56 protein-coding genes and 1 tRNA gene (1 of these 57 cut by a window edge) are annotated in these 55282 nt (G+C 71.6%); 29 read left to right on the top strand and 28 right to left on the bottom strand.

The annotated features are described in order from the left end of the window. From EXE52_RS04430 to EXE52_RS04410, 5 genes are all read left to right on the top strand, one after another. On the top strand, positions 1–1056 hold the 3' portion of the coding sequence (locus EXE52_RS04430; protein WP_086215534.1) for a potassium transporter TrkA. 288 nt of this gene lie to the left of the window's left edge; the window shows 1056 of its 1344 coding nt (coding positions 289–1344); its start codon lies off the left edge, out of view; it ends in the stop codon at positions 1054–1056. A 22-nt stretch (positions 1057–1078) separates the two neighbouring features. Next, the gene (locus EXE52_RS04425; RefSeq protein ID WP_049930569.1) at positions 1079–1363 is read left to right on the top strand and encodes a ubiquitin-like small modifier protein 1; all 285 of its coding nucleotides are present in this window, start codon (positions 1079–1081) and stop codon (positions 1361–1363) included. A 39-nt stretch (positions 1364–1402) separates the two neighbouring features. Then, positions 1403–2518 (top strand): deoxyhypusine synthase, encoded by a 1116-nt coding sequence (locus tag EXE52_RS04420; RefSeq protein WP_049930571.1) that lies wholly within the window; start codon positions 1403–1405, stop codon positions 2516–2518. Between the two features lie 114 nt (positions 2519–2632). Beyond that, positions 2633–3106: a hypothetical protein gene (locus EXE52_RS04415; RefSeq protein ID WP_089308214.1), complete on the top strand. Its 474-nt coding sequence runs from the start codon at positions 2633–2635 to the stop codon at positions 3104–3106. Between the two features lie 109 nt (positions 3107–3215). Beyond that, positions 3216–3935: an SDR family NAD(P)-dependent oxidoreductase gene (locus EXE52_RS04410; RefSeq protein ID WP_089308213.1), complete on the top strand. Its 720-nt coding sequence runs from the start codon at positions 3216–3218 to the stop codon at positions 3933–3935. A 39-nt stretch (positions 3936–3974) separates the two neighbouring features. Here the strand turns inward: EXE52_RS04410 and EXE52_RS04405 are convergent, their stop codons facing one another. The 7 genes from EXE52_RS04405 to EXE52_RS04375 form a co-directional block, all read right to left on the bottom strand. After that, positions 3975–5384, bottom strand: coding sequence for a carotenoid oxygenase family protein (locus EXE52_RS04405; protein WP_089308212.1), 1410 nt, complete (start codon positions 5382–5384; stop codon positions 3975–3977). 138 nt (positions 5385–5522) lie between these two features. Beyond that, entirely contained in the window at positions 5523–6146 is a 624-nt protein-coding gene (locus tag EXE52_RS04400; protein WP_089308211.1) for a hypothetical protein, read from the bottom strand. A 155-nt stretch (positions 6147–6301) separates the two neighbouring features. Next, positions 6302–7339 (bottom strand): MsnO8 family LLM class oxidoreductase, encoded by a 1038-nt coding sequence (locus EXE52_RS04395; RefSeq protein ID WP_089308210.1) that lies wholly within the window; start codon positions 7337–7339, stop codon positions 6302–6304. A 154-nt stretch (positions 7340–7493) separates the two neighbouring features. Continuing rightward, positions 7494–7670, bottom strand: coding sequence for a 50S ribosomal protein L37e (locus tag EXE52_RS04390; RefSeq protein ID WP_006112801.1), 177 nt, complete (start codon positions 7668–7670; stop codon positions 7494–7496). Then, positions 7667–7909 carry an LSM domain-containing protein gene (locus EXE52_RS04385; RefSeq protein ID WP_049930582.1) on the bottom strand — a complete coding sequence of 81 codons (243 nt, stop codon included), beginning with the start codon at positions 7907–7909 and terminating at the stop codon, positions 7667–7669. The genes EXE52_RS04390 and EXE52_RS04385 overlap by 4 nt, the downstream gene beginning before the upstream one ends. Before the next feature lie 101 nt (positions 7910–8010). Next, a complete protein-coding gene (locus tag EXE52_RS04380; RefSeq protein ID WP_089308209.1) occupies positions 8011–9339 on the bottom strand; it encodes a hypothetical protein in 1329 nt (442 codons plus the stop codon). Then, the gene (locus tag EXE52_RS04375; RefSeq protein ID WP_089308208.1) at positions 9336–9989 is read right to left on the bottom strand and encodes a hypothetical protein; all 654 of its coding nucleotides are present in this window, start codon (positions 9987–9989) and stop codon (positions 9336–9338) included. Before EXE52_RS04375 ends, EXE52_RS04380 begins: the two co-directional genes overlap by 4 nt. Before the next feature lie 256 nt (positions 9990–10245). Between EXE52_RS04375 and EXE52_RS04370 the strand changes: the two genes are divergently transcribed. From EXE52_RS04370 to EXE52_RS04360, 3 genes are all read left to right on the top strand, one after another. Further along, the gene (locus EXE52_RS04370) at positions 10246–11598 is read left to right on the top strand and encodes a ribonuclease J (protein WP_049930694.1); all 1353 of its coding nucleotides are present in this window, start codon (positions 10246–10248) and stop codon (positions 11596–11598) included. Further along, positions 11595–12641: a geranylfarnesyl diphosphate synthase gene (gene idsA3 / locus EXE52_RS04365; RefSeq protein WP_049930588.1), complete on the top strand. Its 1047-nt coding sequence runs from the start codon at positions 11595–11597 to the stop codon at positions 12639–12641. Before EXE52_RS04370 ends, idsA3 begins: the two co-directional genes overlap by 4 nt. 132 nt (positions 12642–12773) lie before the next feature. Beyond that, positions 12774–13688, top strand: coding sequence for a DMT family transporter (locus EXE52_RS04360; protein WP_049930589.1), 915 nt, complete (start codon positions 12774–12776; stop codon positions 13686–13688). A gap of 31 nt (positions 13689–13719) precedes the next feature. Here EXE52_RS04360 and EXE52_RS04355 read toward each other — a convergent pair whose 3' ends face one another. After that, a complete protein-coding gene (locus EXE52_RS04355) occupies positions 13720–14187 on the bottom strand; it encodes a peroxiredoxin (protein WP_049930591.1) in 468 nt (155 codons plus the stop codon). A 74-nt stretch (positions 14188–14261) separates the two neighbouring features. Between EXE52_RS04355 and EXE52_RS04350 the strand changes: the two genes are divergently transcribed. Beyond that, the gene (locus EXE52_RS04350) at positions 14262–16337 is read left to right on the top strand and encodes a histidine kinase N-terminal 7TM domain-containing protein (protein WP_089308206.1); all 2076 of its coding nucleotides are present in this window, start codon (positions 14262–14264) and stop codon (positions 16335–16337) included. 24 nt (positions 16338–16361) lie between these two features. Here EXE52_RS04350 and EXE52_RS04345 read toward each other — a convergent pair whose 3' ends face one another. Beyond that, the gene (locus EXE52_RS04345) at positions 16362–16673 is read right to left on the bottom strand and encodes a CGCGG family rSAM-modified RiPP protein (protein WP_089308205.1); all 312 of its coding nucleotides are present in this window, start codon (positions 16671–16673) and stop codon (positions 16362–16364) included. Between the two features lie 283 nt (positions 16674–16956). On the opposite strand from EXE52_RS04345, the gene map reads away from it, so the two are divergent. Next, positions 16957–17865 (top strand): type II methionyl aminopeptidase, encoded by a 909-nt coding sequence (gene map, locus EXE52_RS04340; protein WP_089308204.1) that lies wholly within the window; start codon positions 16957–16959, stop codon positions 17863–17865. Then, positions 17865–18416, top strand: coding sequence for an HIT domain-containing protein (locus EXE52_RS04335; protein WP_086215521.1), 552 nt, complete (start codon positions 17865–17867; stop codon positions 18414–18416). The genes map and EXE52_RS04335 overlap by 1 nt, the downstream gene beginning before the upstream one ends. A gap of 397 nt (positions 18417–18813) precedes the next feature. On the opposite strand, the gene EXE52_RS04330 is transcribed toward EXE52_RS04335, so the two are convergent. From EXE52_RS04330 to EXE52_RS04320, 3 genes are read right to left on the bottom strand one after another with little or no spacing between them, the layout of a single operon-like run. Beyond that, positions 18814–19566, bottom strand: coding sequence for an amino acid ABC transporter ATP-binding protein (locus tag EXE52_RS04330; RefSeq protein ID WP_049930600.1), 753 nt, complete (start codon positions 19564–19566; stop codon positions 18814–18816). Positions 19567–19588: 22 nt separating this feature from the next. Then, positions 19589–20335 (bottom strand): ABC transporter permease, encoded by a 747-nt coding sequence (locus EXE52_RS04325; RefSeq protein WP_049930601.1) that lies wholly within the window; start codon positions 20333–20335, stop codon positions 19589–19591. Positions 20336–20337: 2 nt separating this feature from the next. Next, positions 20338–21309, bottom strand: a complete 972-nt coding sequence (locus EXE52_RS04320) for a substrate-binding domain-containing protein (RefSeq protein WP_049930602.1) — start codon at positions 21307–21309, stop codon at positions 20338–20340. A 116-nt stretch (positions 21310–21425) separates the two neighbouring features. Here EXE52_RS04320 and EXE52_RS04315 point away from each other — a divergent pair, with 116 nt between their 5' ends. Together EXE52_RS04315 and EXE52_RS04310 are read left to right on the top strand one after the other, a co-directional pair. Further along, positions 21426–22277 carry a TOBE domain-containing protein gene (locus EXE52_RS04315; RefSeq protein WP_089308203.1) on the top strand — a complete coding sequence of 284 codons (852 nt, stop codon included), beginning with the start codon at positions 21426–21428 and terminating at the stop codon, positions 22275–22277. Between the two features lie 125 nt (positions 22278–22402). Next, positions 22403–24094 carry a tryptophan--tRNA ligase gene (locus EXE52_RS04310; protein WP_089308202.1) on the top strand — a complete coding sequence of 564 codons (1692 nt, stop codon included), beginning with the start codon at positions 22403–22405 and terminating at the stop codon, positions 24092–24094. Positions 24095–24513: 419 nt separating this feature from the next. On the opposite strand, the gene EXE52_RS04300 is transcribed toward EXE52_RS04310, so the two are convergent. Beyond that, positions 24514–24876 carry a DUF5518 domain-containing protein gene (locus tag EXE52_RS04300; protein ID WP_049930606.1) on the bottom strand — a complete coding sequence of 121 codons (363 nt, stop codon included), beginning with the start codon at positions 24874–24876 and terminating at the stop codon, positions 24514–24516. A gap of 126 nt (positions 24877–25002) precedes the next feature. On the opposite strand from EXE52_RS04300, the gene EXE52_RS04295 reads away from it, so the two are divergent. Next, the gene (locus EXE52_RS04295; protein ID WP_089308201.1) at positions 25003–26931 is read left to right on the top strand and encodes an ATP-binding protein; all 1929 of its coding nucleotides are present in this window, start codon (positions 25003–25005) and stop codon (positions 26929–26931) included. A gap of 96 nt (positions 26932–27027) precedes the next feature. On the opposite strand, the gene EXE52_RS04290 is transcribed toward EXE52_RS04295, so the two are convergent. The 3 genes from EXE52_RS04290 to EXE52_RS04280 all read right to left on the bottom strand — a co-directional run bounded on the left by EXE52_RS04290 (position 27028) and on the right by EXE52_RS04280 (position 29227). Continuing rightward, on the bottom strand, positions 27028–27948 hold the full coding sequence (locus EXE52_RS04290) for an acetamidase/formamidase family protein (RefSeq protein ID WP_049930610.1): 921 nt from the start codon (positions 27946–27948) through the stop codon (positions 27028–27030). A 43-nt stretch (positions 27949–27991) separates the two neighbouring features. Further along, on the bottom strand, positions 27992–28837 hold the full coding sequence (locus EXE52_RS04285) for a universal stress protein (RefSeq protein ID WP_049930612.1): 846 nt from the start codon (positions 28835–28837) through the stop codon (positions 27992–27994). Between the two features lie 132 nt (positions 28838–28969). After that, positions 28970–29227 (bottom strand): hypothetical protein, encoded by a 258-nt coding sequence (locus tag EXE52_RS04280; protein ID WP_176450674.1) that lies wholly within the window; start codon positions 29225–29227, stop codon positions 28970–28972. Positions 29228–29385: 158 nt separating this feature from the next. Between EXE52_RS04280 and EXE52_RS04275 the strand changes: the two genes are divergently transcribed. The 3 genes from EXE52_RS04275 to EXE52_RS04265 all read left to right on the top strand — a co-directional run bounded on the left by EXE52_RS04275 (position 29386) and on the right by EXE52_RS04265 (position 30441). Beyond that, entirely contained in the window at positions 29386–29631 is a 246-nt protein-coding gene (locus EXE52_RS04275) for a sulfurtransferase TusA family protein (protein WP_004596950.1), read from the top strand. A 2-nt stretch (positions 29632–29633) separates the two neighbouring features. Beyond that, on the top strand, positions 29634–30017 hold the full coding sequence (locus tag EXE52_RS04270) for a DsrE family protein (protein WP_049930616.1): 384 nt from the start codon (positions 29634–29636) through the stop codon (positions 30015–30017). Between the two features lie 220 nt (positions 30018–30237). Then, positions 30238–30441, top strand: a complete 204-nt coding sequence (locus EXE52_RS04265; RefSeq protein WP_089308200.1) for a hypothetical protein — start codon at positions 30238–30240, stop codon at positions 30439–30441. An 82-nt stretch (positions 30442–30523) separates the two neighbouring features. Here the strand turns inward: EXE52_RS04265 and EXE52_RS04260 are convergent, their stop codons facing one another. Next, the gene (locus tag EXE52_RS04260; protein WP_089308199.1) at positions 30524–30922 is read right to left on the bottom strand and encodes a helix-turn-helix domain-containing protein; all 399 of its coding nucleotides are present in this window, start codon (positions 30920–30922) and stop codon (positions 30524–30526) included. A gap of 166 nt (positions 30923–31088) precedes the next feature. Next, positions 31089–31865 (bottom strand): archaeal proteasome endopeptidase complex subunit alpha, encoded by a 777-nt coding sequence (psmA, locus tag EXE52_RS04255; RefSeq protein WP_176450675.1) that lies wholly within the window; start codon positions 31863–31865, stop codon positions 31089–31091. Between the two features lie 227 nt (positions 31866–32092). On the opposite strand from psmA, the gene EXE52_RS04250 reads away from it, so the two are divergent. The 3 genes from EXE52_RS04250 to EXE52_RS04240 are packed head-to-tail and all read left to right on the top strand — an operon-like array spanning position 32093 to position 35560. Beyond that, positions 32093–33502 (top strand): CARDB domain-containing protein, encoded by a 1410-nt coding sequence (locus tag EXE52_RS04250; protein WP_199237856.1) that lies wholly within the window; start codon positions 32093–32095, stop codon positions 33500–33502. Beyond that, on the top strand, positions 33499–34374 hold the full coding sequence (locus tag EXE52_RS04245; RefSeq protein WP_394338097.1) for an ABC transporter ATP-binding protein: 876 nt from the start codon (positions 33499–33501) through the stop codon (positions 34372–34374). The genes EXE52_RS04250 and EXE52_RS04245 overlap by 4 nt, the downstream gene beginning before the upstream one ends. A gap of 13 nt (positions 34375–34387) precedes the next feature. After that, positions 34388–35560: an ABC transporter permease gene (locus tag EXE52_RS04240; RefSeq protein ID WP_086217015.1), complete on the top strand. Its 1173-nt coding sequence runs from the start codon at positions 34388–34390 to the stop codon at positions 35558–35560. 61 nt (positions 35561–35621) lie between these two features. Here EXE52_RS04240 and EXE52_RS04235 read toward each other — a convergent pair whose 3' ends face one another. Next, a complete protein-coding gene (locus EXE52_RS04235) occupies positions 35622–36122 on the bottom strand; it encodes an HPP family protein (RefSeq protein WP_086217016.1) in 501 nt (166 codons plus the stop codon). A 145-nt stretch (positions 36123–36267) separates the two neighbouring features. On the opposite strand from EXE52_RS04235, the gene EXE52_RS04230 reads away from it, so the two are divergent. Then, entirely contained in the window at positions 36268–36762 is a 495-nt protein-coding gene (locus EXE52_RS04230; RefSeq protein WP_089308197.1) for a metal-dependent hydrolase, read from the top strand. Positions 36763–36831: 69 nt separating this feature from the next. On the opposite strand, the gene EXE52_RS04225 is transcribed toward EXE52_RS04230, so the two are convergent. Continuing rightward, positions 36832–36985, bottom strand: a tRNA-Met gene (locus tag EXE52_RS04225). Between the two features lie 62 nt (positions 36986–37047). On the opposite strand from EXE52_RS04225, the gene EXE52_RS19120 reads away from it, so the two are divergent. The 3 genes from EXE52_RS19120 to EXE52_RS04210 all read left to right on the top strand — a co-directional run bounded on the left by EXE52_RS19120 (position 37048) and on the right by EXE52_RS04210 (position 40044). Beyond that, positions 37048–37314 carry a pentapeptide repeat-containing protein gene (locus EXE52_RS19120; RefSeq protein WP_080508563.1) on the top strand — a complete coding sequence of 89 codons (267 nt, stop codon included), beginning with the start codon at positions 37048–37050 and terminating at the stop codon, positions 37312–37314. A 68-nt stretch (positions 37315–37382) separates the two neighbouring features. Further along, complete coding sequence (locus tag EXE52_RS04215; RefSeq protein ID WP_089308196.1) at positions 37383–38702, top strand: hypothetical protein; 1320 nt, start codon at positions 37383–37385, stop codon at positions 38700–38702. A gap of 106 nt (positions 38703–38808) precedes the next feature. Continuing rightward, entirely contained in the window at positions 38809–40044 is a 1236-nt protein-coding gene (locus EXE52_RS04210) for a mechanosensitive ion channel family protein (RefSeq protein ID WP_198943844.1), read from the top strand. A gap of 65 nt (positions 40045–40109) precedes the next feature. Here EXE52_RS04210 and EXE52_RS04205 read toward each other — a convergent pair whose 3' ends face one another. The 3 genes from EXE52_RS04205 to mutS form a co-directional block, all read right to left on the bottom strand. Beyond that, entirely contained in the window at positions 40110–40628 is a 519-nt protein-coding gene (locus EXE52_RS04205; RefSeq protein ID WP_089308195.1) for a hypothetical protein, read from the bottom strand. 83 nt (positions 40629–40711) lie between these two features. Beyond that, positions 40712–42499, bottom strand: a complete 1788-nt coding sequence (mutL, locus tag EXE52_RS04200; RefSeq protein WP_089308194.1) for a DNA mismatch repair endonuclease MutL — start codon at positions 42497–42499, stop codon at positions 40712–40714. Beyond that, positions 42489–45356: a DNA mismatch repair protein MutS gene (gene mutS, locus EXE52_RS04195; protein WP_089308193.1), complete on the bottom strand. Its 2868-nt coding sequence runs from the start codon at positions 45354–45356 to the stop codon at positions 42489–42491. Before mutS ends, mutL begins: the two co-directional genes overlap by 11 nt. Positions 45357–45536: 180 nt before the next feature. Between mutS and EXE52_RS04190 the strand changes: the two genes are divergently transcribed. Further along, positions 45537–46082: a DnaJ domain-containing protein gene (locus EXE52_RS04190; RefSeq protein WP_049930639.1), complete on the top strand. Its 546-nt coding sequence runs from the start codon at positions 45537–45539 to the stop codon at positions 46080–46082. Positions 46083–46098: 16 nt separating this feature from the next. Here EXE52_RS04190 and EXE52_RS04185 read toward each other — a convergent pair whose 3' ends face one another. After that, positions 46099–46779: a molybdenum cofactor guanylyltransferase gene (locus tag EXE52_RS04185; protein ID WP_089308192.1), complete on the bottom strand. Its 681-nt coding sequence runs from the start codon at positions 46777–46779 to the stop codon at positions 46099–46101. A 165-nt stretch (positions 46780–46944) separates the two neighbouring features. Between EXE52_RS04185 and pdxS the strand changes: the two genes are divergently transcribed. The 3 genes from pdxS (at position 46945) to EXE52_RS04170 (ending at position 50649) form a co-directional block, all read left to right on the top strand. Next, positions 46945–47853, top strand: coding sequence for a pyridoxal 5'-phosphate synthase lyase subunit PdxS (pdxS, locus tag EXE52_RS04180; RefSeq protein WP_049930642.1), 909 nt, complete (start codon positions 46945–46947; stop codon positions 47851–47853). A 271-nt stretch (positions 47854–48124) separates the two neighbouring features. After that, on the top strand, positions 48125–49450 hold the full coding sequence (locus tag EXE52_RS04175) for a 5'-deoxyadenosine deaminase (protein ID WP_089308191.1): 1326 nt from the start codon (positions 48125–48127) through the stop codon (positions 49448–49450). A 128-nt stretch (positions 49451–49578) separates the two neighbouring features. Then, positions 49579–50649 carry a DUF4382 domain-containing protein gene (locus EXE52_RS04170; RefSeq protein ID WP_089308190.1) on the top strand — a complete coding sequence of 357 codons (1071 nt, stop codon included), beginning with the start codon at positions 49579–49581 and terminating at the stop codon, positions 50647–50649. Here the strand turns inward: EXE52_RS04170 and EXE52_RS04165 are convergent, their stop codons facing one another. The 4 genes from EXE52_RS04165 to hemC all read right to left on the bottom strand — a co-directional run bounded on the left by EXE52_RS04165 (position 50650) and on the right by hemC (position 54086). Continuing rightward, positions 50650–51051: a hypothetical protein gene (locus tag EXE52_RS04165; protein WP_049930647.1), complete on the bottom strand. Its 402-nt coding sequence runs from the start codon at positions 51049–51051 to the stop codon at positions 50650–50652. It abuts the gene before it with no gap. A 227-nt stretch (positions 51052–51278) separates the two neighbouring features. Continuing rightward, positions 51279–52055, bottom strand: a complete 777-nt coding sequence (locus EXE52_RS04160) for a uroporphyrinogen-III synthase (RefSeq protein WP_089308189.1) — start codon at positions 52053–52055, stop codon at positions 51279–51281. Continuing rightward, complete coding sequence (gene cobA, locus EXE52_RS04155; protein ID WP_086215632.1) at positions 52052–52939, bottom strand: uroporphyrinogen-III C-methyltransferase; 888 nt, start codon at positions 52937–52939, stop codon at positions 52052–52054. The genes EXE52_RS04160 and cobA overlap by 4 nt, the downstream gene beginning before the upstream one ends. Continuing rightward, entirely contained in the window at positions 52932–54086 is a 1155-nt protein-coding gene (gene hemC / locus EXE52_RS04150; RefSeq protein WP_049930651.1) for a hydroxymethylbilane synthase, read from the bottom strand. Before hemC ends, cobA begins: the two co-directional genes overlap by 8 nt. Before the next feature lie 163 nt (positions 54087–54249). On the opposite strand from hemC, the gene EXE52_RS04145 reads away from it, so the two are divergent. Beyond that, positions 54250–55281: a beta-ribofuranosylaminobenzene 5'-phosphate synthase family protein gene (locus EXE52_RS04145; RefSeq protein WP_049930653.1), complete on the top strand. Its 1032-nt coding sequence runs from the start codon at positions 54250–54252 to the stop codon at positions 55279–55281. Position 55282: the final 1 nt, after the last annotated feature.

Below are 55282 nucleotides of genomic sequence, written 5' to 3'. Positions count from 1 at the left end.
ACCCTGTTGGCGCCCGAGAGCGTGTTCTTCAACCTCGTCTCGCTCGGCGTCGCAGTGGTGATGGCGCCCGTCGGCCGATACGCGGGCGACAGGCTCGCGGTCGACGTGTTCGCGCTCTCCGGCGCCAAGCAGCTCGACGGCGAACTGAGCGGGGTCGTGCGCGCTGTCGGGCGGTTCACGGCGGTGACGCTCCCACCGGCCGACGAGATCGGCGACATGGAGACGTACGACCCCGTCTCCCCGGAGAAGAAGGACGAGATCGCCGAGAAGACGCTGCTCTTCCCCCGGAAGCTCTCTCCGGAGTCGCTCCGCGAACGGCTCGTCACCCGGCTCAAAGACGAGTACGGCGTCGGCTACGTCGACGTCGACCTCGACGCGGACGGGTCGGTCGAGTACTTCGCGGTCGGCTCCCGCGCCGCCGGGCTCGGCCCGACGCTCGCGCCGGAGTCGGCGGCGGTGGCGGTGGCGGCCGACCCGCCGAACAACGCCACCGCCGGGGACACGGTCCAGCTGTGGCGCGACGACCCGGAGCCGGAGCGCGTCGCGACCGGCGAACTGCGGGGCGTCGCCGGCGACGCGGTCACCGTCGCGCTCGACGAGTCGGACGCCGAACGCCTGACCGACCAAGGCGGCTATCGGCTCGTGACGCTCCCCGCCGAGCCGCGGGCGGATCGCGAGTTCGCCTCGCTGCTGCGGAGCGCGGACGAGACGATGGCCTCGGTCACGGTCGCGGCCGGGAGCGACCTCGACGGGAGCACGGTCGGCGAGGTCGGCGCCGTCGTCGCCGCGGTCCGACCGGCGGCGGGGTCCGTCCAGCCGATCCCGCCGCACGACTACGCGTTCGGCGCTGGCGACCTGGCGTACCTCGTCGGGCGTCCGGACGCGATCCGGTCGTTCGAGGCGGCCGCGTCGACCGCGGGAAGCGCCCAGACGGCGGCGTCGGCCGCGGAGGCCGCAGGCGCCGCCCAGTCCGCCGCGACCGGGGACGGCGACGCGGCGGGGGTCGAAGACGACGGCGACGCCGCCGTCGACTCCGACGGGACGCAACGCTCTTGAGCCGCCCGCGCGGGGATCCGCTATGGAGTGGAAGCTGTTCGCCGACCTCGCGGAGATCGCGGGCGACCGCGCGGTGACCGTCGACGCGGAGCCGGGCGACACGGTCGGCGACGCGCTCGACGCGCTGTTGGACGCGCACCCCGACCTCCGGGACCGCGTCATCGAGGACGGGAGCGTCGCAGACCACATCAACGTCCTCCGGAACGGGCGGAGCGTCCGCCACGACGACGGGCTCGACGCGACGCTGGAGGCGGGCGACGAACTGGCGCTGTTCCCGCCGGTGAGCGGTGGGGCCGCCGACCGATAGATCGGTCGTTTCAAACGCGCGCCGACCCCAGTCGGAGCCATGACCGACAGCGACGGGGACCCCCGAGACGACGCCGCGGACGCCGGTGGCGAGGATCACGGCGGTGAAGGCGATCACGCCGACGGTGACGGCACCGGCGGCGAGCCGAACCGCGAGGAGTTCCACGAGGACCCGGTCGGCCACACGCGCGCGACGGCGGGGATGACGGTGAGCGAACTCGTCGACGGCTACGGCGACGCGGGGATCGGGGCGGCGTCCGTCAACGAGGCGGGCGACGTGCTCGCCGATATGCTCGCGAACGACGACTGTACCGTGTTCCTCTCGCTCGCCGGCGCGATGGTGCCCGCCGGGATGCGCCGGGTCGTCGCCGACCTCATCCGCGACGGCTACGTCGACGCGCTGGTGACGACCGGGGCGAACCTCACCCACGACGCCATCGAGGCCATCGGCGGGAAGCACCACCACGGGCGCACCCACGACCCGGAGAAGAGCCTCCGCGAACACGACGAGGGGCTCCGCGACGAGGGGGTCGACCGCATCTACAACGTCTACCTCCCGCAGGAGCACTTCGCCGAGTTCGAGGGGCACCTCCGCGAGGAGGTGTTCCCCGCGCTGGAGGCCGACCCCGACGCTGACGGGACCGACGCGGTCTCCATCGCCGACCTCACGCGCGAGCTCGGCCGCGCCAACGCCGAAGTCAACGACCGCGACGACGTCCCCGAGGGGCCGGGCGTCGCGGCCGCCGCCTACGAGTCCGACGTCCCGATCTACTGCCCGGCGGTCCAGGACTCCGTGCTGGGGCTTCAGGCGTGGATGTACGCGCAGACGGCCGACTTCACGCTCGACGCGCTCGCGGACATGACCGAGCTGACCGACCTCGCGTTCGAGGCCGACGACGCCGGCTGCCTGCTCGTCGGCGGCGGCGTGCCGAAGAACTTCACGCTCCAGACGATGCTCGTCACGCCGCGGGCGTACGACTACGCCGTCCAGATCACGATGGACCCCGAGGCGACCGGGGGGCTCTCCGGCGCGACGCTCGAGGAGGCGCGCTCGTGGGGGAAACTCGAGAAGGACGCGCGCAACGCCTCCGTCTACGGCGACGCGACCGTGATGCTCCCGATGCTCGTCGCCGCCGCCCGCGACCGCGTGGAGTAGGGTCGCGTCGCCGGTCGCCGGCGAGCGCGCAGGCGATCTTGGCCACGAGCGAGGCCGGACGCCGCACGCGATACGGGGAGAGATATATGCGTGAAGACACCGATACGTGCGCGTATGGGCTCGATCGGCGGCCGGCCGGAACTGCTCGGGGGGCCCGACGACGTCCTCGATCCGCGCTCGCGGCACAACGTCCACGTCACCCGCGCGGCGGACCTCGACCCGGTCGGTCCGTGGTCCCGCGAGACGCTGTACGCGGTCGTGCGGCGAGCCGACGGCGAGGAGCGAGTGGTCGTCCTCGATTACGGTCGTCGCGAGATCTACCTCACGGCCGGGGACGGACTCGCGTACGAGCCACCGCAGGGACTCGGCCTCGCGTCGCCGCCGACGCTCCGCGTCGCCGAACCGCATCGAGTCGCCCCCGACCAAGGGGCGGTCACCGCTATCGACCCCGTCGACGTCGCTCCCGAGTTCGACGTCCTCGTCCCCGCCTTCGACTGGGACGAGATCGACGAGGACGACGTCTTACCCCCGGTTCACCGCCGGCCGTCGGGGGCGCCCGCCGGAAGCGGCGCCGGCACGTCCGGCTGACGTTCGGTGCGCATCGACCGGTCCGCCCCGCCGATGTCGGCATCGCACGCGGGGACAGCTACCCCACGCCGTCGCCACAATTTACACGGGAGGCCCGAGTACGCGACGTATGACGCGAACAGCGGTCATCGCGGGCGTCGGTCCGGGACTCGGCGAGTCGCTCGCCAGAAAGTTCGCCGCCGAGGGCTGTCGGGTGGCGCTCTTCGCTCGCTCGGCGGACTACCTCGAAGACCTCGCCGCGGACCTGCCGGACCCGGGCGAGGGGCTCGCCGTTCCGACCGACCTCACGGCGGTCGAGCAGATCCGGGACGGGTTCGAGACGGTCCGAGAGGCGTTCGGGCCGGTCGACGTCCTCGTGAACCACGCGAGCGCCGCCTCCTGGACGGGACTCATGGACACGAGCGTCGAGGAGTTCGAGGAGGCGTGGGCGGTGAACGGCCGCGGCGCGTTCGCCTGCTCGCAGGAGGCGGTCGGCGACATGCTCGAGACGGGCGGCGGGACGGTCGTCTTCACCGGCGCCACCTCGTCGGTGCGGAGCCTCGGCGGCGCGATCGGGTTCACGGCCGCGAAGTTCGCGGCCCGCGGGATGGCGATGGACATCGCGCAGGAGTTCGGCCCGGAGGGCGTTCACGTCGCTCACGTCGTCATCGACGGGCAGATCGACTCGCCGGGGGTTCGCGAACGGTCCCCGGACCGGGACGGCGACACGTTCCTCGACCCCGACGAGATGGCGGAAACGTACTGGCACCTCGTCGAACGGGACGACGTCGGCACGCAGCCGTTCGAGGTCCACGTCACGAACGGGCCGCGGAACTCCGAGTTCATATAACGGGATCGGTACAGCGGACAACGGACGGTGCGGTGACGCTCAACTGTCACGGAAGAACCGGCCGTGGAAGCCGAACGGCTCCGCGTGGGGGAGCGACGCGTCGGCGAGGAGTGCGAGCGTCCCGGCGTCGAAGACGAGCAGGCGGGTCTCCTCCGCGCGGCTGTCGAGCGCCGGCGCGACGACGACGCCGTCGTCCTCGGCGGTCGCGCCCGGCCGCCGCACGGGGATCGGCTCCTCCACGAAGACGCCGTCCTCCCACCACTCGCGCGTCCGACCGGTCTCGACGTCGAGCTTTACCAGTCCGTTCGTGCCCTCGCGGTCCGTCGCCTGCGCGTACGCGTACCGGTACTCGCGGCCGACGACGTCGGGGGCGACTCGGGGGAGCTCCACGCCGACCTGGTGGAGCGTCGACCGGTCGACTTCGTTGGACCGCAGGTCGACCCGATACCGGACTGGGCGCCCGTCGGGGACGTCGACGTCCGAGGGGTCACCGTCGAGCGCGTCGAGGCGCATCGCGTCGACGATACCGGGGTCGGGAAACTCGACGAGGTCTACGACGACCTCGTCGCCTGTCGCGTACGCGTTGACGTGGTGGAAGGCGAAGACTGGCGGGAGCGCGGGATCTGCGACGAGGTCGCCGGTCTCGCGATCGACGACGAGGACGCGCGTGCCGCGCTCCGGCTGCCAATCGAGGACGTCGAGGATGCCCTCGGAGAACGGGCTCAGCGCGCGGCGGATCGGCATCACGAGCGGCGTCTCGACGAGGACGACGTGATCGGTCGTGATGCTACAGTCGTGGATGTACCCCGGGCCGTCCGCCGCGATCGACGCGACCCGTTCCCTGGCGCGACGGTCCGGGGCGAGCCGGTAGACGTGATACTCGGGCGTTCGACCGAACTCGGTCACGAAGCCGAACCACGCGTCGGTCTCGGGGTCGCGCACGAGGTGCGCGGCGGTGACGTGCTCGCCGAGGTCGTCGTCGAAGCCGAATGCGCCTCGGGTCTCGAGCGTCGCGGGGTCGAACGCGATCCGACGCGGCGCCTCGGTGAGCGCGACGTGCTCGCCGTCGAGGCGGGCGACGTGAACGTTCGCGTTGTCCGTGATCTCCGGCGGGCCGAGCGCCCGCAGCCACGACGCGATTTTCCCCATGCCCGTCCGGTCGGTCCCGAACTGCCCGGAGACGGAGCCGTCCATCGCGTCCGCGTAGGCGTCCGTACGGAGGAAGCGATTCGAGTACGACAGCGCCCCGTCCTCGAACGCGTATCGCCGAAGCATCGCGAGTCCGTCGAACCAGTGCCCGAGTCGCTCACCGCCGACATCGAACAGCCCCGGACCGTTCCGAATGAGCGTCCCCGACAGCCACGACGGGATGTCGCCCTCGACCGGGGGACGGTGGTCCGTCACTTCCGTCGTGAGCGATCGGAACCCGACTCCGTAACCCTGCCCCATACGGACCGCTGATACGGACTGTACGGTAATCAATTGACCCGTCCCTCGAGGCGGAACGGGCGGAACGACCCCGAGCAACCACGCATCCCGGCTCCGGAACTCGCAGGGGCACCACCGGAACTCGTCATGAGGGCCGGTTCAGTCGGCGTCGAGCGCCGCCGCCAGTTTCGTCGCGCCCCCCTCGGAGACGCTCTCGCCGTGCCCGACCAGGATTCGCTCCGGGCGGTAGTCGGCGAGGCCCTCCGGCGCCTCGTCGAGCGCCGGATGGACGCCGACGTCGTTGTCGCCCTCACAGAACCCCGGGAGGGTGCCAAGCGTCTCCATGACGACGAGGGTCCCACCGGACTCGTCGACGAGGACCGCCTCCTCCCACTCGTCCGTGTCGATGAGGCGGTGGGCCTCGTAGTTCGTGCCGGGGAGCTCCGCGTCGAACGGCTCCGGCTCGCCGTCGAGTTTCTCTCGCGTCAGGTCCATCCACTCCGGGACGGACACGGCGACGCCGTGGCGCGCCGCGATCGCTTCGGCGTCCCGCGTGTGTCGGTCGTGGGTCACGACCACGCCGGCGACCTCGCCGAGGTCGCTCAGCCGGTCGTCGAGCCCGTCGGCGTCGAGCGGGTCGACGACCCAGACCCCGCCCTCGGTCGCGAGCGCGTGACTCCCGCGCATCGCGTCTTCCTCGGGATGCGCGACCCAACTGACGCCGCCGTCCCATTCGGTCACCGCCTCGAGCGAGGGTCGCCCCGTCGGCTCGTCGTCGGACATGTGTGCGACTATTAGGCACACGACTAAACGCCTGTCCGTACCGGAACCGAGGCGGGCCGTCCGTCACCTCCCGTCACTTCGACGGTCTGTCGTCGCCACGGTCGCTACGGCTCGCCGTCGGGGCGTCAGTCGTCCGCTCGCCAGCCGTCTGCGCGTCAGTCGGCGCGTAGATCTAGGTCCGTCGCTTCGGCGAGGAGCGCGTGCGAATCGAGCGCGGCCTCGCGGTCCGGCACCGTGTGCTGGATCATCACCTCGTCGACGCCGACGCGGTCGGCCAACTGCTCCAGCAGGCCCGACATCGTCTCCGGGCTCCCGGAGATCGACCGCGGCCACTCGTCGTCGTCCAGCGTCGCCGGCGTCGGGTCCGGCGCGCCGCCTAGCTCGTCGATCGCCTCCTCCTCGGTCGGCGTCTCGTCGCCGAGCTCACCGCGTTTCATACGCCGGAACGTCGCCTCTGCGGGCGCGCGCCGACGGGCCGCGGCCGCGTCCGTCTCGGCCGCCACCGCGTTGACCGCGACCATCCCTTGCGGCTCGTCGAGGCCGCCGGGGCCGGCGTCGGGGTCGAACGCCTCGCGGTACGCCGCGAACGCGCGCTCGGCGAACCCGGGCCGGATGAAGCCGGCGAAGCAGTAGCGCAGGCCCAGCTCGCCGGCGATCTCCCCGCTCGCCGGACTCGACCCCAGCACCCACGGGACGGCCGGCCCCTCGGCCGACCCGGGCACCGACAGGTCGGCGTACGGGTGTTCGTCCGGATAGGCGTCGCGGAGGTGGTTCACCACCGCGGTGATCCGCTCGCGGTGGTCCTCGTTCGGGTTCTCGACGCGGCGGTCGGTGCCGAGCGCGCGGTCGGAGGCGGGCGAGCCGTTTGCGCGGCCCATCCCGAGGTCGACGCGGCCGGGCGCCAGCCCGTCGAGGACGCCGAACGACTCGGCCACCTTGAACGGGCTGTAGTGGTTCAAGAGGACGGCCCCGCTTCCGATCCGGATCGAGTCGGTCGCGCCCGCGACCCGACCGAGCAGCACCTCTGGCGTGGTGCCGGCGAGGCGGTCGCCCATCCCGTGGTGTTCGGCGACCCAGAACCGCTCGTAGCCCAGTCGCTCGGCGTGGCGCGCGGCGTCGACCGTGTTCGCGAACGCGTCCGCCGCGGTGCCGCCCCGGGGGACCGGCGAGAGGTCGACGACTGAAAGGTCCATACCCGCGTTCGGCGACTGATCCGGTTAACGGTTGGCTCGGCGGCGGAGCGGTCGGGGGATCGAAACCGCGCCGACCGCGGGGCCGGGAGGACCAGCCGAGCGAAACGCCGCGGCTAGTCGACGGTGAAGACGAAGCGAAGAGAAGAACCGCAGTTCAGTTGTCGCCGGTCTTCGACTGCCAGGCGTAGTCGCGCCGGGAGGCGGACTCGCCGAAGCCGCACGAGGAGCAGCGCTCCTTCTTGACGTGGTAGGACTTCTCGCCGCAGCGTCGACACTTCACGTGAACCGTCTTGTTCTTTTTCCCTTGGGAGGGCGTACCTGCGCCGGTCATGCTTTGATTGTGACGACGTTATCGCCGCGTATAATCGTTGTGTCTTCGATCGCGACCGCGAACTCGCCGTCGAGGTCTTCGTCGACGCGGCCGTCCACGTCAGCCTCCGGCTCGATGACGACGTTCATGTGCTGGTCGTAGCCGCCGAGGACGCCGTAGTACGTCGTGCCGTCCTTCAGGTGTACCGTCACGGGCTCCTCGAGCGACGCTTCGAGCACGTCGAGGGGTCGTCCACTCATTGTCCGTATCGCCGCCCGTCGCGGTAATAAAAATACCGGGACGGAGCCCCCGAGGCCGGTCGGTTTGACACGAACTTCGCGCTCGCGCCCGCCGCAGTCCGTCAGTCCAGCCGCTCGCGGACGAACTCGCTCGCCGCCGGGACCGCCGCGGCGTACAGGGCGACGTACTCAAGGGTCGCCTGCGCCCGCCGGGCCGAGCTGTACCCCTCCTCGACGCGGTCGGCGACGTACTCGAAGCCGTCCAGCCCGGGGCGGACGAGCCGCGTCGCCAGCGGATCGTCGCCGGCGACGGCCTCGCCGACCGCCGTCCGCGCCCGCTCCGCGGCCGACCGCACGGACGACTCCGAGGGGGCCTCCCGGTGTTCGCCGTCGCGGATCTCGCCGACGGCCGCCCGAAACGCGTCGAGCTCGGCCAACGCAACGCCGGACTCGACGACGGCCGTGGCGCAGTCGCCGGCGTCGACCGCCCGCTCGACGTCCTCGACGGCCGAGTCGGTCCGGAGCTCGCCCGTGGCCACAAGCTCCTGTGCGACCGTCCCGCTCAGGTCCTCGCCGCCGAGCGGGTCGTCGCCGCCGGCGCGCTCCCGCACGGTCGAGCGTGTCCGACTCACGGAGCCCCGCAGCTCGTCGGCGGCCGCGACCAGCGACGCCCACCGCGGGACCAGTCCGTCGCGCCCGTCGAGGTGCGCGTTCCGGAGGCTCTCGGCGTCGTCCGCGGTCGCCCGCGCGCGCTCGACCCGAGCCGTCGCCTCACCGGCTCGGAACGGCTCGGCGACCGGGTCGGCGGGGTACGTCAGCTCCGGCCGGACGTGCCGCTCGCACTCCGCGAGCAGCGATTCGACCGGCTCGTACGCCAGCGCCGCCGCGACCGGCGACTCGGCTCGGTACTCCACCTCGGCGGCGAGCGCGCCCCGAGCGTCCCGGACCGCGCTCCGCCGAGCGGCCAGGTCCGCGCCGTCGTCGACGCCGGTGGCCGCGCGGTACGCGCCGCGCACCGCCGCGGCGTCCTCCCGACGACGACGCCACGCCGAGAGGACGTCCACCGGCCACTCGGCTGTCACTCCGGCGTCCGCCCGCTCCAGCGCCCGCTCGCGGTCGGAACCGATCTCCGTCGCCACCGCAGCGTTGGCTATCCCCGGCTCGGCCGGCACGTCGTCGAGTAGGCTCCGGGTCCGCGCCTCGTGGGCGTCCGCGAGCGACTCCGGTACGGTCGCCGGAAACGGCGACGCCGGCCAGTCGACGGTCCCCACGGCGCCGGACGGGAGCGATACGGACGAGCCGCGGCGCTCCTCGCCGCCGCCGAACGGGAGTCCGGAGCAGCCGGCGACCGCAGCCGTCCCGACCGCCGCTCCGACCCCTGCGAGGAACCGGCGGCGAGAGCTTGAGCCGCCGTGCGAACCGGACCCGCGACCCGTCGACTCGCGGCTCACTCGCCATCACCTCCCGCACCGGGTGCCGAGGAGTTGAACACGGCAGGCGGATCTCCCTGTCGACAGGAGCCACGCATCCCCATTCCGCTCCCGCTCGACCGCTCCGCCGCCACGGGGAGTCGGATCGCGAAGCCGACGGTGTGGACGGCCTCCGGATCGCACTCGACGTCGGCCGGGCGGTACGCCCGGCAGAAGTCGGCTCGGGGGTGGAGGTCGCCGTCGGCGAGCTCCGACGGCTCGACGGCGACAGACCGGAGCCGGACATCGCGACAGGCCGTCACCGGCATCGAGAGAAGGTAGGCCGACGCCGACTCGAAGTCCGTCCCGTCGAGGAACGACCGCAGGCGGTCGGCGGCCGCGGTCTCGGCGAAGTCGAGTGCGTCGAGGCCGTCGCCAGAGACCAATACGCGCCGGGCGCGAGGCCGCCGTCGCCCGCGCTCGTCGGTCTCGTTCGACGGCGTCTCTTCACCGCCGGTGAGGATCGGCTCGCCGCTCTCGTCGCGCGCTCGTTCGAGTTCGTACCCGTCTATCGGTTGATCGCCCCGGACGGGGTAGCTGTTCGACGCGGAGTCGCTACCGGCGCAGCCGGCCAGCGCGGCGATCCCTGACGCGGCCGCGAGGAGGGCTCGGCGGCGGGGTACGTCTGCCATCGCCGGGGGTTCGATCGAGAGCGTGAAACCCTTTGTGGGGCCAGTTCGGGCGCGAATCCCCGCCGCGGGGCCGAACCCGGGAGTTTTTAACGTGCGCGGGAGTACGCCGATGTACCACACTCCCGCGGGACACGGTGAGTCGCGGTGACTCGGCCGTAGCGGGGCCTTCAACGACGCGCGGTAGGACGTAGCGCCGACGGCTCCTTGCGGGGTTTCAGTGACCGGCGCCGACCACGGCGTCAAACACGACAACACCATGGAAATCGAAATTGCGACACTCGGCGGTTACGAAGAGGTCGGTCGACAGATGACGGCGGTCCGGGCGGGCGAGGACATCGTCATCTTCGACATGGGCCTGAATCTCAGTAAGGTCCTCATCCACGACAACGTGGAGACCGAGAGCATGCACAGCCTCGACCTGATCGACATGGGCGCTATCCCGGACGATCGGGTGATGAGCGAACTCGAAGGCGACGTCAAGGCGATCGTCCCCACCCACGGGCACCTCGACCACATCGCGGGGATCCCGAAGCTCGCCCACCGCTACGACGCGCCGATCGTCTCCGCGCCGTACACGATCGAACTGGTGCGCCAGCAGATCGAAGACGAGGGCAAGTTCCAGGTGGACAACGACCTCGTGAAGATGAAGCCCGGCGCGTCGATGGCGATCGGCGACTCCGAGCAGGTCGAACTAGAGTTCGTCAACGTCACCCACTCGATCATCGACGCGATCAACCCGGTCCTCCACACGCCCGAGGGCGCGGTGGTCTACGGCCTCGACAAGCGCCTGGACCACGACCCCGTCATCGGCGACCCGGTCGACATGGACCGGTTCCGCGAGATCGGCCGGCAGGACGAGGGCGTCCTCGCGTACATCGAGGACTGTACGAACGCCGGGAGCAAGGGCCGGACCCCCTCCGAGTCGTACGCGAAGAAACACGTCGAGGACACGCTGAAATCGATGGAGGACTACACGGGCGGCATCATCGCCACCACGTTCTCCTCGCACATCGCCCGCGTGAAGACCCTCGTCGAGTACGCCCGCGAGATCGGCCGCCAGCCGGTCCTGCTCGGGCGCTCGATGGAGAAGTACTCCGGTACGGCCGAGCGGCTCGACTTCGTCGACTTCCAGGGCGACGTCGGCATGTACGGTCACCGGAAGTCGGTCGACCGCGCGTTCAAGCGGATCATGAAGGAGGGGAAGGGCAATTTCCTCCCCATCGTGACGGGCCACCAGGGCGAGCCGCGCGCGATGCTCACTCGCATGGGCCGCGGCGAGACCCCCTACGAGATCGACGACGGCGACAAGGTCGTCTTCAGCGCGAGCGTCATCCCGGAACCCACCAACGAGGGGCAGCGCTACCAGTCCGAACAGCTGCTCCGGATGCAGGGCGCCCGCCTCTACGACGACATCCACGTCTCCGGCCACCTCCGCGAGGAGGGCCACTACGAGATGCTACAGGCGCTCCAGCCGCAGCATCTCATCCCCGGCCACCAGACGCTCAAGGGTCGCTCGCCGTACGTCGACCTCGCGAAGACGCAGGGGTACAAGCTCGGACGCGACGTCCACGTCACGCAGAACGGGTCCACGATCCAGCTCGTCGAATGACGAGCGAGACGAAGGAGGCGCGGGTGCTCGACGCCATCCGCGAGCGGCGTGAGCTCGTCAACGCCGCTATCGACGAGGAGCTGCCGGTCCAGGAGCCTGAGCGACTGTACGAGGCCACCCGATACATCCTCGAGGCCGGCGGCAAGCGGCTCCGCCCGACGGTGACGACCCTGGCCGCTGAGGCGGTCACCGGCACCGAGCCGATGGGCGCCGACTTCCGCGCGTTCCCGTCGCTCGACGGCGACGAGGTCGACGTGATGCGGGCCGCGGTCGCCATCGAGGTGATCCAGTCGTTCACGCTGATCCACGACGACATCATGGACGAGGACGACCTCCGGCGGGGCGTCCCGGCAGTCCACGAGGCGTACGACGTCTCGACGGCGATCCTCGCGGGCGACACCCTCTACTCGAAGGCGTTCGAGTTCATGACCGAGACGGGCGCGGACCCGCAACACGGGCTCGAAGCGATGCGGATGCTCGCGTCGACCTGTACCGAGATCTGCGAGGGGCAGGCCCTCGACGTCGCCTTCGAGAGCCGCGACGACATCCTCCCCGACGAGTACTTGGACATGGTCGAGCTGAAGACCGCGGTGCTGTACGGCGCCTCGGCCGCGACGCCCGCCCTCCTACTCGGCGCCGACGAGGCGGTCGTCGACGCCCTGTATCAGTACGGGATCGACTCCGGACGCGCGTTCCAGATCCAAGACGACGTGCTCGACCTCACCGTCCCCTCGGAGGAGCTCGGGAAGCAGCGCGGCTCCGACCTCGTGGAGGGGAAGGAGACGCTCATCACGCTCCACGCCCGACAACAGGGAGTCGACGTCGACGGGCTCGTTGACGCCGACACGCCCGCGGCGGTGACCGAGGCGGCCATCGACGACGCGGTCGCGGCCCTCGAAGAGGTCGGCTCGATCGAGTACGCCCGCGAGACCGCCGAGGACCTCACCGCGCGGTCGAAGGACCACCTCGGAGTGCTCCCCGAGAGCGGCTCTCGGAGCCTGCTCGAAGACCTCGCGGACTACCTCATCGTCCGCGGCTACTGAGCGGGCCGCGGCGCGACGGACCCGCCGGACGGGTCGGGACTTCCAGACACGGCGTCACGGCCGGACGAGCCGGCACCGGCGGTCCGGGCCGCGACGGACACCGCTTTACCCGCGGCCCGCGTTCGGTCGACCGTGTCACGGTACCGAGACGCCCTCCTGTTCTTCACCCTCGCCCTGCTGTGGGGCGGATCGTTCGTCGCCATCGAGGTCGGCCTCGACTACTATCCGCCGGTGTTGTACGCCGCCTACCGGTTCGACGTGGCCGCGCTGGCGCTGCTGTCGTACGTGTTCGTCACGCAGGACGGTCCGTTTCCGCGGACGCGCGGCGACCTCGCCGCGATCGGGTTCAGCGGCGGACTCTCCGTGGCCGCGAACAACGCGCTGCTGTTCGTCGGCCAGCAGTACACCACGAGCGGCATCGCCTCGATCACCTACAGCCTCGTCCCCATCGCGACCGCGGCGGTCGCCGCCCTGTGGATCGGCGGGGCGGACCTCGACGCGCGCGGCGCGGTCGGGGTCGTCCTCGCGTTCCTCGGCGTCGGCCTCGTCGCACAGCCGGACCCCGCGAGCCTCGGCGGGGGCGTCGCGGTCGGCGTCGGGCTGATCGCGATCGGCGTCGTCGCCGTCGCGGTCGGCAGCGTCGGGCTCCGGACCGTCGAGACGTCGTTCTCCAGCGTCGCGCTCACCGGGTGGGCGATGGGGTTCGGCGCGCTGGCCATCCACGCACTGAGCCTCGGGATCGGCGAGAGCCAGCGCCTCCCCGCCGCGGCGCCGCGCGCGCTCCTCGCGCTGGCGTTCCTCGGGCTCTGCTCGTCGGCGGTGGCGTACACCATCTACTTCACGCTGCTCGACCGGCTCGGCCCCTTCGAGATCAACCTCGTCTCGTACGTCGTGCCGGTCGTCGCCACCGTCGCGGGCGCCCTGCTGCTCGCCGAGCCGGTAACGGCGTTCACCGTCGCCGGCTTCGCGGTCATCGTCCTCGGCTTCGGCCTGCTGAAGCGCCGCGAGATCGCCGACGCGGTCGCCGGGATCAGCCCGTCGGGATAGCGGTCGCCCTCGACGGCGTCGACCGCCCCGATCAGCCGTCGAGCGCGCGGATGTCGTCGAGTATCTCGACGGCGTGGTCCTCGGGGGAGACCCCCTCGTACGCCAAGACGACGGTTCCCTCGTCGTCGATGACGTACGTGTTCCGGAACACGCCGTCGAAGGTGTTCCCGAACATCGACTTCTCGCCGTAGGAGTCGTACGCGCTCGACACCGCGCCGTCCGGGTCCGAGAGGAGCGTGAAGGGGAGGTCGTACTCCTCGGCGAAGGGTTCGAGGTCCTCGACCGGGTCGTCGCTGATCCCGACGACGGCGATGTCGGCGTCCTCGAACGCGTCCCACTCGTCGCGGAAGCCGCACGCCTCGGCGGTACAGCCGGGAGTGTCGGCGCGTGGGTAGAAGTACACCACCGTGTGGCCGGCCGCGGTCGGGTCGACGGTGGCCGTCTCGCCGCGGTGGTCGGTGAGCGTGATCGCGGGCGCGTCGTCGCCGGGTTCGAGCATACGGATCGACGCCGCTCGAACTGGTTAGAGGATTCGGTCCCTTTTTACCGACTACTCGCATCCTACCGGTATCGATGGCGTGGCAACCGACGCCGTACACGGTTCCGCTGCTCGTCGCGGCCGTCGCGTCGTTCGGATTCGCCGCGTACGCGGCCGCGAACCATTCTCGCGGCGGCCGGGCGCTCCTGTGGAGTTTCGTCGGCGTCGCCGGCAGCGCCGGCGTCTGGTCGCTGGCGTACGCGGCGCAGCTGTCGGCGACCGCGCTCGGTCCCACGCTGCTTTTCAACCGCCTCGTCTGGCTCGGGACCGCGGGGCTGGCGGTCGCGTGGCCCGCCTTCGTCCTCTCGTACGTCGACCGGACCGAGTGGCTCGGTCCCCGCCGGTTCGCGCTCTTCTGGGTCGTCCCGGCCGCGACCGCCGTTGCCGTCTTGACGGTCGGCGCCGACCCGCTGTTCTACGCCGACCCCTCGCTCGTCGACGCCGGCGGGTACCGCCTCCTCGGCTACGCGCCGACGCCCGCCCTGCTCGGATTCGTCGGGTACACCTACGCGGTCAACCTGTTCTCCTTCGGCGTGCTCGGCTACGCCGCGGTCTCCCGTGACGGCGTGTTCCGCCGGCAGGCCGCCCTCCTCTTCGCCGCCGGCGTCGCGCCGCCGGCGCTCGGCGCGGCCGGCATCTTCGGGCTCGTCGGTCCGGCGGACGGCGTGGTCGACTTCACGCCGATCGCCTTCAGCGGGACCTCGGCGCTGCTGGCGTGGGTCGTGTTCCGGTACCGGCTGCTCGACGTGTCGCCGATCGCCCGCGACGCGGTGTTCGCGAACCTCTCCGACGGCGTGGTCGTCTGCGACGCCGACGGCCGGGTGATCGACCGCAACGACCCGGCTCAGGCGCTGTTTCCCGACGCCGAACTCGGCGCCCGCGCCGACGAGGCGTTCGCCGACGCCCCGCCGGTCGTCGACGCGGTGACGGAGGCGGGGTCCGACGAGGGGGAAGCGTCGTCCGACGACGAGTTCCGCGTGACCGTCGGCGGCGACGACGCCGCGCCGCGGTTCCTGACGGTTGACGTCCACGACATCACCGGCCCGGGGACGACCCGCGGCGGGACGGTCCTGCTGTTCCGCGACGTCACCGAGCGGGAAACGCTCCAGCGGCGCTACCGCGCCCTCATCGAGAAGTCGCCGAACGTGATCGCGGTCTGCGGCGAGGACGGCCTGATCAGGTACGTGAGCCCCTCGATTGAGCGCCTGCTCGGTCACGCTCCCGCGGCGATCGAGGGGCGTCCTGTGATCGACCTGGTCCACCCGGAGGACCGACGCGAGGCGCAGCAGGCGTTCGAGCGCGCCTTCGAGGGCGCCGAACCCCAGTCGATCACGCACCGGATCGCCCGGGGCGACGGCAGTTGGCGCCGGTTCGAGACGGTGATCGAGCGGCTGTTCGAGGACGCGCGCGAGGTCGTCATCACCGCAACCGACGTGACGGAGGCCCGGCGGTACGAACAGCGGCTCCAGGTTCTGAACCGCGTGCTGCGCCACGACCTGAAGAACGACACCAACGTCATCGGCGGGTACGCCGACCTGCTCCGCGACCACGTCGACGAGGAGGGCGACCCGTACCTCGACGTCATCGACCGGAAGGTACAGACGCTGACGCACCTCAGCGATCAGGCGCGCGAGATCGATGTCGCGCTGCACAGCGACGCCGACAAGACCGAGATCGACCTCGCCGAACTCGTCGACCGCCTCTGCGAGTCGCTGGGCTCGTCGTTCCCGCGGGCGACGGTGACGGTGACGGTGCCCGACTCCGCCGTCGTCGCCGCGGACGAACTGCTGGAGTCCGCGGTCCGGAACGTGCTGGAGAACGCTGTCGTCCACAACGACGACGATGATCCGCACGTCGAGGCGACGGTCGTCGCCGACGGCGACCGGTTCCGGCTCGACGTGGCCGACGACGGCCCCGGCATCCCGCCGGTCGAGCGGACGGTGTTCTCGGAGGCGCGGGAGACGGCGCTCGAACACGCGAGCGGGCTCGGCCTCTGGCTCGTCCACTGGATCGTCACGGAGTCCGGCGGCGACCTCGAGATCGACACCCGTGAGCCGACCGGCACGGTAGTCCGGATGTGGCTCCCGCGAGCGGCCGAAGAGTGCGAGTAGATCCGCCGACCTTCCGGTGTCGGCTCAGACGCGGACGCGGACGACGTGACCCCCGCAGCCGCACCGCTCGATGTACTCCCAGTCGAGGTCGCTGCCGAGCTCCGATTCGAGCGCGTCGACGAGGTACGTCTCCGGGTGGCCGTGGTCGCCGTGGGTGACGAGGTTGACGTGGTTGCCCGCGGCCGTGTGCTCGACCGCTTCGATCGCCTGTCGGACGAGCAGATCCCGGTCGTCCGCGTGTTCGGGGCCTTCGAGGTTCGCGGACCACGAATTCTCGTGGACGTGGTCGGTCACCGGGTCCGCGTCGTGATCGTGGCCTGAGGGTGTACTCGACATGTCCGATCCGACGCCCTCAGTTCCCCTACGTCTTCGAGCGAACATGTTCGCGCGGAGCGTCGACCGACGACCGGCGCGCGAACGTCTTGGGGACAGGAGACACTCCCGCGGGACCCGACGACAGACTCATCAGTCGCGACCCGTTCGGCGACGCGGACGAGCCCTTGGACGCTCGCGAGATAGACGACCCCGACCGGCGACGCGTGGTACGTCGAGGTCACGAACGGGGCGTAGTCGACCGCCCTCCGCAACCTCTTTGCGCGCCCTCGCCGAAGCCGGAGCCATGAGTCACGGACCTCTGGACGAGGACGTGGTCGAAAGCTACCGCGAGGCCGGCGCGGTGCTGGTCGAGGCGATGAACGAGGCCCGCGAGATGGTCGAGCCGGGCCGGACCCACCTCGAAGTCGCCGAGTGGACGGAGGACTTCGTCCGCGAGCAGGGGGCGGGCCTCGCGTTCCCGGTCAACATCAGCGTCGACCCCGAGGCGTCGCACGCGACGCCGGGTCGGGACGACGAGACCGAGTTCGGCGAGGAGATGGTGTGTCTCGACGTCGGCGTCCACGTCGACGGCTACATCGCCGACGCCGCGGTGACGGTCGACCACAGCGGGACGCCCGAACTCGTCGAGGCCGCCGAGATGGCGCTGGAGGCCGCGCTCGACGAGGCCGGGCCGGGCGTCGAGGTCGGCGTCGTCGGGCAGGCGATCGAAGACGTGATCCGCGGCTACGGCTACACGCCCGTCCTCAACCTCTCCGGGCACGGCGTCCAGCGCTACGACGCCCACACCGGGCCCACGGTACCGAACCGCGGCGTCGACCGGTCGGTCGAGCTGGAGCCGGGGCAGGCGGTCGCCATCGAGCCGTTCGCCACCGACGGCCGCGGAAAGGTCGGCGAGGGGACCGACGAACAGATCTTCGAGCAGCAGGGCTCCGCGAGCGTGCGCGACCGGCGGGCGCGGCAGGCGCTCGAAGAGATCGAGGCGTTCGACGACCTCCCGTTCGCGGCCCGCTGGCTGAAGACGGACCGGGCGGGGATGGCGCTTCGTCGCCTGAAGCAGGCGAACGCGATCAAGGGGTACCCCGTCTTGAAGGAGGACGACGACGCCCTCGTGAGTCAGGCGGAGCACACGCTGCTCGTCACCGAGGACGGCGTCGAGGTGACGACCGCGGGCATCCACGGCTTCGACGACTGATGGACCGGATCTTCGCGCCGTGGCGGATCGAATGGGTCGAGCGCGACGCCGACCCGATCGACGGCTGCCCGTTCTGCGTCCTGCCCGAGCGCGAGGACGCCCGCGAGGCGCGCGTCGTCGCCCGCAGCGAGCGCAACTACGTCCTCCTGAACAACGCGCCGTACAACCCCGGTCACGCGATGGTGATCCCGGACGCACACGTCGAGGATCCGACCGGCCTCGACGACGCGACACTCCTCGATCACGCGAAGCTGAAGGCGGCGACGCTCGCCGCGCTGCGCCGCGACGTGAACCCCGACGGCGTCAACACGGGCCAGAACCTCGGCGGCGACGCCGCGGGGGGGTCGATCGACCACCTCCACACCCACGTCGTCCCGCGCTGGAGCGGCGACACGAACTTCATGCCCGTCACCGGCGCCACGAAGGTGATCGTGGAGGCGATAGACCGCACCTACGACCACCTCCACGCGGGCTTCGCGGCCGACGACGCGGTCGTCGATCCGGGAGACGCCGAGGCGGGCGAGGCGGTCGAACTTGACTTCGGCGTCTAACTCGGCGGTGTCGATCACTCATAAACAAACGGCGTGGCGGCGCGTGCCGATGAGCGCCCGTATGGCGCGAATCGCCCGCGCGAGGTCGCCGGCGCGAAACGCCGGCTGCCGGAGAATCTTCGATTCTCGCCGGAGTTGCTGGCTCCCGGAGCGAAGCGACGGGTGCCAGCGACGAGGCTGGGGAGCCGTGAGGTGCGGTCGCTGTGCGGGGTGGGACTCAACGGGGCAGTCGCGAGAAGGCGGGAGGCGATGTAAGCACCACAGCGAGCGGAGCGAGGAGCACAACGGGCGTACCGTCTCCTCGCGACTGGGGCTTTGGAGGTATTCACCGCAGCGTCGTCGATCACCCGACCGGATCGCTGTATTCGACCGATCTCCCGCCTCCCCTCGACGCAAATTAGTACACCAGTTCGCCCGAGATGAACTTCCGGGTGCGCTCGTCGGCGGGGTCGTCGAAGATCTCCTCGGTCGGACCGATCTCCGTGATCCCGTCGTCGAGCAGCACCGCGACGCGGTCCGCGACCCGCTCGGCCTGATGCATGTCGTGGGTCGCCACGACCACGCCGATCCCCCGCGCTTTCGCCTCACCGATCGCCTCCTCGATGACGGCCGTGTTCCGTGGGTCGAGGTCGGAGGTTGGTTCGTCGAGCAAGAGGGCGTCGGGGTCGTACGCCAGCGCGCGGGCGAACGACACCCGCTGGGCCTCGCCGCCGGAGAGCGAGTCGGCGGGCTGGTCCGTCTTGTCTGCGAGTCCGACGACCTCCAGCGACTCGTGGACCGCGTCGGCGGCGCCGGACAGCCGGAAGAGCGAGGCGATCCGCTCGCTCCACGAGCGGCGGACCCGGAGCCCGTACTCGACGTTTCGGGCGACCGATCCCCCGAAGAGGCTCGCCTCTTGGAACACCATCCCGACGCGGCGGCGCAGCGCGAGCCGCGCCGACTCGTCGACGGCCCACGCGTCGGTCCCGTCGAGCGTCACCGTCCCCTCGTCCGGCTCCAGCGACAGCGCGAGCGTCCGCAGCAGCGTGGTCTTGCCGACGCCGGAGGGACCGATGACGGCGACGACCTCGCCCGCGTCGACGTCGATCGTGAGGTCGCGGAACACTCTCTCGTCGCCGTACGACCGCGACACGCCCGTCGCGCGGAGCATCAGCCGGACACCTCCCGCCGCATCAGGCCACCCCCCGATCGCCGAAGCGGACCACGATCGCGTTGACGGTCAACACGAGCGCGACCAGCACCGCGCCGAGCACCATGGCGGTCTCGTACCGCCCCTGCCGCGCTTCGAGCTGGATCGCGGTGGTGAGCGTGCGCGTCTTCGAGATGCCGTCGGCGCTCGTGATGTTCCCGCCGACGATCAGCACGGAGCCGACCTCGCTCACCGCGCGACCGAACCCGGCCAGCACCGCGGTCGCGATCCCGTACTTGGCCTCCTTGATCACGACCAGCGCCACGTCGATCCGCGTCCCGCCGAGGACGCGAGCAGCGTCCCGGACGCCGTCGTCGACGCCGCTCACGGCCGCGAGGCTGATCGCCGTGATCGGTGGCGTCGCGAGGACGAACTGCGACATGATCATCGCCTCGCGGGTGAAGATGAGCTCTAGCGACCCCAGCGGCCCCTGGTTGGAGACCGCGAACAGCACTACCAGCCCGACCACCACGCTCGGGAACCCCATCCCGGTGTTGACGACCGACTTCACGAACCCCTTCCCCGGGAACTCCGCGAGGCCGATCGCGACGGCCGCCGGCACGCTGACGAGCGTGCTCAGCGCCACGGCGGTGAGGCTCACGTACAGCGAGACCGCGATGATGCTCCCGACGTACCCCTCCCTGAACGAGGCGCCGAGCAGGGACGCCGCGGGGCCCGCGCCCGAGTCGAGGAGGGCGGGGGCCAGCTGTGCGACCGGTTCGAGCGGCACGCTTACGCGTCCGAGTCGTCGCTACTCCAGCCTTCCGGAACGTACTGTTGGAAGTCAGGGTCCTCCGAGACGGCCTCGGGGAAGAACAGCTGTTCGCCGTTCACCTGGTACTCTGCGATGGCCTCCTGGACGCCGGGACTGGTGATCCAGCCGATGTACGCCATCGCGAGGTCGTAGTTGGCGTTCTCGTGGACGCCGGGGTTGACCGCCATGACGCCGTACGGGTTCGCGAGGATCTCCGGCCCGCCCTCGATCGGCCCCTGAACGAGGATCGTCAGGTCGATCTCCGAGCGCTGCGAGATGTAGGTTCCGCGGTCCGAGAGCGTGTACGCGCCCTGCTGGTTTGCGATGTTCAGCGCCTCGCCCATCCCGGTGCCGGTCTCCTGATACCAGTCTCCGCCGGGATCCGTGCCCGCCGCGTCCCAGAGGTTCAGCTCCTTCGTGTGGGTCCCGGAGTTGTCGCCGCGAGAGACGAACGTCGCCTCCGCCTCCGCGATGGTCGTCAGCGCCTCGGTCGCTGAGCCCGTCCCCCCGATTCCCGCCGGGTCGCTCTCGGGGCCGACGATCACGAAGTCGTTGAACATCAGGTCGCGGCGGTTGATCCCGTACCCGTTGCGCATGAATTCGTCTTCGAGGCCGCGGGCGTGGACCATCACGATGTCCGAGTCGCCGTTGCGCGCGGTCTCCAGCGCGGCGCCCGTCCCCTGCGCGACGGCGTCGACCGTGACGCCGTACATCTCCTCGAAGTCCGGGTGGATCGCGTCGAGGAGCCCCGTGTCGTAGGTGCTCGTCGTCGTCGTGAGCGTCAGCGTCTCGCCGGCGACGCCGACGCTCTCAGCGCTGTTTCCGCCGTCGGTGCCGTTGCCCCCGGTCCCGTCGCCGCTGCCGCCGTCGTTCGTCGACGAACAGCCGGCCGTACCCACGATCGCTCCGGCGCCGACCGCGGCCACGAACTTCCGTCGTTGTATCGGCATAGATACAACGGCGGGGCGACACGACATATAAGTTGCGTCACGGTGGGGAACGTCGGCCCGGAGCGGCCCGAGGGCGCGTCGAAACCCCCAACACGTCCCGGACGCATCCCCCGAGCATGGGAGAGCCGACCGACTCCGGTCCCGCCCCGGCCGCGGGGCGCGGACGAGCCGCGCTGATCGAGGACGGCGTCGAGTTCGACGGCCGCGACGCGGCCCTGTTGCGCGCGGTCGACGCGGCGGGATCGGTCGCGGGCGCGGCCTCGGAGCTCGGCCGCTCCCGCGCCCGCGCTCTCACCCGGATCGAGACGCTGGAGGACGCTTACGGCACGCTCGTCGAGCGCCGTCGGGGCGGCGAGGGCGGCGGCGGGAGCCGGCTCGCCGCGTCGGCTCGGGACCTCCTCGACCGCTACGACCGCCTTCAGGCCGTCCTCGCGGCGACCGCGTCGGTGCCCGAGACGGTCCTCGACGGGACCGTGGCCGCCGTCGACGGCGAACTCGCCGTCGTCGACACGCCGGTCGGAGAGCTCTCCGGACTCCACGGCGGCACCGTGGACGACGAAGGCGCAGACGACAGGGCCGACGGCAGAGACGCAGACGACGGGGCCGACGGCAGAGACGCAGACGACAGGGCCGACGGCGGCGCGGTCGCCGTCGGCGACGCGGTTCAAGTCCGGATCGGCGCGGACGCGGTCACCGTCAACGACGCGGCCAACGCGGTCGACCCGGACGCGACGAGCGCCCGGAACCGCCTGGCCGGCCGCGTCTCGCGCATCGACTCGGGCGAGACGGTGTCGACGGTTCGGATCGTCGTCGAACCGGTCGACCGGGGAGGGACAGACGACGCCGCCGTCGAGGTCGCGGCGCTGATCACCGCCGAGAGCATCGACCGGCTCGGCCTCGCGCCCGGTGACCCGGTGTCGCTCCGGTGGAAGGCGACCGCGACGCGACTCGTTGCGCAGGTCGAGTGACTCGGCCGACCGGAGTAGACCAGCGTTCTGAACCGGGGGGCGGACCGGCGTTCCGGACAGGCGGGCCGTGCCAAGCGCTCCCGCGCAAGCGAACGGTTTTTGCGTCGACCGACGGGAGAGGTGGTATGGACGAGGACACCCCCGAAGGGACGACGCCGGGCGGTGACGGGCGCGAGCCCGACGCCGACCGCGGGCCGTTGACGCCCCCCCGGACCGACGGCGGGACCGACGCGGACGAGCCGACCGAGGACGTCGCGCTCGACCCGTGGGGGTCGGCGTCGGTCGGGGACTACGCGGACCTCTTCGCGGAGTTCGGCATCGAGGCGTTCGACGAGGTCGACGACGACGTGCCGGACCCGCACTACCTGATGCGCCGCGGCGTCATCTTCGGGCACCGTGAGTACGACGCGGTCGCGGAGGCGATGGCGAACGACGAGCCGTTCGCGGCGCTCTCCGGGTTCATGCCCACGGGGGACCCGCACATCGGTCACAAGCTCGTGTTCGACGAGATCATCTGGCACCAAGAGATGGGCGGCGACGCGTTCGGGCTCATCGCCGACCTCGAAGCGCATTCCGCGCGCGGGATGTCGTGGGACGAGATCGACGAGCACGCGCGGAACTACCTCCTGAGCCTCCTCGCGCTCGGCTTCGACGCCGAGGACGGCGAGATCTACCGCCAGTCCGACAACCGCGAGGTCCAGGACCTCGGCTTCGAGCTCGGCTCGAAGGCGAACTTCTCGGAGTTCGAGGCGATCTACGGCTTCGACGGGGAGACGAACGTCTCGCACATGCAGAGCGTGATCACCCAGACCGCGGACATCCTCTACCCGCAGCTCGTCGACGAGCCGAAGCCCACGGTGATCCCGGTCGGTCCCGATCAGGACCCGCACGTCCGGCTCACCCGCGACCTCGCGACCCGCGTGCGCTACTTCAAGGTGACAGAGGCGTTCGCCTCCTTCGAGCTCGACGACGACGAGCGCCGGCTCGTGCGGGCCGCCTACGACGCGCTCGCGGCCCGCGACCAAGAGAACGACGCCGCCGGAGACGCGGACGCCGCCGCCGAGACCGACGTGCGCTGCGAGGACGCCGCCGAGTGGCTCGCCGACTACGAGCCGCCGGAGAGCGACCGCGAGAGCGTCGACCTCGCGGCCGCGAAGGCGAGCGCCCTCGACAAGCTCGAGGCCGGCGGGAAGGAGCCGCTCCGCCCCCGCGTGCGGTTCTTCGACCGCAACGCCACCGACGAGGCGTTCGAGGCGCTGATCGAGGCCGTGGAAGGGGAAAAACGCGTGTTCGAGGGCCACGTCGACGCGTTCGACTTGACCCGCGACGAGGCCGAGTCCATCGCGCGCGAGGTCGAGATCGACCACGACGGGTTCGGCTTCCGGCAGCCCTCCTCGATCTACCACCGGTTCATGACCGGGCTCACCGGCGGCAAGATGTCTTCGTCGATCCCGGCGAGCCACATCTCGCTGCTCGACGATCCTGAGGACGGCTACGACAAGGTGAAGGCGGCGACGACCGGGGGCCGCGACACCGCCGAGGAGCAGCGCGAGCTGGGCGGCGAGGCCGACGAGTGCCCGGTCTACGAGCTGTACGCCTACCTGCTCGCGGGCGACGACGACGAACTCACCAAGGAGGTGTACTCCGAGTGCGTCAACGGCGAGCGCCTCTGCGGCGGCTGTAAGGAGCAGGCCGCGGAGCTCATGCGCGAGTTCCTCGAGGACCACCAGGAGAAGCGCGCGGAGGCCGAGGAACTCCTCGACGACCTCGACATCGACCTCGACTCCGACCGGCGCGGCACCGGCGGCGAGCACTGAGGCGTCTCTATTGAGGCCGCAGGGCAACTCTCACGAGCTGTTTTATAAACGAACGGTGCGGTGGCGCGTGCCTGCGAGGCCGCCTTGCGGCCGAGCAGCACGCGCGAGGGAGTCGCTGGCTCCCGGAGCGAAGCGGAGGGTGCCAGCGACGAGGCTGGGGAGGCGTGAGGTGCTGTGCTGGGCGGGACTCAAAGGGGCAGTCGCGAGGACGAAGCACGGCGACGTAAGCACCGCAATGAGGGAGCGAACGGAGTGAGCGACCGAGTGAGGAGCACAGCGAGCCGCGCGAGTCCTCGCGACTGGGGCTTTGGAGGCGTTCGCCGCCAATTCACGGGTAGCTGTTTATAACCGAGCGACTGGGGCTTTGGAGGCGTTCGCCGCCAATCCGCAATCGATTTCTATAACTAACAGCGACCGCCTTACAGCTCGTTCTTCACGTACACGCCCAGCAGTCCGCCGAGCGCGCTCAGAACCACGGAGTAGGCGACGCCGCCCAACACGATGAGGGCGGCGACGAAGACGACTCCGCCGGCCGCGAGGCCGACTTCGAGCGGGAACCCGAAGAACCCCAAGAACGGGAGGAAAACCAGCACGAGCAACAGCAGTCCGACGATCGGGATCGCGGCGATCGCGCCGGAGAGCGCGCCGACCCGGAGGCCGTCGTCTCCATTTAAGTACCCGGCTACCGCGCCGCCGAGGAGCGGTGAGATGCCGGTAAACGAGAGCACCGTCGACGCGATAGCGCCGACGACCGCGTTGAGGAGGGTGTTCTCTGTGTCCATGCGCGGTCGAACTCCCGGCGGCGGCATACGTTTTGGGAAGCGCGGCGGCCGGGCCGGCCCGCGCTCGGCACGACCGGACGGCGAGCGAGCCGATAGTTTATGAGGCGGGCGCCACCTCTCACGGGTATGAGCGAGGAGGAGGCGATCCACGTCGCGGACGTCAGCGAGGGGATCGGCGGCGACGCGACGGCGGAACCCGGCTCGCCGGTCGAACTCCCGGTCGTCGACGTGCTCACCGGCCGGTCCTTCATCACGGGGAAGAGCGGGTCCGGGAAGAGCAACACCGCAAGTGTCGTGATAGAAAATCTGCTATCTAACGGATTTCCTGTCATGATCGTGGACACAGACGGTGAATATTACGGTTTAAAGGAAGAATATGAAATTCTTCACGCCGGCGCCGACGACGAGTGCGACATCGTCGTCTCCCCCGAGCACGCCGAGAAGCTCGCGACCCTCGCCTTAGAGCAGAACGTCCCGATCATCTTGGACGTCTCCGGCTACCTCGAAGAGGACACCGCCAACGAGCTCCTCTTGGAGGTCGTCAAGCAGCTGTTCGCGAAGGAGAAGCGCATGAAGAAGCCCTTCCTGCTCGTCATCGAGGAGTGCCACGAGTACATCCCCGAGGGCGGCGGCATGGACGAGACGGGGAAGATGCTGATCAAGGTGGGGAAGCGCGGCCGGAAGCACGGGCTCGGCATCGTCGGCATCAGCCAGCGCCCGGCCGACGTCAAGAAGGACTTCATCACCCAGTGCGACTGGCTCTGCTGGCACCGGCTCACCTGGGACAACGACACGAAGGTGGTCGGGCGCATCCTCGGCTCGAAGTACGCCAGCGCGGTCGAGGACCTCGGCGACGGCGAGGCGTTCCTGATGACCGACTGGGACGAGTCGATCCGCCGGATCCAGTTCCACCGCAAGGAGACGTTCGACGCGGGCGCGACCCCCGGGCTCGACGACTTCGAGCGCCCCGAACTGAAGTCCGTCTCCAGCGACCTCGTCGGCGAGCTCCAGTCGATCTCCGACGAGAAGGAGCGCCGCGAGTCCGAGATCGCCGACCTCAAGCAGGAGTTACAAAAGAAGGACCGGCGGATCGCCGACCTCGAACGCGAGCTGGAGGAGGCCCGCGACCTGAGCGACATGGCCGACCAGTTCGCGCAGGCGCTCCTCGGTAAGGCGGAGGCCCCGTACCGGGGCGGCGGTCGACCTCCGGCCGGCGACGAGCGACTCGGAGGGACGGACGACGGCGACGAGGGCCAGTCCGTCCTCAAGTCGTACGACGAGGCGGTCGCCGCGACCGAGGAGAGCGACGCGGACGCGGAAGCGGAGACCGACGCCGCGCCCGGACCGGGCCCATCGGCCGCCGACGGCGGCGCCGAGGTCGACGCCGACGCCGCGACCGGTGACGCCGCGACCGGTGACGCCGCGGATGTCGACGCGACGGCCGCCGATTCTGCGGACGAACCGAACCCCCCGGACGACGTCGACCCGGTCACCCGCGACGACGTGGCCGAGAGCGCGCTCCGGTTCGACGAGGCGATCGAGCTCGGTACCCGCGAAGCGGTCATCGATGAGCTCCGCTCGCGGATCGAGTCCCTCCCGGAGCTCTCGCGCGGGATGCTCCGCCACTATCGACGCGAGGGCGCGAGCGACCCCGTCGCGGCCCACATCGACGCCGGGGGCGACGGCGACTCCGGCCACGCGTACAGCCGTCACCGCCCGATCCGGCGGGCGGGACTCATCCGCCACGCCGGTCGGGGCAGCTACGCCTACGCGGTCCCGGACCTCGTCCGGGAGGCGTACGCCGACCGCCTCGACGAGGCGCAGGTCGACGAGATCGTTCGCGCCGTCGAGCGCGTCTTCGTCCCGTCCGCCGAACTGGACTACCCGCCGGACGCCGCTCCGGCCGAGGTCGGTGACCGGGCGCCCGCCGGAGACGACGAGGCCGAGGAGAACACGGACACCGACGCGGCCGACGGGGACGAGGAGCCTTCGGCGCCGACCGACGCCGGCCTGAGCGACGCCGCGCGTCGGTTCGCCGAGCGATCGGAGCGCTGAGGCCGGAGTGCCGGGGCCGGAGCGCTGAGACCGGAGCGCTGCGGTCGGCGAACCCCGCGGCCGGCTCTCGAGGTAACTCTCCGCTCGGTAGCCCGGTCAGAACGGGACCGAGAGGTACTCGCTCGGCACCGCGTTCCGTGCCGTCACCTGCGGGTCGACCACCTGACTGATCTCCAAGCCCCCGACGAGGCTGGAGAAGAGATACGCCTCGGTGCGCGAGAAGCCGTGGTGGTGCGCCAGCAGGTCGAGCATGTCGGCGTTCGCCAGCTCGACCGCCCCCTCCAGCGTCTCGGCGCTCGCGAGCGTCTTCACCGCGTCGCCGGTGTCGAGGAGCGGACGGTCGAGCGGCACGGCCGGATCCTCGACCACGGAGAGCGTCGCGTCGACCTCGACCGCGATCTCCGCGCCGGTCCCGCACATCTCCCCGTCCGCCATCGCCGCTTTCGCGTCGCCCAGCGCCAACATGGCGCCCTCCTGAAACACCGGGAAGTAGACGGTCGTCCCCCCGGTCACGTCGGTCGTGTCGAGGTTACCGCCGTGGTCGTCGGGCGTGAGCGTCGAGACCGTCCCGCCGCCGGTGGCGACCCCGATCGTTCCGATCACGGGTTCGATCGGTACGTCGATCCCCTCGAACTCGACCGCCCCGGCCTCCGACTCGTCGGTGTCGACCTCGGTGATCCGCGTCGCGGGGTGGTCGATCTCGGGGTCGTCCTGAAGCAGTCCGAACCCGGGTGCGGTGAGCACACGGCCGCGGTCTTCGGCGACGCGCACGGCCTCGATCTCCACCGCGAGGACGTCGCCGGGGCTCGCGCCGGCTACCGCGATCGGTCCCGTCGCGGCGTTGACCTCTTCCGGGATCGCGTCGAGGAGGTCGTCGTCGCGCTGAATCTCGCCGTTCAGACTGTCGATCGTCTCGACCGTCAGCGACTCGCCGTCGGCGGCCTCGTAGACGGGGTCCATCTCCGGACCGAACTCGTAGACGTGGCCGTCGCGGTGTGAGACTGTCTCTCGCGTCATTACGTCCACCTGGGCGCCCCGGTAACAAAAAGCCCGGCCGGCGTCAGCGCGGCGCCGCCGCCTCGGGCGGGACGAGCAGGACGTTGTTCGTCCCGCGCGCGACGATCGACTCCGCGGTGCTCCCGAGGAGGAGCCGCCGGAGTCGGCTCGTCCCGCGCGCGCCGATGAGCGTCGTCGTCGCGCCCACGCGCTCCTCTTCGGCCGTGATCTCGTCGACGGGGTTGCCGGACCTGACGTTGGTCTCGACGTGGAACCCGGTCCGGTCGCCGAGGTCACTCGCAAGCTCGTCCAGCCGCTCCTCGGCGGTCGCCGTCGACTCCGCGTCTCCGCCGCCCACGTGGAGCAGGTACGCCCGCTCGGTCGCGCCCGTCAGCGCCGGGAAGTAGTCGTAGGCGCGCGCCGCGTTCTCGGAGAAGTCGGTGGCGTACAGCACGTCCTGGAACAGGTGTTCCTTCTTGACCGCGTGTCCGTCCGGCGTCTCCTCGATCCGCTCGACGAGCAGCGGCCTGACGGCCGTCCGCGCGACGTTGCGCACGGTGCCGCCGATGAGCCGATTCTGGAGCGGCGCCTGTCCGCGCGACCCGACGACGATCATGTCCGCGTCGAGCCGCTCGGCCAAGCCGTTGATCCGTCGATGCGGCGTCCCGCGGGCGACGTGCGTCTCCACGTCGAACCCCGCGCGCTCGAACACGCTCCGCTGCGGCGCGAGCGCCTCTCGGGCGTCGCTGGCGGCGTCCATCCCCGGCAGCCCGCTGGAGACGTTGTCCGGGACGACCGTCAACAGGTGAACCTCGCTGACACCGATATTGTCGAGACACTCCAGACAGGTCCGAGACTCGATCGCCGCCTCGTTCGCGTCCGAGAGGTCTGTCGCGAATACGATCCTCATACGCGACTGTTCGTGCTGATGAGTAATATTGTTTTTGTTGTACAATACAAGAGCCTTCGAAGACGGCACAGCGGTCGGTCGGTGACGGCACACTCCGGTTCGGGGCCGGTCGCTGCCGGGGAGCAACCCGCCTCAGGCGTCCGGGTCGGCCGCCGCCGACGGTCCGTGATCGAGGAGCGGTGAGTCCGCGTTCGCACACTCGTCCCGGCCACAGACGCCGGCGTCGTCGCCCGCTCGCTCGACGCCTGCCGTGAGTCCGCCAATCTGCCAGTCGACGGCGTGCCCCGTCGCGCGCTCGTGGTCGTCGAGCGCGGTCCGCGCCCGCCGGAGCGAGTCGAACGCTTCGTCGTACGCACAGTCGGTACAGCGGACGCGAACGGTCGTCGACATGGCCCTCTCTTCGGTCTCGACCACCGTAAGTGCCGCTATCGGCTACTGGGCCGATCCCCCCGGCGTCGGATTCCCTCGGACGGGACTGTATTGAAACAGATACGCAAGATTAAAACACCTGTGCGTAGTATTGTCTTTTGCGCACAAACTACTAACCCATGAGCACCGAACTCGATATCGCGGAGACGCTGGACGTGAAAGGACTGAGCTGCCCGATGCCTATCGTGAAGACGAAGGGCGCGATCGACGACCTCGCCCCCGGTGAGGTGCTGGAGGTCGTCGCGACCGATCCCGGAAGCGTGAGCGACATCGACGGGTGGGCGACGGGCACCGACGGCGTCACGCTCCTTGAACAGGAGGAGGGCGACGACGTGTACACGCACTACGTCCGCAAGGAAGAATGAGCATGGACGAGATCGGCATCATCGTCTCCAGCGACGACCCGAAGAGCCTCGCGATGGCGACCAACCTCGGCCACGTCGCGCTGACGATGGACACCGACGTGTTCCTTTACTTCACCTTCGACGGACTGACGCACCTGCTGGAGGGCGAGAAAGACCTCTCGTCGGTCCAGCCGCTGCTCGACGAGGGGATGCCGAACCCCTACGACATGCTCGACCAGCTGATCGCCGACGGCGGGGAGGCGGTCACCTCGGTCGCGTGTACGACCACGCTGGACATGCTCCAGTGGGAGCAGGAGGCCATCGACGACGACCTGACGACGCAGTTCGCCGGCGCGGTCACCTTCCTCGAGGCCGCCGAGGAGGCCGACCACGTGTTCACGTTCTGAGCGCCGGCGTCGCGTCGGTCCGCTCCACCTTTCCCGCCGCTGTACGTGTGCCCCTGAGACGTATCGCCGTCCGAAACAACTCTCCCACCGTCCGAAACTCCCGCGCCGTCCGAAGCTTGCCACCGCGAGACGTGTCCGACTCGACGTGAGAACGGATCGATCCTCAATCGGGAGCGTACGGATCACAACTATTTTGGAGAGTACTGGAAAAATCACGCACATGCCCTCTGAACAGACCTGTCCGGACTGCGAGGAGCCGCTAGAGGAGATGGAGCTACAGGGAACCGACGCTCTCGGGACGCTCTCCCTTGTCTCCGACGGGTCGAGCGACGGGTTTCTCGGCGGCCTCAGCGCCGACGAGATCCTCACGCCGGTCCCGTACGTGTGCCCCGAGTGCCGGCGGACCCTCATCTACGCGGAATAGCGACCGAAAGTAGCGCGCGAAACCCTGCGACGCCCACCGCCCTCGCGTCGAGTCCGCCTCGTGAGGGGTCTCGGTGCTCCGCTCAGCTCTCGACGGCGGCGCGCTCGGGTTCGTCGTACTTCTCCTCGAACTCGCCGATGAGCTGGCCCATCTTCGCGTACCAGTCGTTGAGCATCCGCTGCATGTCGTCGGCGATCTGGGACGGATCCGTGGGGCTGTACACGTGGTAGTAGCCGCCGTGGTCGTAGTTGATCTGTTCCTTCTGGATGAAGCCGGCGTTCAGGAGGCGCTGGACCGCGCGGTAGGCGGTCGAGCGCTCGCGGTCCACGCGTTCGGCGACCTCGTCGATCGTGAGCGCCTCTTCGGCCGAGACCATCGCTCGGTAGCAGTCCTTGTCCAACCGTTTCAGACCGTGGAAGCACTCGAGTAACCCCTCGCACTCCATGTCTCGTTGGAGCTGTTCGGACATCGAATCGGACATTTTACGTGGTAACTGACGGTTTCCGCCGCAAAAAGTGTTGTGTGTGTCGTACAATCGCGCGCTTCCGAGCCCGGACTCCCGCTCCTCCCGGCGCTGCCCGCGCCGGTCGCTCCCGCCGCGAGGAGGCGCGGCGGCGCGGTTCGGTCCCGGCTCCCGCACGCGGTCGCTACTCGTCGCCGTCGGACGCGTCGTCGTCCGTCTCCTCCGCGTCCTCCTCGTCCGCCGCGAGCCCGGCGGCCTCGACGGCGGCCTCGACCTCGTCGGTCGGGACCGTCCGGAAGCCGTCGGCCTCGGTCACGGTCGCGACCGCGAGGTCGGACGCCTCGAACTCGTCGTCGTGGGCGGCCAAGGCCGCGACCGCGAGTTCGATGCCGTCCTCGAGCGAGAGGTCGTCGCTCCACTCGTCTTCGAGGTGTCCCTGAATGTCCTGCCGGCCGCCGCCGATGACGGTCGCCTTCCACTCGTTGGGCGTACCCGAGGGGTCGGCGGCGAACAGGCGCGGCTCGCCGTCGTCGATGCCGCCGATGAGGAGGGCAGCACCGTACGGGCGCGTGCCACCGCGCTGGGTGTTCTCTTGGATGTGGTCGGTAATGAACTTCGTCAGCGTCTCGACGCCGACGGGCTCGCCGTAGCGGAGGCGGTTCCCCTGCGACTGGCGGCGCGCGAGGTCGATCAGCTGCCGGGCGTCGGCGACGTGGCCGGCGCTCGCGGTGCCGACGTGGTCGTCGAGCTTGTGGAGCTTCTCGATGCTCTCGGCCTCCATCAGCGACGAGGAGGGGCGGGACATCGCGACGAAGACGACGCCGTCAGTCGTCCGGACGCCGACGCTCGGCGCGCCGCGCGAGACCGCCTCGCGGGCGTACTCGACCTGATATATCCGGCCGTCCGGCGAGAACAGCGACGTGCCGCGGTCGTACGCCTGCTGGTCGTTGCCGCCCATCATCGCCGATCACCCGCTCGCGCGGTGTCGCGTTCGGTCATTACCCTCACTTACGTCGGCCCGTTGAAAAAGCATCCGTAACCGGTACGTCTCGGTGGCCGTCGAAACCGCGGGTCCCCGCCGGCCGCGTTCGCCGCCTAGCGGCGGAGTCGAGTTCGCCGACGAAGCGCCGGTAGGAGCCGTCAGCTTCCGTCGCCGACGGATATAACCACGCAGGTCGCGTAGTCATAGTGACATTGACGCCCACACGAACTACAGCCGCGCTGCTGGCCGCGTTAACGGTGCTGTCCGTCGTCGGCGGCGGGTTCGCGGTCGGCGGCGCGGCGGCGGTACCGGACGCGCGGATCACCCTCACCGAGGTCGGCGTGTCTCCGGGCGCTCCGACCGTCGACGAGCGCGCGACCCTGAACGTCACGGTCTCGAACTCCGGCGGCAGCGACGCGGCGGCGAACCTCACGACGGTCCGCGTCCGGGACGCGGACGGCGACGTGCTCGACAGCGCCTCGGGCGTCGGGGCGCTCTCGGCGGGCGACTCGCTGGACGCGACGCTGTGGACGACGTTCAGGGAACCGGGCGAGAGGCGGCTCACCGTCGAGGTCGTCGCGAACCAGTCGACGAGCGGCGAGTTCGTGACTGTCAGCCGCGACGTCGTGTTCGAGGTGCGCCCGACCGAGGTCGCGCTCGACCTCCGCACCCGCGCGCTCGACCCCGAGGACCTCCGGAGCGACGACGAGAGCGAGAGCGCCACCGGCGACCTCGGCATCGGCGGCATCCAGGGCGTCTTCGGCGGGGGCGGCGGGCTCGATACCGGCGACGGCGGTCAGGGCGAGGCGTCGCCGCCGGCCGTCGATTCGCCCGTCGAGGTGACCGTGGTCAACACCGGTACGACGGCCGCCGACCGGATCAGCCTCCGCGCCGTCGGGGCCGCGGTCGACGGTGACGGCGCGGAGACGGTCGACGTCGGCCCGTTCGTCGTCGAGGGCGTGGCGCCCGGCGAGGAGCGACGCGTGATCGTCGATCTCGGACCGCTCGACCGGCGCTCGGACGTGACGGTCACCGCCGCCTTCCGCGCCGACACGGACCGGCGGAACGATCGCGGCGCCGACCGGAGCGCGGAGTCGACGGTGACGTACCCCGTCCGCGAGGCGACGCCGACCGTGACCGACGCGACCGTGCGCGAGACCGCTGACGGCGTCGTCGTCGACGCCAACCTCGGCAACGCGGGGAGCGGCGAGATGACCGGTGCGGTCGTCTCGGTCGGCGACGCGCCCGGCGTCGCGCCGACCCCCGCGGGCGGCGAGTACTTCGTCGGGACGCTCGGCGCCAGCGACTTCGTCGGCTTCGACGTGACGACCGCGGCGAACGTCACGGTCGCCGAGGAGATCCCGATCCGCGTCACGTACACCGAGCGCGGCGTGCGGTACACGGAGACGTTCTCGGTGGCCGCGCCGGAGCCGGCTACCGACGATCGCGACGGCGGCGGCACCCTCGGCCGACTCGGCGCCGGCGGGCTGGGGACCGTGGGGACGGTCGCGAGCGGCCTCGCGCTCGTCGGCCTCGCCGGGGCGGTCGGCGTCGCGGTCAGGACCGGACGACTCGGGGGACCGACCGGGCGACGACGCGACGGGTCGGCGCCGTGAGCCGGAACCGCACGACCGACGAGGCGGAGGATCTTGCGGCCGGTCGGGCGACGAACGGCGCTGCGGCCGACTGGGAGACGAGCGGCGACAGCAATCTCGCTGACGACGACTACGCCGTCGCGCTCCGCGGGGTCGTCAAGCGGTATCCGAGCGGGGGCGGCGAGCCGGTGGTCGCGCTCGACGACGTCGACTTCGCGGCCCGGCCCGGCGAGTTCGTCGCGGTAGTCGGGCCGAGCGGCTCCGGCAAGTCGACGCTGCTGAACGTCCTCGGGCTCCTTGACGACCCCACTTCCGGCCGACGGCTGCTCGGCGACACCGACGTGACGAGCCTCTCCGTCGCGGAGCGAACGCGGGCGCGCAAGGAGTCGATCGGGTTCGTGTTCCAGGACTTCCACCTGCTGCCGACGCTCACCGCCGTCGAGAACGTCGCGATGCCGACGGCGTTCGACCCCGGCGACGCGAGCGACCGGGCCGCGAACCTGCTCGCGCGGTTCGGGCTCGGCGACCGGCTCGACCACGAACCGAACGAGCTCTCCGGCGGGCAGAAACAGCGCGTCGCGATCGCCCGGTCGCTGATAAACGAGCCCGCGGTCCTGCTCGCGGACGAGCCGACGGGGAACCTCGACACCGACACCGGCGAGGCGATCCTCGCCGAGTTCGAGCGCGTCAAGGCCGAGGGGGTCGCCGTCATCGCCGTCACGCACGATCCGCTCGTCGAGGAGTACGCCGACCGCGTCGTCGACCTCACCGACGGCGTGCTGACCGGCGGCTTGCCCGGCGAGTCCGATCCGCACGCCGACGCGGACCGGCGCGGCGGCCGCGACGCCGGCCGGACCGCTCCGGGACCGCAGGTGGGCGGTGACCGCGGATGAGCGGGGACCACGGATGAGCGCCGACGACCGCGCACCGGGGGGCGCCGCCGGCTGGCTCCGCGGCTGGCGCCCCGCGGTGTCGATGGCGTCGCGGAACCTCCGACGAAACCGGGTCCGGACCGTGCTGGCGGTCCTCGGGGTCTGTATCGGGGTCCTCGCGGTCGCGGCGCTCGGCATCTTCGGGAACGTGCTGGCGCTGGGCGCGGACGACGCCATCGGCGATATCGGCACGCAGGTCGTCGTCTCGCCGAACACCGACGCCGGCGTGGAGTCGCTGTCCGACGCGGACATCGCCTCGATCCGCCGGGCGGTCGGCGAGCCCGCAGTGATCCCGCTGTACTCCGACAGCGCCACGGTCGCGCGGCAGGGCGACCAGACGTTCGCGACGGTGTACGGGGTCGAAGAGCCCGCGCTGGCGTACGAGGCAGCCGAGGGGCGACTCCCCGAGCGGCACCGACAGGGCGCGATCCTCGGCGCGGGGATCGCCGAGGACCTCGGCGCCGGCGCGGGCGACACCGTCGAGATCGCCGGCTCGCAGGTCCGCGTCATCGCGGTGTTGGTCGAGAGCCAGACGTTCAGCCCGGTCGCGCCCGACGACGCGGTGTACCTCCCCGAGTCGGCGTTCTCGGCCGACGGCTACGCGCAGGCGCTCGTCGTCTCCGACACCGGCGCCGAGGCGCGGGCGGCCGCGGACGCCATCCGCGAGGCGGTGAACGCCCGCGAGGACCGGGTGGAGCTGTTCGAGCTGGCCGCCCTCGTCGACGAGATCAACGAGTTCTTCGGCCTCCTCTCGACGTTCCTGCTCGGGCTCGGCGCGATCTCCCTCGTCGTCGCCGGGGTCTCGATCCTCAACGTGATGCTGATGAGTACCGTCGAGCGCCGGCAGGAGATCGGGGTGATGCGCGCGGTCGGCGTCGCCCGCCGCGACGTGTTGCGCGTCCTGCTCGCGGAGGCCGGGCTGATCGGCGCGGCCGGCGCCGCGGCCGGCACCCTGCTCACCGTCCTGCTCGTCGCGGGCCTGGTCCTCGCGACGCCCGCCGTCGACACGGCGCTCGTGCTCGACCGTACGAACGCCTACTACCTCCTCTTGGCGCTCGGCTTCGGCGTCGGCGTGGGGCTCGTCAGCGGCGCGTACCCCGCGTGGAAGGCGGCCAACGAGCGGCCCGTCGAGGCGCTTCGGAGCTGACGCGGTCGCCGACATCCACAGCCGAGCGTCCGCGGGACTCCTCGCGACGGTCCGACCGGATCTACTCCAGTCGGCGGTCGCGGAACGCGCGGATCACATCCTGACGCGCGATGATCCCGATGATACGGCCGTCGTCGTCGACGACGGGCACGCGGTTGATATCGGGGTCGTCGCCGACGAGCAGATCCAGCACGTCGTCGACGCTCACGTCCGGCGTCACGGTCGCCACGTCCGCGCTCATCACCTCGGAGACGGGTCGGTCCGCGTTGCGGAGCATGTCGACGCCCAGATCGAGGTCGGCCCACGGGCGCTTCACCTGATACGAGAGGGTGTCCACGAACGGAGGGAGTCCGACGGGGATCCACAGCGTCTCGTCCTCCGGCTCGAACAGGTCGACGAGGTCGGACTCGGTGACGATCCCGACCACCCGCTCGTCCTCGTCGACGACCGGGAACCCGCTGAACTCGTACCGAGCGAACCGCTTGAACGCGTCGGCGACGTCGTCGTCCGGCGAGACCGTCTTCACGTCCGGCTCCATCAGGTCGCGGGCGGTCAGTGTCATACCGGAGCGTCACGGCGGGAGGCCGTAGGCGTTTCGCCCCGACAACGCGACGGGACCGCGAGCTCCGCGGACGCGTCCGGAGACGCGCCGTGGGGGGTCGCGTCTCGACGTAACGGACTTACGGACCCGGAACGCAGTCGTCAACATGTACCGGAAGGGACACGTCGGGGCCTCGCTCGTCGTCTACGCCCCGTTCGGGTTTCTCGTCACCGCCCTCCTCTCGATAGAGGCCGGCCTCGTCGGCGCCGCCGGCGTCGCCTCGACGGCGATGGTCCCCGACCTCGACATGCGAGTTCCCGTCGTCAGGCATCGGGGGATCACGCACACCGTCTGGTTCGCGCTGCTCGTCGGAGTCGTCCTCGGGGGCGTCGGGCTGGCGGTCGGGCTTCAGCGCGGACTCGCCGAGGCGCTGCTGTTCGGCGCCGCCGCGTTCCTGTTCGGCGCCGTGACGATCGTCTCGCACATCCTCGCGGACGCGCTCACACCGACGGGCATCCGACCGTACGCGCCCGTGCGAGACACCGAGTATTCGCTCGACCTGTTCACCGCGGCGAATCCCTTCGCGAACTACGGACTGTTGGGACTGGGCGGCGTCGTCGTCGCGGTCGCGCTCGTCGCCGGCGAGGCGGTTCCGGTGTAGCACTCGATCCGGCGGCGACGGCGGACGGATCGGCGGGGCCGGCGCTCGCCGACCGGTCGGTCGTAGAAATGGCCGGGGTGGGCTCCGAACCCACGATCTCCGCATGTCCCAGGTCCGAGGCTCGGCGGAGCCACGGGAAGGACGCGGACGCTTCCAAGGCGTCACCGCACCGAATCTCCGAACCCTATGAGTGCGGCGCTATGTCCAGCTAAGCCACCCGGCCTCACCTTCTCGTACCGCGATGAGACCCTTTAACCTTCCCATCCGTCGGAGGGTTGTGAACCGATCGCAGATCGCCGCGGCCGGTCGCCTTCGGGAGGATCGCTTCAGGGCTGTCACTTTCGGGAGGATCGTTTCGGGGGCTGTCACTTTCGGGAGGATCGTTTCGGGGGCTGTCACTTTCGGGAGGATCGCTTCGGGGGCTGTCGCTTTCGGGAGGATCGCTTCGGGGGCTGTCGCTTTCGGGAGGATCGCTTCGGGGGCTGTCGCTTTCGGGGGCGATCGCTCCCGCCTCGGGCCGGCGGCGCGGGCGGCGCGTCGGGAGCGCGGTGAACGCGGTGACTGGGCTCGATCGACCCCGAGCCAGCGGATTTATGCCGGGCGCGGCGTATCTCCGGCGTATGAGCCTTCCCGACCTGCTCGCGGGGACCGTCGGCGACGAGGACGTCGTCGCCGAGGTGCCGTTGGGCGGCGACGATCGACTCGCGGTCACGCCCACCCGGACCCTCGTCTACCGCGGCGACGGACTCCTGTCCGACGAGTCCGTCGACGAGTACGGCCACGACGTCGAGCGAATCGAGGTCTCGACGGGACGCCGCAAGGCGAAGATCACCCTCGGGTACGGCCTCGACGGCGACGAGACGCTCTCGGTACCGACCAAGCGCGTCGACGATGTCCTCCACCCGATCCTCGCGGGCGTCCTCTCCGCGAGCGGCGTCACCGGGCCCGGCGAGACGGTCGTGCGCACCTTCCGCTTCTCGGAGCTCACCCTGATCGTCACCAGCGAGCGACTGGTCAAACACGTCGGCTCGGCGGTCTGGGACCCCGAGTTCGAGGAGTTCGGCTACGACGACCTCACCGGGCTCGACTTCGAGGAGGGGACCGTCGCCACCGCGGTCGTCCTCGTCCACGACGGTCGCTCGGAGCGGTTCAAGGCCCCGAACGAGTCCGCCCGGGCGGTCCGGGAGACGCTCGCCGACGCGGTGTGCTCGTTCCACGGCGTCGACAGCTTAGAGGAGTTCCGCGTCGCCGCCGCCGAGGCCGAGGAGGCGGCGTCCGACGCCGAACAGACCGGCACGACCGACTTCGGCGAGGGACCGGACCCGCTGTCGGCTTCCCCGGCCGCCGACGCCGAGGCGGACGCCGACGCGGCGCCCGGCGCCGAGGCGGAGCCAGACTCCGGCGGGCTCGGAACGGAACCGAAGGGCGCGGGCGGACGCGACTCCGCCGGGGGGTCGGAGTCGCTCGCCGGGGGCGACGGGCCCGGAGCGACGACCGAGAGCGCGGAGTCGGCGTCGGTCGGATCGCCGGAACCGAGCGGCGGCAGCGACCCGCTCGACGACCCGCTCGCCGCGGACGCCGCCGTCGACGACGCGGCCGAGGACCCTCTCGCGGGAGACGCGGGCGCGACGGATTCGACGGACTCCCCCGCCGGCGACGCGCCCGAAGCCCCGGCGGAAGGCGCCGAGCGAGGGGCCGGAGGCGAGCCCGCGGCGGCGGTCGGCGAGGAAGCGGTCGCGGCGGACGGCGAGACCGACGGCGTCGTCCCGGACGACGACGCGTTCGACGGCTCGCCGTTCGAGAGCGCCGGCGTCGAGGACGCGGACCTCGCGAGCGAGGTCGCCGCGCTGCGGCGCACGGTCGAGGCGCAGTCCGAGCGCCTGGACCGGCAGTCGACGCTCATCGAACAGCTGATCGAAGAGCTCCGACGCGGCCGGTGACCGGGAGCAGGGCAGTCGCGGCCTCCTTCCCCGCAGCGGTCGTGCCGATTCTCTCCGCTGAGACTCGCGTCGGATCCGTTAACCGAGCGGCGGCGAACGTCAGACCGTGATAGGCGGACTGGGAACGCGGATCGGCGCGGTGTTGAGCGACGTATCGAGCACGGAGGGGCGGCTGGCGGTCACCGCGGCCATCGCCCTCGCGACGCTCGGCGTCGGCTGGCTGCTGCTGCCGCGGGCGGTCCGCGCCGGCGAGCAGACCGTCACCGACTGGGTCGGGCGGCTCCTCGACGAGCGGCTGTCGGAGTCGACGGAGGGCGCGGTGGAGACGCTGCGGGAGGGGATCCCCGCGTCGTTCCTCCTGCGGCTCGCGGTCGGACTCCTACAGCTCGCGCTGTTCGCGCTCGCGGGCGTCGCCGTGCTGACGCTGTGGGGCCGGTTCGCACTCGTGGTCGCGGTGCTGCCGCTCGTGGAGAACGCCGCCCGGGTCGGCGGGCAGGTGATCGCCTCGGCGCTGCTGCTCGGCGGTGCGTACGTCGTCAGCGACGTGGTGGAGACGTACGTCGGCGAGCTGTCGGCGGACAGCGACCGGATCACCGCCCACCAGGAACAGCTGCTCACCCGGCTCGCACAGGTCGGCCTGCTCGTGCTCGCGCTGATAACCGTCCTTGGCATCTGGGGCGTGAACCTCGGCGGCCTCCTCGTCGGGGCTGGGTTCCTCGGGATCGTCCTCGGGATGGCGGCCCGGCAGACGCTGGGCTCGCTCATCGCCGGCTTCGTGTTGATGTTCGCCCGCCCCTTCGAGATCGGCGACTGGGTGGCGATCGGCGACGAGGAGGGGTTCGTCACCGACATCACGATCATGAACACCCACATGCGCAACTTCGACGGGGAGTACGTCGTGGTGCCAAACGACCTCGTCGCCAACCAGGCGATCACCAACCGGAGCCGGGAGGGGCGCCTCCGGATCCACATGGAGGTCGGGATCGGCTACGACGACGACCCGGACGAGGCCAGCGAGATCGCCGAGGATGTCTTAGAGAACATCGGCGTCATCGCGAACAACCCCCAGCCGTACGCGATCCCGTCCGGATTCGGTGACTCGGCGATCCTGCTCGACCTCCGGTTCTGGATCGACCCGCCGACCCCGCAGGCGCGGTGGCGCTCGAAGGCGCTCGCCGTCGAGCGGATCCAAGAGCGGTTCGCGGACGCCGGCATCTCGATCCCCTACCCGCAGCGGACCGTCTCGTACCCGCCGGAGAAGGCGGCGGCTGACGACACGGTCGAACGCGTCGAACAGACCGACGAAAACGGCGACGGGCGGTCGCGAGACCGACCGGCCTGACGCGCCGCCGCGGCGGCGCTCTCGCTACCCGTCTGGCCCCTTCTGCTACCCGCCGGACCCTCCCGCTACCGGTCGGTCGGACCGGTGTAGCCGCTCGGCAGCTCCGACCCGCGGCCGGTGAACAGCCGCTCGAACCGCTCGATCTTGTCCAAGACGTAACTGAGCGCCGCGGTGAGCGAGTCCGCGCCGATCGAGAGCAGGTGGCGCGCCCCCTTCGTGCGGTCGGCGTGGTAGAAGCTGACCTCGCCCTCGGGGTCGGTGTTCCGCTCCGGCATCACCACGAGGTCCTGTCTCGTGGGGCCGTGACGGAAGACGAGCACGTCCGTGAGCGAGTCCGCGCCGTAGGTGACCACGTCGTGGAGGACGCTCCACTTCGGCGGCGTCTCCTCGGCGAGCGCGTCCGCGTCGACGACGTTCCGCATCGTCGTCGCCGCCGAGACGCTCTCCAAGCTCGACGCGCGTCGCTTCCGAAGCCACGCGAGCAGTCGCTCGACGAGGTCGCGGAAGCCGTCCGGCCCCGAGAACCGGCCGGCCGACCGCTCCGCGGGCAGCGACCCCCGCGTCACTTCGGTCCGCTCTCCCATGCGAGTATCCCCGGTCCCATCGCGTTAATAGATATCGGTCGGTACTGTCGATCGCCTCGCCGCGGGGCGACCGGCCTCGCGGCTCAGCGGTCCCGACCGAACCCGGCCGCGACCGTCTCCTCGTCGACCGAGAGGACGGTCGGCCGGCCGTGCGGACAGGCGTACGGGCGGTCGCACTCGCCGAGACGGTCGAGCAGCCCCCGGAGGTCGTCGTGAGCGAGGTCCGAGAACTCGCCGCGCTTCAGCGATGGGTGACACGCCAGGTCCGCGAGCAGGTCGTCGCGCGCGTCTCGCGCCGTCCCCGGGTCCGCCCCAACGAGCGCGGCGAGCGCGTCGCGGAAGGCGTCGGCGTCGGCGGTCCGGCCGAACGGCGCCGGGACAGTCCGGAGGCGACGCGTGCCGCCGCCGAACGCCTCGGTCTCGAAGCCGAGCGCGGCGAGGTCGTCCGCGTGCGCCCTCGCGGCCGCCGCCTCGTCGGTCGACAGCGAGACGGTCGCGGGCGGGTCGAGCGGGGCCGTCGGCACCGGCTCGCCGTCGAACGCGCGGGCCAGCCGCTCGTAGTTCACCCGCTCGTGGGCCGCGTGGCCGTCGATCACGAGGAGCTCGTCGCCGGCCTCGACGAGGACGTACAGGTCGCGGAACGTGCCTATCGGCACGGCGTCGGCGAACGCGCCGGGCCGCGAGCCGTCGTCCGCGCCGACCGGATCGAGGGCGCCGTCGAGGTCGGTGGCGACGTCCGCGGCCCGCCGGAGGTCCGCGCCGGTGAGCGCGTCCTCGACGACCGACGCGACCGCGTCGGCGACCGCGTCGGCGTCGCGGAGCCCCACCTCCCGCTTCGCCGGGTGGACGTTCGGGTCGACCCGAGCGGGCGGCAGCGACACGTCGACCGCGGCCACCGGCTCGCGGCCGTCGGGGAGGAGCCGCCCGTAGCCGTCGCGGACCGCGGCCGCGAGCCGGTCGTTCCGGACCGGGCGGCCGTTCACCGAGACGCGGACGTGATCGCGGGAGGACCGGGTGATCGACGGGTACGCCAGCGTGGCCGAGACCTCGACGCCGACGGCGTCCGCGTCACCCTCCCCGCCGGGCGGCGCGTCGACGCTCGCGGCCACCGTCGTCGACCGGCTCGCGGTGTCGCGGTCGTACACGCCGAGCAGCGCGTCCGTGCGGTCGGTCCCCGGCGTCGACAGCGTCGTCGACCCGTCGTGGTCGAGCGTGAACGCCACCGACGGGTTCGCCAGCGCGTAGTCGGCGACGAGCGAGGAGATCCGCGCGAACTCCGCGTTCGCCCCCGCGAGTGACTCCCGACGCGCCGGCCGGGTCGCGAACAGGTCCCCGACGAGAACCGTCGTCCCGCGGGCGCGGCCCGCGGGTTCGACGCTGACGCCGTCGGTCGAGTCGGACGCGCTCGACCGGTTCCCCCGGTCGGCGGTCCCGTCGACGACGACGCGGGTGCCGACCCCGTCGCCGGAGCTCGTGACGACCTCCAGCCGGGCGGCCTCGGCGATCGCCGCGAGCGCCTCGCCGCGGAACCCCAGCGACGGGACGCCCACCGGGTCGCCGTCGGGCGCCAGCTTGCTCGTCGCGTGGCGCTCGACGGCCCGGGCCGCGTCCGCGCGGGCCATGCCCCGACCGTCGTCCGCGACGCGGATCCGGTCGGTGCCGTCGCCGTCGACCGCGACGTCGATCCGCGAGGCGCCCGCGTCGAGCGCGTTGTCGACGAGTTCGCCGACGACGCGGGCGGGTCGAGTGACGACCTCGCCGGCCGCGATCCGGTCGACGGTCGCCGGGTCAAGCCGACGGACGCGACTCTCGCTCTTGGACCGATCACCGGTACCCGACCGGCCGCGCTCGCCGTCTCGCTCACCCGTCATCGTCGACTCGCGACTGGAGGTCGTGGAGGGCGTTCAGCGCCTCGATCGGCGTCATCCGCGCGAGGTCGAGGTCGCGAAGCTCCGCGGCGAGGCCGGGGGGCGCGCCGGCGGCAGGCCTGTCGTCGTCGCCGCCCGTCGGCTCCGCCCGCTCGCTTTCGGGCGGGGTGTCCGCCTCGGACCCGGATCGGCTGCCGTCCTCCGACGCCTCCTCCGCGAGGAACTCGCGCAGCGACGCGTCGCCGTCCCGGTCGCCCTCTGCCTCGCCCTCGCCCGACCGGTCCGCCGGGTCGACCGCGTCCTCGCGTCCGGCTCCGCTCGCCGCCCGCCACCGGTCCGCCTCCTCCGCGGCGACGAGGTCGCGGGCGCGGTCGACGACCGCCCCCGGGACCCCGGCGAGCTCCGCCACCTCGACGCCGTACGACGACGACGAGGCGCCCGGCACGACCCGGTGGAGGAAGGTAACGTCGCCGTCTTCCCGGGTGGCGGTGAAGTGGAGGTTGAAGACGCGCTCTCGCTCGTCGGCGAGGTCGGTGAGCCCGTGGTAGTGCGTCGCGAAGAGCGCGGTCGCGCCCAGCTCGTCGTGGAGGAACTCGGCGGCCGCGCGGGCGATGGCGCGCCCGTCGGTCGTGGCCGTGCCCCGGCCGACCTCGTCGAGGAGGACGAGCGAGTCGGGGCCGGCGTCGTGGAGGATCTCCGTCAGCTCGCTCATCTCTCGCATGAACGTCGACTGGCCGCCCGCGATGTCGTCGGAGGCCCCGACGCGGGTGAACACCCGGTCGAAGACGGGGAGCGTGGCGGCCTGCGCTGGAACGAACGACCCCGTCTGCGCGAGCACGACGGCGAGCGCGACCGACCGCATGTACGTCGATTTCCCGCTCATGTTCGGCCCGGTGATCACGGCGACGGAGCCGCGCGGGAGGTCCGCGTCGTTCGGGACGAACGCGTCCTCGGCCCGCTCGACGACCGGGTGTCTGCCGCCCTCGATCTCGACGCCCGCGGTGGCCGCCCCGTCCGCGTCGGGGGACTCGTCGACGCCCTCCCGCAGTTCGGGCCGGACGTAGTCGTGTTCGACCGCGACCGCGGCGAGCGACGCCAGCGCGTCGAGTTCGGCGAGCGCGTCGGCGAGGGCCTGGATCCGCTCGGTCTCGGCCGCGACGCGCTCGCGGACGTCGACGAACAGCTCGTACTCCAGCGCGTCCGCGCGCTCTGCGGCCCCGACGATCTCCTCTTCGCGCTCCTTCAGCTCCGGCGTGACGTAGCGCTCGCTGTTCTTCAGCGTCTGCCGACGCCGGTAGTCGTCGGGGACGCGGTCGAGGTTCGCGTCCGTCACCTCGATGTAGTAGCCGTGGACCTGGTTGTGGCCGACGGACAGCGAGTCGATCCCGGTGCGTTCGCGCTCGCTCGCCTCCAGATCCGCGACCCACTCGCGGCCCTCGCGCTCGGTGGCGCGCAGGTCGTCGAGGTCGCCGTCGAACCCCTCGCGGATCACCCCGCCCTCGGTGATCTCCTGTGGCGGATCGGTCGCGATCGCGTCGTCGATCAGCCCGCGGACCCCGGCCAGCTCGTCGAGCCGGTCACCGAGGTCGCGGAGGTGCTCGGTTCGGGGGAGGGCGGGGTCGTCGGTGGTGGGGCGTTCCTCTCCCTCCGCGCCCGCCAGCGTCGCCTTCAGGTCGGGGACGACGGCGAGCGTCCGGTGGAGCGAGCGCAGGTCGCGGGCGTCGGCCCGCCCCCGCGAGACGCGGCTCACCAGCCGTTCGAGGTCGTAGGCGGTCGCGAGCGCGTCGGCGACCCCCTCGCGAGCGAGGCTCCGGTCGGCGAGTTCGCCGACCGCGTCGTGGCGGCTCCGGATCGCGTCCGCGTCGACGAGCGGGCGCCGGAGCCAGCGCTCCAGACACCGTCGCCCGAGCGCGCAGTTCGTCTCGTCGAGCGCGTCGAACAGCGTGTCGCTCGCGCCAAGCCCCCGGTTCTCGAACAGCTCCAGGCTGCGCTGGGCCGCCGCGTCGAGCCGGAGCCGGTCGCGGGGGTCGTACCGCCGGACCCGAGTCACGTACGAGAGCGGGCCGTCGTCGCCCTGCGTGTACTCGGCGTACGCGAGCACCGCGCCGGCCGCCCGCAGCTCCGCGTCCGCGTCGAAGCGCCGCTCGGGCGCGGGGAGGTACGGCTCCAGCCGCTCGGTCGCAGTCCGGCGGTCGAAGGCGCCGGCGTCGTAGTCGTGCGTCGTCCACCCGCGCTCCGCGTCGCTCGGCTCGAAGGCCGGCGCGTCCGGCCCCGCGATGAGTTCGGCCGGGGCGATCCGGTCGAGTTCGCCCGCGACCGCGTCCGGACCGCCGGACGTGACGAGGCACTCGCCGGTCGAGACGTCGACCGCGGCGAGCCCGACGGTCGTCTCGGCGGAGTCGTCGTCTTCGGCCGCCACCGCCGCGACGTAGTTCGTCGTCCCCGACTCGAGGAGGTCGTCCTCGACGACGGTCCCGGGCGTGATCACCTCGGTGACGGCGCGGTCGACGAGCCCCGACGCCTGCGCAGCGTCCTCGACCTGGTCGCCGAGCGCGACGCGGTAGCCCGCGTCGAGTAGCGACTCGAGGTAGGGGGCCGCGTTGTCGATCGGGATCCCGGCCATCGGGTAGTCGCCGGTCGAGTCGGACCGCTCGGTCAGCGTCACCTCGCAGACGCGGGCCACGGTCTCGGCCGCCTCGCAGAACGCCTCGTAGAAGTCGCCGACCTGAAACAGGACGAGGGCGTCCCCGTGGGCGGCACAGAGGTCGGCGTACTGCGAGAGCATCGGCGTGAGATCCTCGCGGGCGGCGGCGATCCCGGGCGGTAGCCCCGTCACCGTCTCCCTGTCCGCCGGTTCCATACGCCGTACCCGGGCGGCCGCGGTGATAAACGGTGCGGAGGCGAGGAGCGGCAAGCGAGTGGGGCCGCGAGGGAGCGAGCGGAGGCGGCGGGCGACGCGAACGCCGCCCCCGACGTGACCCCCGCCTCGCCGGACGGCCGCCGTCGGGACTCTTACGGTCCTCCGTCCCCCAGTACGGCCGTGACGAACCGAACGATCGTCGTGGTGCTCGCCGGGGCGTTCGTCGGCATGACGGCGCTGCTCGTGATCGCGGGGATCGTCCTCCACCCGATCGCGTTAGCGCTCGCGCTGCCGTTCGGCGCCGTCTCGTACTTCCTCTGGTACCACGCCAGCGGACGCCTCGACGACCAGGCCCGGCGGTCCGCCGAGCGGGCGGGACCGACTGAGCGCGAGCGCGCGAGACAGCGCGCCCGCGCCGAGGCCAACCGAGAGCGCGCGTACCGCGCCGCCGGGACCGACGGCGGTCGGAGCGCGCGCGGCCGACGGGCCGGCGCTCGCGGTCCCGGCGGAGCCGGGGGTGGGGACCCCAGTGACCGCGCGCCCGCGGCCGACCGGATGAGCGAACGGGAGGCGTACGAGACCCTCGGCCTCGACCGCACGGCCGACGGCGAGACGGTTCGCCGGCGGTACCGAGAGCGCGCGAAGCGGCTCCACCCGGACGGCGAGGACGGCGACGAGGAGGACTTCAAGCAGCTCAACGAGGCATACGAAGTGCTGAAGGAGTGACCGCCGGCCGAGCGCCTCACGCCGCGTCGAGCGCGGCGGCGACCGCCCGCTCCGCGTCGTCGCGGTCGGACCGCGTGTTGACGTTGGTGAACGTGCGGTCGGTCGTCAGCGAGCGGATCGCCGCGTCGTCGACGACGACCTCGTCCAGCCGGTCCACCAGCGCCAGCACCTTCCGGTCGCCGCGACCGAGCGCGCGGTCGCAGGCGACCGCGGCCGGCTCCGTCGCGTAGACCGCCTGCGTCGTCTGGTACCACCGCCCGTCGAGCCGTGGGACCGCGGCCTCCGCGCCCGCGGCCGCCTCGCGGAGGTGGGCGAGGAAGCCCGGGTCGACGAACGGCATGTCACAGGCGACGACGACGGCGTAGGGGTCGGTTGCCGCCCGGCAGGCGTTCCGGATCCCCGCCAGCGGGCCGGGGTCCGGCGCCTCGTCGAGCGCCCAGCGGACGGACAGCGGGACCGCGGCCAGCGCGTCGGCGATCGCCTCGCGCTGGCCCGGGCGGCAGTTGACGACGAGTTCGTCGACGACTGGGTCGCCGCCGCTCGCGCGGTCGGCGCCGGGCGGGACCGGGTCGTCGGTCCCCGCGAGCCGGTCCGCGACCCGACGGATCATGGGGGTCCCGGCGATCGGCGCCACCGCCTTGTCCGCGTCGCCGAAGCGCGTCGAGCGGCCGCCGGCGAGGATGGCTCCGGTCGTCACGCTCGCGGCGTAGACGGCGGGGAGACTTCGCGGTTGCGGTGGCGACGCGCGAGCGCGGAGCGCGGCCGCGACGGACCGCGCTTCCGATCGCGACTGAACGGCGCGCTCGCCCGTCCATCCGCCCGAAAGCGACCCGTTAAGTGGCCGGCGACCCAAGCTATATTCATGCCAGAGGCCACGGATCTGGAGGAGCTGAAGCGGGGGACCGAGCTGGTCAAGCGCGGCTTCGCGCAGATGCAGAAGGGCGGCGTGATCATGGACGTCGTCAACCGCGAGCAGGCCCGCATCGCGGAGGACGCCGGCGCGGTCGCCGTGATGGTCCTCGAACACGTCCCGGCCGACATCCGGAAGCGCGGCGGCGTCGCCCGGATGCCCGACCCCGAGCGCGTCCCCGAGATCATCGACGAGGTGTCGATCCCGGTGATGGGGAAATCGCGGATCGGCCACCGCAAGGAGGCGGAGATCCTGGAGGCGCTCGGGATCGACATGATCGACGAGTCCGAGGTGCTCACGCCCGCCGACGACGAGTACCACACCGACAAGCGCGACTTCACGTCCCCGTTCGTCTGCGGGGCCCGGAACCTGCCGGAGGCGCTCCGCCGCATCAACGAGGGCGCGGCGATGATCCGGACGAAGGGCGAGGCCGGCACGGGCGACGTGAACCAGGCCGTCAAACACCAGCGCACGATCAAAAACCAGATCCGGACGCTCACCGGCCTCAACCACGAGGAGCGCGAGAAGTGGGCCCGCGAACACGGCGCACCGCGCGATCTGGTCCACGAGACCGCCGAGGCCGAGCGGCTCCCGGTCGTCAACTTCGCTGCCGGCGGCATCGCGACGCCGGCCGACGCCGCGCTGATGATGTACCACGGCTGCGACGGCATCTTCGTCGGCTCCGGCGTCTTCGGCGCGGAGGACCCCGAGGCGATGGGCACCTCCATCGTCGAGGCCGTCAACAACTGGGACGACCCCGAGGAGCTCGCCCGGATCGCGAGCGGCAGCGGCAAGGGGATGAAGGGTCAGTCCAACGAGGACATGGCCGAAGAAGAGCAGCTCCAGGGCCGCGGCGTTTAAATACGCGGTCTCGGGCCGCGCGACGATCTGTGATAACTGAGCCCGTGTGGCGGGCGTAGCGACGAGCGACCGTCAGACCGCGAACCCCGCCTGCGACCGTTCCGACGTTGATAGCGACACGCGGCGACCGCTCGACTGCGCCGAACGTCTCGTCGCTCCCGCCGCCGGACTCGCCGCCCCGGCGATCGCACGCTCGTCGGTCTCGAACTGATCGGGCCGGGGGTCGCGAACGGACAGCCTCTTCCCGGTCGACCGTCAGGAACGGACGGACATGCTGATCGCCGGAACCGTCGTGGCCGACTCCGAGACCGTCATCCCCGAGGGCGCCGTCGTCGTCGAGGGGAACACGATCGCCGCGGTCGGCGACGAGAGCATCCTGCGGGACCGATATCCCGACCACGAGCGGCGCGCGTTCGACGTCGTCGCGCCCGGCCTCGTCGGCGGCCACGTCCACTCCGTCCAGTCGCTGGGGCGGGGGATCGCGGACGACGCCGCCCTCCTCGACTGGCTGTTCGACGCGGTGTTGCCGATGGAGGCCGCGATGGACGCCGAGGCCACCCGCGCGGCCGCCGAACTCGGCTACTTGGAGTGTCTCGAGTCGGGCACGACGACCGTCGTCGACCACCTCTCGGTGAACCACGCGAACGAGGCGTTCGAGGCCGCGATCGAGACCGGGATCCGCGCGCGGCTCGGAAAGGTCCTGATGGACCGCGACTCGCCGGACGGCCTCTTGGAGGAGACTGACGCCGCGCTCGCGGAGAGCGAGGCGCTCATCCGGGAGTACCACGGGGCCGCAGGCGGGCGCGTCCGGTACGCGGTCACCCCGCGGTTCGCCGTCACCTGTACGGAGGCCTGCCTGCGCGGCTGCCGCGAGTTGGCCGACCGGTACGACGGCGTGACGATCCACACCCACGCCAGCGAGAACGAGGACGAGATCGAGACGGTCGAGGCCGACACCGGAAAGCGGAACATCCTCTGGCTCGACGAGGTCGGGCTGACTGGGCCGGACGTGACGCTCGCCCACTGCGTCCACACCGACGAGCGCGAGCGCGAGGTGCTCGCCGAGACCGACACGGTCGTCACCCACTGCCCCTCCTCGAACATGAAGCTCGCCTCGGGGATCGCCCCGGTTCAGGACTACCTCGACCGCGGGATGACGGTCGCGCTCGGCAACGACGGCCCGCCGTGTAACAACACGCTCGACCCCTTCACCGAGATGCGACAGGCGAGCCTCCTCGGCAAGGTCAACGCCCGCGACCCCACGAGGCTCCCCGCGTCGACCGTGCTGGAGATGGCGACCGAACACGGCGCCCGCGCCGCCGGCTTCGACCGCCTCGGCGCGCTGCGCGAGGGGCACCGCGCCGACGTAATCGGGATCACGACCGACCTGACGCGCGCGACGCCGGTCCACGACCCCCTCTCGCACCTCGTGTACGCGGCCCACGGCGACGACGTGACCTTCACCATGGTCGACGGCGCGGTCCGCTACGCGGACGGCGAGCACGTCGGGACCGACGCGGCGGCGGTCCGCGAGCGAGCGACGCGCCACGCGGAGCGCGTGGTCGAGCAGGCCGGCATCGACACGGCCAAACCGTAGGTCCGCCGGCGAGAGCGGGCCGCTCACCGTAAACCACCTCGATACCCGATAAAATCGGCTTTATCGGCGCAAATCCGACCGGAGTATCTCTCGTTTATACCCGTCCGCGGCCCGTCCGTCGAATCACCATGACGGACCGATCGCGGACGGCAGACGACGACGGATCGCAGCCGACAGACGACGACCGACCGGCCGACGCGGCCACCGGCGGCCTCGGCCGACGCGAGTTCGTCGCCGTCGGCGCCGGCGCGAGCGCGACGCTCCTCGCCGGCTGTACCGGCGGCGAATCGCCCCCGTCGTCTGGCGGCTCGGACGGCTCCGACGGCTCGGACGGCTCCGACGGCTCGGACGGCTCGGAACCGCTAACCGGCACTTTCCGGCTCCTCATCAGCGACGCCCCGGCCGACATCGACGACTTCGACCGGCTGGACGTGACCCTCGACCGAGCCCGCGTGTTCGAGGCTGGTGACGGCGAGGACGAGGACGACGAAGCCGGAGATGAAAACGAGGACGACGCCGGCGAGAACGTCACCGACACCGACGGTGACGACGGGTCCCCCAACGGAACGGCGGACGACGAGGACGAGGGGGACGACGTGGCAGGAGACGAGAGCGGAGACGACGAGGAAGACACCGAAGGAGACGACGACGAGGAAGACGACGCGGACGAGGGCGAGGACCGCGGCCTCAGGGTCGTCGACCTCGACGGCGCGACGGTCGACCTCACGCAGGTGATCGACGAGGACGCGATCGCCGTCTTCGACGGCGAGCTCCCGGCCGGGGACTACGAGAAGATCGAACTGGCGGTCTCCGCTATCGAGGGGATCGTCGACGGCGGCGAGGTCGACGTGAAGCTCCCGAGCGAGAAGCTCCAGATCACGAGCGGGTTCGAGGTCACCGCCGACGAGCCGGTCAGCTTCGTCTTCGATATCAACGTCGTCAAGCGCGGCAAGAACAACGGCTACATCCTCAAACCCGTGATCTCGGGCAGCGGGGTCGCGGGCCGCGACGTCGAGGTCAACGAGATCGACGAAGACGAGGACGGCGACGTCGAAGAGTCAGAGGCGGACGAAGACGGTGAGGAGGGCGGCGGCGAGGAGAGCGACGACGGGGAGACGACCGACGACTCCGGTGACGGCGACGCCACCGGTGGTAACGAGACGGACGACCCGGAGAACGGGACCGAGACCGGAAGCTAACTACGAGGAGGTCCCGACCGACGATGCGGTCGCGGACGGGCTCCTCGCCCACTGCATCGCGGCGTCGTCGTCGTTGAACGCCTCGGTGTCGACGCCCTCGACGTCGATGGTCCGCTTGAGGTACCGCCGCTTCGAGCGCTGCCCGACGACGGCGAAGCGGTCGACGCCGCGGGCGACCGCTATCTGCGCCGACTCGCGGAGCGCGCGCCGGCCGGCGTCCGAACACGGCCTGCTCGTCCGCACGACGATCACGATCGCGTCGACATCGTCGGGGTCGGTCGCGCTCCGCCAGCGGTCGAGCAGCGCCTCGCCGTCTGCGGGGCTCAGCCCAGTCCCGTGTGGGAACTCGACGACGAGGATATCCTCCTCGACCCGCAGCAGCCAGCGCTCGCTCGGTTCCATGGCACCCGATATCACGTTCCCGATAATAAATCCGCGCTCCCGAATATCACGAGTGGTATTTTCGCGGGCGAATCGGGACGCGACCGCGTCGTTACCCGCGAGCGAGCCGAAGCGACGAGAGACCCCGACGCCGCCTCGCGTTTTCGCTCCGGATATTCGGCGGCCGCGACGGCCGCCTCGACGCGGCCGCGCCGCTGTCGTTCCGCTTCAGTCACGCGACCGCGGGGTCAGCGCGGACCGTCGCCGGACGCGGCGGTCGACGCTTTGCCGGCCGCGTCGACGACCGCGGCCGCGAGCGACTCGAACGACGCCGCGTCGGGAACGACGTCGACGTCGACGCCGCGGTCGGCCGCGGTCTCGGCCGTCGGCGGGCCGATGGCGCCGACGACCGCGTCCCCCAGTCCGGCGCGCGCCGCCTCCTCGACCCCGCGGTCGGCGGCCGCCGCGAGGAAGTGGTCGACCGTGAGCGAGGAGGTGAACGCCGCCGCGTCGAGGTCGCCCGCGGCGGCCAGCTCCGCGGAGTCCCCCGCGGCGGCCGGCCGCGCGAGCCGATACAGGACGGTCTCGGTCACCTCGGCGCCGGCCTCGCGGAGCCCGTCGAGGAGGACGTCGCTGCCGTGATCGGAGCGGGCGACCGTCACGCGCTCGCCCGCGACCCGCGGTTCGAGCGCCGCGACGAGGCCCGCGGAGGTGTACTCTTCCGGGACGACGGCGACCGTCCACCCCGCGTCGCGGGCGGCCGCGGCGGTCGTCGGGCCGATGGCAGCGAGGTCGGCGTCCCCCGGCTCCCAGCCCGCCTCGGCGGCCAGTTCGACGCCGGTCTTGCTCGTGAACACGACGAGCGGCGCGGCGGCGGGGACGGCGCCCGTCGGCTCGACTTCGAGCATCGGGTCGGCGACCGGCTCCGCGCCGAGCGACCGGAGCAGCTCGACGGCCGCCTCGATCCGCTCGTCGTCCGGCCGGAAGACGGCCACGCGCGGGCGGCCACCCTCGTCTTCGCTCACGTCTCGTCACCTCCGACCGACCCGTCGTCGTCTCCCTCCGTCGCCGACCGGACCGGTGCGGAGCCGGCGTTCTCGAGGAAGGTCACGACGCGGTCGCGGGTCGCGGCAACGTCGCCGATCACGGTGATCGCTGGCGGCTCGATCCCCGCCTCGTCGCGGGCGTCGACGATCGTGTCGAGCGTGCCGGTCGCGACGCGCATGTCGGGCCACGTCGCGCGCTCGACGAGCGCGACGGGCGTGTCGCCGCCGAGGCCGGCGTCGCGGAGCTCGGCCGTGTACGCCGGCAGCTTCCCGACGCCCATCAGCACGACGATGGTGCCGCCGGTCGCCGCCAGCGCCTCCCAGTCGACGGCGGACTCGTCTTTCGTCGGGTCCTCGTGGCCCGTGACGAAGGAGACGGAGGAGGCGTGGTCGCGGTGGGTCACGGGGATCCCGGCCACGGAGGGCCCCGCGATGGCCGAGGTGACGCCGGGGACGACCTCGAAGGGGATCCCGACCTCGGCGAGGTGTTCGGCCTCCTCGCCGCCGCGGCCGAAGACGAACGGGTCGCCGCCCTTCAGCCGGACGACGCGGTTCCCCTCGCGGGCCAGCTCGACCATACGCCGGTTGGTGTACTCCTGCGGCGTCCACTCGCCGCCGGCGCGTTTCCCCACGTCCTCGCGCTTCGCCTCGGGGATTTCGCCGAGGATCTCCGGGCCCGGGAGCTTGTCGTGAAGGACCACGTCGGCCGACTCGATCAGTCGCTTCGCTTTCACCGTGAGCAGGTCCGGGTCGCCCGGGCCGGACCCGACGAGGAAGACGGTGCCGACGCCGTCGTCGCGCCGACGCGTCGGGGGTTCGTCCGCGTTCGCTCCGGAGCCCGCGCCGGCGCCGTCGTCACTCATCGGCGTCGGCCTCCTCGCGGGCCTCGGCTATCAGCTCGTCCGCCCCGCGGTCCGCGAGGTCGGCGGCAAACTCGGCGGCGGCCGTCGCGTGTGACCGGATCGGGAGGTCGCGGGTGTCGGCCACCTCCTCGGTGCCGTCGGTCGACAGCACCCGCGCTCTGACGTGGACGTGCTCGCCCTGAACCATCGCGGAGACGCCGATCGGCGCGACGCAGCCCCCGTTGAGCTCGCCGAGGATCGTCCGCTCGACGGTGACCGCGACGCGGGTCCGCGGGTGGTCGACCGCCTTACGGACCGCCTCGATCACGTCGGGGTCGCTCGCGGTGACGGCGATGGCCCCCTGCCCCGCCGCAGGGACGTACTCCTCGCGCGGGAGCCGTGTCGTCTCCACCTCGTAGAAGAGGTTCGAGCGGCGTAGGCCGGCCTCCGCGAGGACGACGGCGTCGTACTCGGTCTCGACCTTCCGCTCCATCGCGTCGCGTTCGAGGTCGGACAGCGAGTCGAACCACTCCTCGACGGTCTCGTCGAACTCCTCGTCGACCTCGTCGCCGTCGGTATCCTCGTCGTCCGTGTCGTCAGCGTTCTCGTCGCCGCCCTCGTCGGCCTCCGCCGTCAGGGCATTCTCCTCGCCCGACGCGATCAGGCGCCGCTCGTGTTCGGCCTGGAGGCCGGGCGCGAGCAGCTTCTCCAGCCGCGTGTCGACGTTGCCCCGGATCGGCTCGACGGTGAGGTCGGGGCGGGCCGCCCGGATCTGCGCCCCGCGGCGGAGCGAGCCGGTGCCGACGACGGCGCCCGCGGGGAGGTCCTCGATCCCGAGTCCCTCCGGCTGGACGACCACGTCGCCGGAGGGCGCCCGCTCGGGGACGCCGGCGACGACGAGCTCCGCCATCTCCTCGGTGGGGAGGTCCTTCAGCGAGTGGACCGCGAGGTCGGCGTCGCCGGCGAGCACCTCTTCGTCCAGGGCGCGCACGAACGCGCCTGTCTTCCCGAGGCGGTGGATCAGTTCGTCGGGGATCTGGTCGCCGCGCGTCTCCACCTGCCGGAGTTCGACGTCGCGGCGCCGGCTCGACAGCGCTTCGCGGACGGTCTCGGCCTGCCGGAGGGCCAGGTCCGACCCGCGGGTCGCGAGCCTGAGCGTTTCGGTCATACCCGGACCGAGGTCCCCCGCGTTCAAAAGCGCACCAGTTCGGCCGCCTCGGCGACCGAGACGGCTCGGTCCCCATTTGCGCGGCGCGGCTCAGGCGGACACCGAGGCAACTCCCGCCACCGTCACGGGCCCTTTATCCGTCGCGCCCCAAGCCGGAGGCGAGATGGCACGCGCGAGCGCCGGGGCGCGGCTCCACTTCGGCTTCTGTAACCTCAGCCTCTCGCACGAGCGCCTGTACGGCGCGCTCGGCGTCGGGCTCGACAGCCCCCGCGTCGTCGTCGACGCGGAACCGGCCCCGGCGGTGCGCGTGGCGGTCGAGCAAGCGGCGGGGACGCCGTCGAAGTCGGGCGATTCGTCGCCGAGCGTGCGCGACGACGTCCGCGGCTACGCGACCGCGGCGGTCGATCTGCTCGGGGTCGACGGCGCCCGCGTTACGGTCCGCGAGTCGCTCCCCCGTCACGCCGGACTCGGCAGCGGGACGCAACTGGCGGCGGCGACGCTCGCGGCGGTCGCGGCCGCGTACGACCTGCCCGCCAGAGTGCGCGAGCGCGCCCCGGCGCTCGGCCGCGGCGGGCGCTCCGGCGTCGGCGTCGCGACGTTCGAGGACGGGGGGTTCGTCCTTGACGCCGGCCACCCCACCGCGCGCTTCACCACCGACCGCCCCGCGAACGGCGAGTGGACCGTGCCGCCGGTGGCCGCGCGCCACGCCGTCCCGGACGACTGGCGCTTTCTGCTCGTCGCGCCCGAGGCGGCCGCCGGTCGGAACGGCGCGGCGGAGGACGACGCGATGCGGACCGCGGTCGAGCGCGCGGAGCCGGGGCTCGCCGACCGCATCGCCGGCATCGTCACCCGGCGCGCCCTCCCCGCGGTCGCGTCGGGGAACGCGGAGGCGTTCGGCGCCGCTGTCGCCGAGATCGGCCGGCTCAACGGGGCGTGGTACGCCGACGAGCAGGGCGGGGTGTACCGGCCGCCCGTGGGGGAGGTCGTCGACTCCCTGTCGGGGGCCGCGTCGGTGTTCGGCGCCGGGCAGTCCTCGTGGGGGCCGACCGTCTACGGCGTCACCGACGCGGCCCGCGCGGACGCGGCGCGCGACGCCGGCCGGCGCGCCCTCGACGCGGCCGGCGTCGGCGGCGAGGTGTCGGTCGTCCGGGCGACCGACGAGGGGGCGCGAGTCGACGAGAGCGCGGGCGAGTGAG

Origin of the sequence: Halorubrum sp. CGM4_25_10-8A (assembly GCF_005435025.1) — an archaeon.
Classification (GTDB): domain Archaea; phylum Halobacteriota; class Halobacteria; order Halobacteriales; family Haloferacaceae; genus Halorubrum; species Halorubrum ezzemoulense.
This window is presented reverse-complemented; position numbering and strand designations above follow the sequence as displayed.

Excerpts from the sequence above, each read along its gene's own strand:
- EXE52_RS04425 (WP_049930569.1), top strand. The coding sequence starts at position 1,079 with ATGGAGTGGAAGCTGTTCGCCGACCTCGCGGAGATCGCGGGCGACCGC.
- EXE52_RS04420 (WP_049930571.1), top strand. The coding sequence starts at position 1,403 with ATGACCGACAGCGACGGGGACCCCCGAGACGACGCCGCGGACGCCGGT.
- EXE52_RS04415 (WP_089308214.1), top strand. The coding sequence starts at position 2,633 with ATGGGCTCGATCGGCGGCCGGCCGGAACTGCTCGGGGGGCCCGACGAC.
- EXE52_RS04410 (WP_089308213.1), top strand. The coding sequence starts at position 3,216 with ATGACGCGAACAGCGGTCATCGCGGGCGTCGGTCCGGGACTCGGCGAG.
- EXE52_RS04405 (WP_089308212.1), bottom strand. The coding sequence starts at position 5,384 with ATGGGGCAGGGTTACGGAGTCGGGTTCCGATCGCTCACGACGGAAGTG.
- EXE52_RS04400 (WP_089308211.1), bottom strand. The coding sequence starts at position 6,146 with ATGTCCGACGACGAGCCGACGGGGCGACCCTCGCTCGAGGCGGTGACC.
- EXE52_RS04395 (WP_089308210.1), bottom strand. The coding sequence starts at position 7,339 with ATGGACCTTTCAGTCGTCGACCTCTCGCCGGTCCCCCGGGGCGGCACC.
- EXE52_RS04390 (WP_006112801.1), bottom strand. The coding sequence starts at position 7,670 with ATGACCGGCGCAGGTACGCCCTCCCAAGGGAAAAAGAACAAGACGGTT.
- EXE52_RS04385 (WP_049930582.1), bottom strand. The coding sequence starts at position 7,909 with ATGAGTGGACGACCCCTCGACGTGCTCGAAGCGTCGCTCGAGGAGCCC.
- EXE52_RS04375 (WP_089308208.1), bottom strand. The coding sequence starts at position 9,989 with ATGGCAGACGTACCCCGCCGCCGAGCCCTCCTCGCGGCCGCGTCAGGG.
- EXE52_RS04370 (WP_049930694.1), top strand. The coding sequence starts at position 10,246 with ATGGAAATCGAAATTGCGACACTCGGCGGTTACGAAGAGGTCGGTCGA.
- idsA3 (WP_049930588.1), top strand. The coding sequence starts at position 11,595 with ATGACGAGCGAGACGAAGGAGGCGCGGGTGCTCGACGCCATCCGCGAG.
- EXE52_RS04355 (WP_049930591.1), bottom strand. The coding sequence starts at position 14,187 with ATGCTCGAACCCGGCGACGACGCGCCCGCGATCACGCTCACCGACCAC.
- EXE52_RS04350 (WP_089308206.1), top strand. The coding sequence starts at position 14,262 with ATGGCGTGGCAACCGACGCCGTACACGGTTCCGCTGCTCGTCGCGGCC.
- EXE52_RS04345 (WP_089308205.1), bottom strand. The coding sequence starts at position 16,673 with ATGTCGAGTACACCCTCAGGCCACGATCACGACGCGGACCCGGTGACC.
- map (WP_089308204.1), top strand. The coding sequence starts at position 16,957 with ATGAGTCACGGACCTCTGGACGAGGACGTGGTCGAAAGCTACCGCGAG.
- EXE52_RS04335 (WP_086215521.1), top strand. The coding sequence starts at position 17,865 with ATGGACCGGATCTTCGCGCCGTGGCGGATCGAATGGGTCGAGCGCGAC.
- EXE52_RS04330 (WP_049930600.1), bottom strand. The coding sequence starts at position 19,566 with ATGCTCCGCGCGACGGGCGTGTCGCGGTCGTACGGCGACGAGAGAGTG.
- EXE52_RS04320 (WP_049930602.1), bottom strand. The coding sequence starts at position 21,309 with ATGCCGATACAACGACGGAAGTTCGTGGCCGCGGTCGGCGCCGGAGCG.
- EXE52_RS04315 (WP_089308203.1), top strand. The coding sequence starts at position 21,426 with ATGGGAGAGCCGACCGACTCCGGTCCCGCCCCGGCCGCGGGGCGCGGA.
- EXE52_RS04310 (WP_089308202.1), top strand. The coding sequence starts at position 22,403 with ATGGACGAGGACACCCCCGAAGGGACGACGCCGGGCGGTGACGGGCGC.
- EXE52_RS04300 (WP_049930606.1), bottom strand. The coding sequence starts at position 24,876 with ATGGACACAGAGAACACCCTCCTCAACGCGGTCGTCGGCGCTATCGCG.
- EXE52_RS04295 (WP_089308201.1), top strand. The coding sequence starts at position 25,003 with ATGAGCGAGGAGGAGGCGATCCACGTCGCGGACGTCAGCGAGGGGATC.
- EXE52_RS04290 (WP_049930610.1), bottom strand. The coding sequence starts at position 27,948 with ATGACGCGAGAGACAGTCTCACACCGCGACGGCCACGTCTACGAGTTC.
- EXE52_RS04285 (WP_049930612.1), bottom strand. The coding sequence starts at position 28,837 with ATGAGGATCGTATTCGCGACAGACCTCTCGGACGCGAACGAGGCGGCG.
- EXE52_RS04280 (WP_176450674.1), bottom strand. The coding sequence starts at position 29,227 with ATGTCGACGACCGTTCGCGTCCGCTGTACCGACTGTGCGTACGACGAA.
- EXE52_RS04275 (WP_004596950.1), top strand. The coding sequence starts at position 29,386 with ATGAGCACCGAACTCGATATCGCGGAGACGCTGGACGTGAAAGGACTG.
- EXE52_RS04270 (WP_049930616.1), top strand. The coding sequence starts at position 29,634 with ATGGACGAGATCGGCATCATCGTCTCCAGCGACGACCCGAAGAGCCTC.
- EXE52_RS04265 (WP_089308200.1), top strand. The coding sequence starts at position 30,238 with ATGCCCTCTGAACAGACCTGTCCGGACTGCGAGGAGCCGCTAGAGGAG.
- EXE52_RS04260 (WP_089308199.1), bottom strand. The coding sequence starts at position 30,922 with ATGTCCGATTCGATGTCCGAACAGCTCCAACGAGACATGGAGTGCGAG.
- psmA (WP_176450675.1), bottom strand. The coding sequence starts at position 31,865 with ATGATGGGCGGCAACGACCAGCAGGCGTACGACCGCGGCACGTCGCTG.
- EXE52_RS04240 (WP_086217015.1), top strand. The coding sequence starts at position 34,388 with ATGAGCGCCGACGACCGCGCACCGGGGGGCGCCGCCGGCTGGCTCCGC.
- EXE52_RS04235 (WP_086217016.1), bottom strand. The coding sequence starts at position 36,122 with ATGACACTGACCGCCCGCGACCTGATGGAGCCGGACGTGAAGACGGTC.
- EXE52_RS04230 (WP_089308197.1), top strand. The coding sequence starts at position 36,268 with ATGTACCGGAAGGGACACGTCGGGGCCTCGCTCGTCGTCTACGCCCCG.
- EXE52_RS04215 (WP_089308196.1), top strand. The coding sequence starts at position 37,383 with ATGAGCCTTCCCGACCTGCTCGCGGGGACCGTCGGCGACGAGGACGTC.
- EXE52_RS04205 (WP_089308195.1), bottom strand. The coding sequence starts at position 40,628 with ATGGGAGAGCGGACCGAAGTGACGCGGGGGTCGCTGCCCGCGGAGCGG.
- mutL (WP_089308194.1), bottom strand. The coding sequence starts at position 42,499 with ATGACGGGTGAGCGAGACGGCGAGCGCGGCCGGTCGGGTACCGGTGAT.
- mutS (WP_089308193.1), bottom strand. The coding sequence starts at position 45,356 with ATGGAACCGGCGGACAGGGAGACGGTGACGGGGCTACCGCCCGGGATC.
- pdxS (WP_049930642.1), top strand. The coding sequence starts at position 46,945 with ATGCCAGAGGCCACGGATCTGGAGGAGCTGAAGCGGGGGACCGAGCTG.
- EXE52_RS04175 (WP_089308191.1), top strand. The coding sequence starts at position 48,125 with ATGCTGATCGCCGGAACCGTCGTGGCCGACTCCGAGACCGTCATCCCC.
- EXE52_RS04170 (WP_089308190.1), top strand. The coding sequence starts at position 49,579 with ATGACGGACCGATCGCGGACGGCAGACGACGACGGATCGCAGCCGACA.
- EXE52_RS04165 (WP_049930647.1), bottom strand. The coding sequence starts at position 51,051 with ATGGAACCGAGCGAGCGCTGGCTGCTGCGGGTCGAGGAGGATATCCTC.
- cobA (WP_086215632.1), bottom strand. The coding sequence starts at position 52,939 with ATGAGTGACGACGGCGCCGGCGCGGGCTCCGGAGCGAACGCGGACGAA.
- hemC (WP_049930651.1), bottom strand. The coding sequence starts at position 54,086 with ATGACCGAAACGCTCAGGCTCGCGACCCGCGGGTCGGACCTGGCCCTC.
- EXE52_RS04145 (WP_049930653.1), top strand. The coding sequence starts at position 54,250 with ATGGCACGCGCGAGCGCCGGGGCGCGGCTCCACTTCGGCTTCTGTAAC.